Source organism: Leptospira sanjuanensis (assembly GCF_022267325.1).
GTDB lineage: Bacteria > Spirochaetota > Leptospiria > Leptospirales > Leptospiraceae > Leptospira > Leptospira sanjuanensis.
In genome coordinates this window covers 3,914,090-3,958,157 of record NZ_JAIZBG010000001.1, presented here as the reverse complement: position 1 = coordinate 3,958,157, position 44,068 = coordinate 3,914,090, and the positions used below count along the sequence as shown (strand labels likewise).

Annotated in this window: 44 protein-coding genes and 2 tRNA genes (1 of these 46 only partly in view); 25 read left to right on the top strand and 21 right to left on the bottom strand. The window is 43.3% G+C overall.

The genetic code is table 11. The annotated features are described in order from the left end of the window. Nucleotides 1-318: 318 nt before the first annotated feature. Both LFX25_RS17965 and LFX25_RS17960 read right to left on the bottom strand, forming a co-directional pair. The gene (locus LFX25_RS17965) at nucleotides 319-1,257 is read right to left on the bottom strand and encodes a hypothetical protein (protein WP_238731454.1); all 939 of its coding nucleotides are present in this window, start codon (nucleotides 1,255-1,257) and stop codon (nucleotides 319-321) included. Between the two features lie 5 nt (nucleotides 1,258-1,262). After that, nucleotides 1,263-2,186, bottom strand: a complete 924-nt coding sequence (locus tag LFX25_RS17960; protein WP_238731453.1) for a branched-chain amino acid transaminase — start codon at nucleotides 2,184-2,186, stop codon at nucleotides 1,263-1,265. Between the two features lie 141 nt (nucleotides 2,187-2,327). Here LFX25_RS17960 and mnmG point away from each other — a divergent pair, with 141 nt between their 5' ends. Next, nucleotides 2,328-4,235, top strand: coding sequence for a tRNA uridine-5-carboxymethylaminomethyl(34) synthesis enzyme MnmG (gene mnmG / locus LFX25_RS17955; RefSeq protein WP_238731452.1), 1,908 nt, complete (start codon nucleotides 2,328-2,330; stop codon nucleotides 4,233-4,235). 841 nt (nucleotides 4,236-5,076) lie between these two features. Here the strand turns inward: mnmG and LFX25_RS17950 are convergent. Further along, nucleotides 5,077-5,805 (bottom strand): hypothetical protein, encoded by a 729-nt coding sequence (locus LFX25_RS17950; RefSeq protein WP_238731451.1) that lies wholly within the window; start codon nucleotides 5,803-5,805, stop codon nucleotides 5,077-5,079. A gap of 155 nt (nucleotides 5,806-5,960) precedes the next feature. Between LFX25_RS17950 and LFX25_RS17945 the strand changes: the two genes are divergently transcribed. From LFX25_RS17945 to LFX25_RS17930, 4 genes are all read left to right on the top strand, one after another. Continuing rightward, nucleotides 5,961-7,415, top strand: a complete 1,455-nt coding sequence (locus LFX25_RS17945; RefSeq protein WP_238731450.1) for a M20/M25/M40 family metallo-hydrolase — start codon at nucleotides 5,961-5,963, stop codon at nucleotides 7,413-7,415. A 626-nt stretch (nucleotides 7,416-8,041) separates the two neighbouring features. Continuing rightward, nucleotides 8,042-8,806 carry an RsmG family class I SAM-dependent methyltransferase gene (locus LFX25_RS17940; RefSeq protein ID WP_238731449.1) on the top strand — a complete coding sequence of 255 codons (765 nt, stop codon included), beginning with the start codon at nucleotides 8,042-8,044 and terminating at the stop codon, nucleotides 8,804-8,806. Next, nucleotides 8,784-9,545, top strand: coding sequence for a ParA family protein (locus tag LFX25_RS17935; RefSeq protein ID WP_118954512.1), 762 nt, complete (start codon nucleotides 8,784-8,786; stop codon nucleotides 9,543-9,545). Before LFX25_RS17940 ends, LFX25_RS17935 begins: the two co-directional genes overlap by 23 nt. 2 nt (nucleotides 9,546-9,547) lie before the next feature. After that, nucleotides 9,548-10,423: a ParB/RepB/Spo0J family partition protein gene (locus LFX25_RS17930; protein WP_238731448.1), complete on the top strand. Its 876-nt coding sequence runs from the start codon at nucleotides 9,548-9,550 to the stop codon at nucleotides 10,421-10,423. Between the two features lie 367 nt (nucleotides 10,424-10,790). Here the strand turns inward: LFX25_RS17930 and LFX25_RS17925 are convergent, their stop codons facing one another. The 3 genes from LFX25_RS17925 to LFX25_RS17915 are packed head-to-tail and all read right to left on the bottom strand — an operon-like array spanning nucleotide 10,791 to nucleotide 12,667. After that, nucleotides 10,791-11,303 (bottom strand): YaaR family protein, encoded by a 513-nt coding sequence (locus LFX25_RS17925; RefSeq protein ID WP_238731447.1) that lies wholly within the window; start codon nucleotides 11,301-11,303, stop codon nucleotides 10,791-10,793. Continuing rightward, nucleotides 11,300-11,647 carry a bactofilin family protein gene (locus LFX25_RS17920; protein ID WP_010573154.1) on the bottom strand — a complete coding sequence of 116 codons (348 nt, stop codon included), beginning with the start codon at nucleotides 11,645-11,647 and terminating at the stop codon, nucleotides 11,300-11,302. Before LFX25_RS17920 ends, LFX25_RS17925 begins: the two co-directional genes overlap by 4 nt. Further along, nucleotides 11,648-12,667: a M23 family metallopeptidase gene (locus LFX25_RS17915; protein ID WP_238731446.1), complete on the bottom strand. Its 1,020-nt coding sequence runs from the start codon at nucleotides 12,665-12,667 to the stop codon at nucleotides 11,648-11,650. A 119-nt stretch (nucleotides 12,668-12,786) separates the two neighbouring features. Between LFX25_RS17915 and LFX25_RS17910 the strand changes: the two genes are divergently transcribed. The 5 genes from LFX25_RS17910 (at nucleotide 12,787) to LFX25_RS17890 (ending at nucleotide 18,817) form a co-directional block, all read left to right on the top strand. Beyond that, on the top strand, nucleotides 12,787-13,596 hold the full coding sequence (locus tag LFX25_RS17910; RefSeq protein ID WP_238731445.1) for a TatD family hydrolase: 810 nt from the start codon (nucleotides 12,787-12,789) through the stop codon (nucleotides 13,594-13,596). Then, on the top strand, nucleotides 13,589-14,842 hold the full coding sequence (gene serS, locus LFX25_RS17905) for a serine--tRNA ligase (protein WP_238731444.1): 1,254 nt from the start codon (nucleotides 13,589-13,591) through the stop codon (nucleotides 14,840-14,842). The genes LFX25_RS17910 and serS overlap by 8 nt, the downstream gene beginning before the upstream one ends. Nucleotides 14,843-15,007: 165 nt before the next feature. Further along, entirely contained in the window at nucleotides 15,008-16,327 is a 1,320-nt protein-coding gene (locus LFX25_RS17900) for an OmpA family protein (protein ID WP_406600541.1), read from the top strand. A gap of 63 nt (nucleotides 16,328-16,390) precedes the next feature. Further along, nucleotides 16,391-17,239, top strand: a complete 849-nt coding sequence (locus tag LFX25_RS17895; RefSeq protein ID WP_238731442.1) for a transporter substrate-binding domain-containing protein — start codon at nucleotides 16,391-16,393, stop codon at nucleotides 17,237-17,239. Between the two features lie 3 nt (nucleotides 17,240-17,242). After that, nucleotides 17,243-18,817 carry a hypothetical protein gene (locus LFX25_RS17890; RefSeq protein ID WP_238731441.1) on the top strand — a complete coding sequence of 525 codons (1,575 nt, stop codon included), beginning with the start codon at nucleotides 17,243-17,245 and terminating at the stop codon, nucleotides 18,815-18,817. A gap of 8 nt (nucleotides 18,818-18,825) precedes the next feature. Here LFX25_RS17890 and recR read toward each other — a convergent pair whose 3' ends face one another. The 5 genes from recR to LFX25_RS17865 form a co-directional block, all read right to left on the bottom strand. Then, the gene (recR, locus tag LFX25_RS17885; protein WP_255717858.1) at nucleotides 18,826-19,419 is read right to left on the bottom strand and encodes a recombination mediator RecR; all 594 of its coding nucleotides are present in this window, start codon (nucleotides 19,417-19,419) and stop codon (nucleotides 18,826-18,828) included. Then, nucleotides 19,412-19,759: a YbaB/EbfC family nucleoid-associated protein gene (locus LFX25_RS17880; RefSeq protein WP_238731440.1), complete on the bottom strand. Its 348-nt coding sequence runs from the start codon at nucleotides 19,757-19,759 to the stop codon at nucleotides 19,412-19,414. Before LFX25_RS17880 ends, recR begins: the two co-directional genes overlap by 8 nt. 4 nt (nucleotides 19,760-19,763) lie before the next feature. Further along, nucleotides 19,764-21,239 (bottom strand): DNA polymerase III subunit gamma/tau, encoded by a 1,476-nt coding sequence (gene dnaX, locus LFX25_RS17875; RefSeq protein ID WP_238731439.1) that lies wholly within the window; start codon nucleotides 21,237-21,239, stop codon nucleotides 19,764-19,766. A 10-nt stretch (nucleotides 21,240-21,249) separates the two neighbouring features. Further along, nucleotides 21,250-21,333 (bottom strand) — tRNA-Ser (locus LFX25_RS17870). Nucleotides 21,334-21,368: 35 nt separating this feature from the next. Next, complete coding sequence (locus LFX25_RS17865) at nucleotides 21,369-21,788, bottom strand: nucleoside deaminase (protein ID WP_406600540.1); 420 nt, start codon at nucleotides 21,786-21,788, stop codon at nucleotides 21,369-21,371. A 187-nt stretch (nucleotides 21,789-21,975) separates the two neighbouring features. Between LFX25_RS17865 and LFX25_RS17860 the strand changes: the two genes are divergently transcribed. Beyond that, the gene (locus LFX25_RS17860; RefSeq protein WP_238731437.1) at nucleotides 21,976-23,595 is read left to right on the top strand and encodes an anti-sigma factor antagonist; all 1,620 of its coding nucleotides are present in this window, start codon (nucleotides 21,976-21,978) and stop codon (nucleotides 23,593-23,595) included. Nucleotides 23,596-23,616: 21 nt separating this feature from the next. On the opposite strand, the gene LFX25_RS17855 is transcribed toward LFX25_RS17860, so the two are convergent. Together LFX25_RS17855 and LFX25_RS17850 are read right to left on the bottom strand one after the other, a co-directional pair. Next, nucleotides 23,617-23,832 carry a transcriptional coactivator p15/PC4 family protein gene (locus LFX25_RS17855; RefSeq protein ID WP_118954526.1) on the bottom strand — a complete coding sequence of 72 codons (216 nt, stop codon included), beginning with the start codon at nucleotides 23,830-23,832 and terminating at the stop codon, nucleotides 23,617-23,619. Nucleotides 23,833-24,058: 226 nt separating this feature from the next. Further along, nucleotides 24,059-24,991 carry a ferredoxin reductase domain-containing protein gene (locus LFX25_RS17850; protein WP_238731436.1) on the bottom strand — a complete coding sequence of 311 codons (933 nt, stop codon included), beginning with the start codon at nucleotides 24,989-24,991 and terminating at the stop codon, nucleotides 24,059-24,061. Between the two features lie 284 nt (nucleotides 24,992-25,275). Here LFX25_RS17850 and lpxD point away from each other — a divergent pair, with 284 nt between their 5' ends. Further along, nucleotides 25,276-26,334, top strand: a complete 1,059-nt coding sequence (lpxD, locus tag LFX25_RS17845) for a UDP-3-O-(3-hydroxymyristoyl)glucosamine N-acyltransferase (RefSeq protein WP_238731435.1) — start codon at nucleotides 25,276-25,278, stop codon at nucleotides 26,332-26,334. A gap of 60 nt (nucleotides 26,335-26,394) precedes the next feature. Next, nucleotides 26,395-26,592, top strand: coding sequence for a hypothetical protein (locus LFX25_RS17840; protein WP_135572957.1), 198 nt, complete (start codon nucleotides 26,395-26,397; stop codon nucleotides 26,590-26,592). 114 nt (nucleotides 26,593-26,706) lie between these two features. On the opposite strand, the gene LFX25_RS17835 is transcribed toward LFX25_RS17840, so the two are convergent. Next, nucleotides 26,707-27,321 carry a DUF6935 domain-containing protein gene (locus LFX25_RS17835; RefSeq protein ID WP_238731434.1) on the bottom strand — a complete coding sequence of 205 codons (615 nt, stop codon included), beginning with the start codon at nucleotides 27,319-27,321 and terminating at the stop codon, nucleotides 26,707-26,709. Nucleotides 27,322-27,630: 309 nt separating this feature from the next. Further along, nucleotides 27,631-27,702, bottom strand: a tRNA-Gly gene (locus LFX25_RS17830). A gap of 24 nt (nucleotides 27,703-27,726) precedes the next feature. On the opposite strand from LFX25_RS17830, the gene LFX25_RS17825 reads away from it, so the two are divergent. Continuing rightward, a complete protein-coding gene (locus LFX25_RS17825) occupies nucleotides 27,727-29,331 on the top strand; it encodes a carboxypeptidase M32 (protein ID WP_238731433.1) in 1,605 nt (534 codons plus the stop codon). Then, entirely contained in the window at nucleotides 29,324-29,653 is a 330-nt protein-coding gene (locus tag LFX25_RS17820) for a hypothetical protein (RefSeq protein WP_167450730.1), read from the top strand. Before LFX25_RS17825 ends, LFX25_RS17820 begins: the two co-directional genes overlap by 8 nt. Here the strand turns inward: LFX25_RS17820 and LFX25_RS17815 are convergent. Genes LFX25_RS17815 through LFX25_RS17805 form a run of 3 tightly spaced genes read right to left on the bottom strand, consistent with a single transcriptional unit; the run spans nucleotide 29,650 to nucleotide 31,023 of the window. Beyond that, nucleotides 29,650-30,036: a DUF423 domain-containing protein gene (locus LFX25_RS17815; protein WP_238731432.1), complete on the bottom strand. Its 387-nt coding sequence runs from the start codon at nucleotides 30,034-30,036 to the stop codon at nucleotides 29,650-29,652. The two genes, LFX25_RS17820 and LFX25_RS17815, sit on opposite strands and share 4 nt — an antisense overlap. An 18-nt stretch (nucleotides 30,037-30,054) precedes the next feature. Beyond that, on the bottom strand, nucleotides 30,055-30,642 hold the full coding sequence (locus tag LFX25_RS17810) for a hypothetical protein (protein ID WP_238731431.1): 588 nt from the start codon (nucleotides 30,640-30,642) through the stop codon (nucleotides 30,055-30,057). A gap of 6 nt (nucleotides 30,643-30,648) precedes the next feature. Next, entirely contained in the window at nucleotides 30,649-31,023 is a 375-nt protein-coding gene (locus LFX25_RS17805; protein WP_238731430.1) for a TRL-like family protein, read from the bottom strand. 164 nt (nucleotides 31,024-31,187) lie between these two features. Between LFX25_RS17805 and rocD the strand changes: the two genes are divergently transcribed. Further along, nucleotides 31,188-32,426 carry an ornithine--oxo-acid transaminase gene (gene rocD, locus LFX25_RS17800; protein WP_238731429.1) on the top strand — a complete coding sequence of 413 codons (1,239 nt, stop codon included), beginning with the start codon at nucleotides 31,188-31,190 and terminating at the stop codon, nucleotides 32,424-32,426. A gap of 29 nt (nucleotides 32,427-32,455) precedes the next feature. Next, nucleotides 32,456-32,785: a hypothetical protein gene (locus tag LFX25_RS17795; protein ID WP_238731428.1), complete on the top strand. Its 330-nt coding sequence runs from the start codon at nucleotides 32,456-32,458 to the stop codon at nucleotides 32,783-32,785. A 200-nt stretch (nucleotides 32,786-32,985) separates the two neighbouring features. Here the strand turns inward: LFX25_RS17795 and LFX25_RS17790 are convergent, their stop codons facing one another. Beyond that, nucleotides 32,986-33,582 (bottom strand): hypothetical protein, encoded by a 597-nt coding sequence (locus tag LFX25_RS17790; RefSeq protein WP_238731427.1) that lies wholly within the window; start codon nucleotides 33,580-33,582, stop codon nucleotides 32,986-32,988. Here LFX25_RS17790 and LFX25_RS17785 point away from each other — a divergent pair. Both LFX25_RS17785 and LFX25_RS17780 read left to right on the top strand, forming a co-directional pair. Then, the gene (locus LFX25_RS17785; protein WP_238731426.1) at nucleotides 33,581-34,678 is read left to right on the top strand and encodes a hypothetical protein; all 1,098 of its coding nucleotides are present in this window, start codon (nucleotides 33,581-33,583) and stop codon (nucleotides 34,676-34,678) included. The two genes, LFX25_RS17790 and LFX25_RS17785, sit on opposite strands and share 2 nt — an antisense overlap. Nucleotides 34,679-34,761: 83 nt before the next feature. Further along, nucleotides 34,762-35,058 carry a DUF1905 domain-containing protein gene (locus LFX25_RS17780; protein ID WP_238731425.1) on the top strand — a complete coding sequence of 99 codons (297 nt, stop codon included), beginning with the start codon at nucleotides 34,762-34,764 and terminating at the stop codon, nucleotides 35,056-35,058. 74 nt (nucleotides 35,059-35,132) lie between these two features. On the opposite strand, the gene LFX25_RS17775 is transcribed toward LFX25_RS17780, so the two are convergent. After that, nucleotides 35,133-36,182 (bottom strand): M23 family metallopeptidase, encoded by a 1,050-nt coding sequence (locus LFX25_RS17775; protein ID WP_238731424.1) that lies wholly within the window; start codon nucleotides 36,180-36,182, stop codon nucleotides 35,133-35,135. Between the two features lie 361 nt (nucleotides 36,183-36,543). Between LFX25_RS17775 and LFX25_RS17770 the strand changes: the two genes are divergently transcribed. From LFX25_RS17770 to LFX25_RS17745, 6 genes are all read left to right on the top strand, one after another. Further along, nucleotides 36,544-37,071, top strand: coding sequence for a flagellar protein FlgN (locus LFX25_RS17770; RefSeq protein WP_238731423.1), 528 nt, complete (start codon nucleotides 36,544-36,546; stop codon nucleotides 37,069-37,071). 31 nt (nucleotides 37,072-37,102) lie between these two features. Then, nucleotides 37,103-39,013, top strand: coding sequence for a flagellar hook-associated protein FlgK (flgK, locus tag LFX25_RS17765; protein ID WP_118954537.1), 1,911 nt, complete (start codon nucleotides 37,103-37,105; stop codon nucleotides 39,011-39,013). 39 nt (nucleotides 39,014-39,052) lie between these two features. After that, nucleotides 39,053-40,318, top strand: a complete 1,266-nt coding sequence (locus tag LFX25_RS17760; protein WP_238731649.1) for a flagellar hook-associated protein 3 — start codon at nucleotides 39,053-39,055, stop codon at nucleotides 40,316-40,318. A 52-nt stretch (nucleotides 40,319-40,370) separates the two neighbouring features. Further along, nucleotides 40,371-40,823, top strand: coding sequence for a flagellar assembly protein FliW (gene fliW / locus LFX25_RS17755; RefSeq protein WP_118954539.1), 453 nt, complete (start codon nucleotides 40,371-40,373; stop codon nucleotides 40,821-40,823). After that, on the top strand, nucleotides 40,824-41,078 hold the full coding sequence (gene csrA / locus LFX25_RS17750) for a carbon storage regulator CsrA (RefSeq protein WP_238731422.1): 255 nt from the start codon (nucleotides 40,824-40,826) through the stop codon (nucleotides 41,076-41,078). Between the two features lie 150 nt (nucleotides 41,079-41,228). Beyond that, nucleotides 41,229-42,023, top strand: a complete 795-nt coding sequence (locus LFX25_RS17745) for an LA_1326/LA_4305 family lipoprotein (protein WP_238731421.1) — start codon at nucleotides 41,229-41,231, stop codon at nucleotides 42,021-42,023. Between the two features lie 318 nt (nucleotides 42,024-42,341). Here the strand turns inward: LFX25_RS17745 and LFX25_RS17740 are convergent, their stop codons facing one another. Then, nucleotides 42,342-44,068, bottom strand: partial view of a monovalent cation:proton antiporter-2 (CPA2) family protein gene (locus LFX25_RS17740; RefSeq protein ID WP_238731420.1) — the 3' portion only. 70 nt of this gene lie beyond the right edge of the window; only the last 1,727 of its 1,797 coding nucleotides appear in the window; its start codon lies beyond the right edge, outside the window — the gene reads right to left on this strand; the stop codon is at nucleotides 42,342-42,344.

Genomic DNA, 44,068 nt, shown 5'->3' with positions numbered 1-44,068 from the left:
TAAAACAAAAATCCCTTATACAAAGAGGTTTTTACGGGTTCGAATTGAAAAAATTTTTCCAATTCGATTGAATGATACGATTTTCCACTTTGTCTTCGGCGTTCCGACGACCTATGAATGAGAATACAGTATTTTTAGAAGAACTCTTGTACTCAAATGAAAATTCCGGAATCCGAATTCTTCTCCAAAAAAAGAAGATGTTTATGTTTGGGATAATAAATTATGTCGCAAAAGAAGAAATTAGAGGATTCCCGTATTTCGACTAACGTTTGTTAGTGTGTTTTTATCCGAAAGTATATTCAAATTTTAGAATATATCTTATAGAGAAAGGCGGAAAAACAATCTGGAAAGTGCGATGGTATCGATTCCGGTGATTCTTTTGTGAAGTTCTCCCTTAAATTCGAAGATCGCTTCGATTTTTGTGAGATTATTTTCGTAACCGGTACGCGTGTATTCGTAGATCAATACACGACTTACGAGTTCTAAGAATTCCTTGTAAGAAAAATTGTCCTTCCACTCGGGATGTTCGTCCTTGTAGGAAAGAATCCACGACTCGAGTTTCAAAAGATCAAGTTGTGTTTCCAGCCGATCTTTGATTTTTTCCTGAACGAGTTCGATTACTTCGGTCGGGCATTCGGAAGAAACTAAACTTCCTCCTTGAAACGGTAGCGCGATCGATCCGATGTTCGCCTGAATTTTTTTTAAATCGTTTTGATTCAAATATTGGAATGGAACACAGATCGCTCTACTCACGATCGTCTCTTTCAATTTGTCGATGTTGTTGACGATAAAGATGAATCTGGAAAACGGAGGAGCTTCTTCCAAAGATTTGAGCAACGCGGTTTCCGCTTCGTTGCCGATCAACGATGCATCCGGAAAAACGATAAAACGAAATCGGGAAAGATGAGGGCGATAGTTTAAGCGGGACCGAATCAACCATCGAATCGTAAATTCTTCCGGATTGTCTTCGCTTCCGATCGGAATGATCTTACCGCTTTCTTCCGGAAACCGAATGTAATCCGGATGCGAGTTGTGCATGAACGCTTTGCACGAAGCGCAGACTCCACAAGAAGTTCCTTCAAAGCATAATACATTCTTAATGAAACGTTCGGATGCGGATTCTTTTCCGGTACCGTCCGGTCCGTGAAAGATCAAAAGCGGTGGGATGGTCTCCGGTTTCGACGTGTATCTTTTTAAAAAAGTCAATGCGACTTCTTGTCCTAAAATATCGTCGAGTTGAAACGCGGAGGATGACATTCTTCTTAATAAACCGGGGTCAACCAGTGTCTGTATTTTTCTTCTTTATTGATTACGAGGTTGAAGAAGAGGCTTTGAATCTTTTTGGTGATCGGTCCCATCTCCGAGTTGCCGACTTTTCTATGATCGATTTCGGAAACCCAGGCGATTTGAACTCCCGTTCCCGAAAAGAAAACTTCGTCGGCGATATAAAGTTCGCTTCTGGATATGTCTCTTTCAACCACTTCGATTCCGTTGTCTCTTGCGATCTGAAGAACGCTTCTTCTTGTGATTCCTTCAAGAAGAGAAGAATTGATTCCCGGTGTGATGATCTTTCCGTCTCGGACTAAGAAGATATTCTCCGCCGAACCTTCACTTACAAATCCTCTCGCATCTAAGAAGATCGCTTCATCGAATCCGTTTTGAACCGCTTCCGATTTTGCAAGCGCCGAGTTCACATAGCCGCCGGAGACTTTGGACAAGGTCGGAATTACGGCGTCGTCGAATCTTCTCCAACTGGATACCATCGTTTTCAATCCGCGTTTCGTATCCAAGTAGTCGTTCAACTGAAGAATATAGATTGCGAGTTCGGTGGGAACGTCGTGAAAGCGAGGTGAAAGTTGCAGCGCAGAAGTATAAACGAATGGACGAAGATAAATATTCTCTTTGTAACCGCACTGACGAATCAAGTCGATGGTTATGTCTCTCAATTCTTCTTTTGTCTTATCCAACTTCAACTGCATGATCCGAGTCGAGTTAATCAGTCTTTGATAATGGTCTAAGATACGGAAGAGATAGATGTTATCGGTGTCTTTATCGTAGTAACCGCGGAGTCCGCCGAAGACGGTGGTTCCGTATTGAAGCGCGTGTGTTTGAATGCTGATCTTCGCTTCTGATTCAGGAAGGATTTTTCCTTCGAAATAGGATAGTTTCTTGATGGATTCTGCCATGGAACAGGAACCTGATAAGTGATATAATTCCATGAATCAATGTATCGGGTCTCTTGTCGATTCATCTTACGATCGAAGCTCGAACGTTGCGAAACATCCCATTCTAAAATTAGTAATTTATTTTCAGGAAGTTGAATCTCGATGATCGAATCCAAGAACCAATCTTTTTTCCCGAATCGTTTTGATTGTGTCGTTGTCGGCGCGGGCCATGCCGGTTCGGAAGCCGCTTACATCGCTTCTAAAGGTGGAGCGAAAACTCTTTTGATCACGATGAACTTGGATACGATCGGTCAGATGTCTTGTAATCCTGCGATCGGCGGTATCGCTAAGGGACATATGGTAAGAGAAGTCGACGCACTCGGCGGCATCATGGGCAAGGTGATCGATAACACCGGAATTCAATTTAAGATGCTCAACACTTCCAAAGGTCCGAGCGTTTGGGCGCCGCGCGCTCAAGCGGAGAAGAAAGAATATCAACTGAAAGTAAAACATACTCTCGAAGCGGAAAAGAATCTTTCGATGCGTCAGGATACGGTCGAAGAACTTCTCATCGAAAACGATCAAGTGGTCGGAGTAAAAACAGGCCGCGGTTTTGAAATTTATACGAACCATGTCATCTTAACCACTGGGACTTTTTTATCTTCTCTCGTTCATATCGGAACGTATCAAAATGAAAACGGAAGAATGTGCGAACCGACCGTCAAAGGTCTTTCGAAATCTTTGGCGAAATACAATTTGAAGTTGGGAAGATTGAAGACCGGAACACCGCCCCGCATTCATAAGAACTCGGTCGACTTGAGTGTGCTTGCGATTCAAGACGGCGATCTTCATCCTTCTCCCTTTTCTTTTTCAACGGAGAAGATCACTCGTAGACAAATTCCATGTTATATCACATACACGAACGCCGAGACTCATAAACTCATTCATGAAAATCTAAGTTTGTCTCCGATGTACTCGGGACAAATTCAAAGCACCGGACCTCGTTATTGTCCTTCGATCGAAGACAAGGTAGTTCGATTCGCGGATCGTGAGCGACACCAAGTCTTTCTCGAACCCGAAGGGTATGAAACAACAGAGATCTATCTCAACGGTGTTTCTACAAGTCTTCCCGAAGAAGTTCAATGGAAGTTGGTGCGTTCTCTCAAAGGTTTGGAGAATGCGGAGATCGTGAGACCCGGTTACGCAATCGAGTATGACTATGTCGATCCGACCGAGTTAAAGCCTACGCTCGAAACAAAAAAGATCAAAGGTCTTTATCACGCGGGACAAATCAACGGCACGACCGGTTACGAAGAAGCGGCCGCTCAAGGACTCGTAGCAGCTTACAGTGTTCTACATTCTCTGAAGAATTTAGAACCTTTGTTGTTCAAGAGAAGTGAATCGTATATCGGCGTGTTGATTGACGACTTAGTGCACAAGGGCGTTGAAGATCCTTATAGAATGTTTACTTCCCGGGCGGAACACAGACTTCTTCTTAGACAAGACAACGCCGATCAAAGATTGATGAAGTACGGTTACGAACTCGGTCTTGTCGATCAGGAAAGTTACGATCGGATGAAAGACCGTTACGAAAGAGTAAACTCGGTTCGTGAAAAGATTTATCAGATTCCGCTCAAACCTTCAAAGGAATTTCAGGATCTTTTAGATCAAAAAGGGATCACGAACTATAAGTTCGGTATGAAGTTGGATTCTTTTTTGAAACGTCCCGAGATTAAGATCGAAGACGTGGAGTTTATGCTTCCCGAAGTATGTTCTTGGTCTGAGTCGGAGAAAAATATTCTCGAGATGGAAATCAAATACGAAGGTTACATCAAACGGGAACTCGAAACGATTCAATGGAAGAATAAATATTTGGATCTTGCGATTCCGGAAGATATAAACTACGATTCTATTGCCGGACTCAAGAAAGAGGCGATTCAAAAACTGAAAACTCATAAGCCGATGACTTTGGAAAAGGCCGGTCAGATTTCCGGTGTGGATCCAAGCGATGTCGACTTGTTGTTGTATCACATTAAGGGAAAAAGAAAACAAGAAGCGGAGGCTTCTTGATCTTTGTCGATTCAGGATGTTATCTGTAGGAACTCCTACTTAAGTTTGAAGTCTGTTCTTATGATTTGCTGTCGGAGCACCGACAAGGAATCAGATAAGCTGATTATAGCTCCGACCAAACTCGGAATTTGAGTCACGTTTCATGTGAAACGTTTTTCAACAGCCCGGATATATCCGGGCTTTTTCTTTTTAACCTCTTTCGCTTGGGCCGAGATCAAAGATTTTTCTTATTTTGCAATGGAACACAATCGAAAACTGAATCGATTGGATCTCCTTATTTTCTGAAAGATATCTATGGAATATTTTTGTTTCTCTTTAGGTTCGAAAATTCAAAAAACAAGTAGGCCTAAGGTTCCGACGTTCAAAGTAGCTTCTCGAATAGCTACGAGCGAGCTTCATTGAATGGTAAAGATCATTTATTTTTCCGCGCTCCTTGATCGTTCCGCATTTAAATTATATCATCCTTCAACTCCCCTTCCCGAATCTCCGCTTGCTCTCCTCACATCTTTTCTATTCGGAGTTGAAGATGTATCTTAGAGGCGATTGAAGTTCAAAAGAATCACATCGGTTGAGAGAACCGTCTTTTCTCTTTGAAATCGGAAAGGAATTTATCGAAGCAAAATTCAGGTGAAGTGGTTGGGTCTTAAGAAGGAGATCTTACTAAGAGCCGATGCATTCAGATATGTGGAAAACCATAGATAGGTTGGATCGACGAGAATCGATTTAGTGACATCACTTTACAGACAAAAGTTAAAGGATATTAGGAAGATCCAAATGCGGGTCGGATAAACGGCAAAGCTTGCCCGCCGCCTCAATATTGGGGCGGCGTAAAAAGTAGAGATTACTTGTAAATCAACTCGTGAGTCTTTTGAAGTTCCCACTTGTTGTTCTGTTTCACGTGAAACGTGAAACTTTGGAGCTGACTGTTCGAATCGTAGTTCATTTGATTCTTTCTTTCTTGCTCACCCTGAACGTTGAGTCGTGTAAGCAACTTCCCCTTCTCGTCGTATTCAAACTTGGTCGAAGCGATTTGTTTTTTCTCTTCGTTATAGATATTCTGGATCAAGGCTTTCGGATTTTTTGCATCTTGGATCAGAGTAAACGTTTCGATTTCTTTCGAGTCGGGCCAGTTTGTTTGTCCGGACTTTGCAAAGTTCTTATCCCAAGAGATGATGTTGGATTTTAAAAGCAGTTTGTTCTCTTTATCGAAAACTTCCACGAGGTCGATCTGGCCTTTCGGATTGTAACGAAAGGTTTTCGTCTCAAGAAGAAGATTTTCTTTATCAAAGAGTTCTTCTCGAACAACTCTTCCGTCTTTGTATTGAAAGACGGTCGAGCCGTCCGCTTTTCCTTCCGCATTTAAGTAAGACTCTTTAATCAATTTTCCGGAAGCGTCATATTCGTACGTCGCGGTATAGACGACTTTGCCGTTTGCGTTCTTTACGATTTCTTTAACGGGACCGTTCGCATTGTTTCCAAAAACATACTGATCGATATGAGACCACTTGCCTGGAGTAACTGCGAAAATCATTCCCGGAAAAAGTAAAAGGGAGAATAAAACTCGAATCATACGATAACCTCTACACTACAATCATCGGAAAACAATCAAAAAGATTAACCGGCAAATCGGAGACGAGGGTTGAAAAAGCATTCGATTCTTCCGTGTAAATGCCTTGAAAGGAAATCGGGACGCGTTATTTTCTTCCGCACCGAGGAGAATTACAAATGAATTGGAAGAAGATCGCACTCGGCTTTTTAGGAGCCGTCGCATTGTTTTTACTTTATACGATCTTTATTACAGAAAAAGGAATCCAATCCTTAACACCGAAGGCTAAGTTCGAAAAGCGAGACTATGGGAAACTCGCTGAAGAAGCTTCGAAAGATTTACAGGCTTATCTAAGAATCAAAACTGTTCGCGGAAACGAAAAGCAAGCGGCCTTGTTTTTGAAAGGACTCTTCGATAAACGCGGGATCAAAACTACGATCTTTGAAGTTCCGGGTAAACCCGAGCGCGCGAGCATCATGGCGGAGATGAAAGGAAGCGATCCTCATGGCGGTCTGATTCTTACAAGTCATATCGACGTCGTGGAAGCCGATCCTGCCGAGTGGGTGGAACATCCTTTTTCGGGAATTAGAAAAGGGGACCGTATCTATGGTCGAGGCGCAGTAGACGTCAAAGGTCTCGGCATTATGGAACTCTATGCGTTCTTTCTAATCCACGATTCCGGAATCAAACTCAAAAAGAATCTAATGTATCTCGCAGTTTCCGATGAAGAAAGTCGGTCCGAGTTCGGGATGAGATTCTTAATCGCAAAACATAGAAACATTTTCAATGGATATGAATTCGTTCACAACGAAGGCGGAGTCGGTACGAAAGATGTCGTCATCAAAGGAAGTAAGATCTTCAACATTCAACACGCGGAAAAAGGCGCGGTATGGTTGGACTTGGAATCGGAAGATATTTCCGGTCACGGTAGTACTCCGCCGATTCAATACGCCGCATTGAGTCTGATCGATTTTCTTACCGAGCTCAAGAAGATGAATGAAGTAGTTATCATCAAAGACGAAACCGCTTCTTTCTTTTATCAAATGGGAGAAGTAAGTCCCTTTCCGAATTCTTTCGTCTTAAAACGTTCTCGCAATCCGTTGTTGGGAACGATCTTGAACGGAGTCATTCGTTCGAATAAACATTTAAGAGCGATGACAAGCAACTCGGTGAGTATTACAGGAGTCGATACGCATCCTGCCGGTATCAATGTCATCACTTCGAAAGCGAACGGAACGATCGATATCCGTATTCTTCCCGGCTTCAATGAGAATGAAATCTACGAAAAGGTAAAGAAGCTCGGTGAAAAATACAGAGTGAAAGTAACCGCGAGACATCTTGAACCTGGGACGACTTCTCCCGTTGATTCGAAATACTTTAAAATCTTATCGGGTGTCGTTCAACAAGTCGTGCCGGGCGCGGTGATTACTCCCTTCTTGTCACCGGGAACGACAGACTCTTCTTACTTGCGTCTTGCCGGCTTCCAGTGTTACGGTTTAATTCCGGCGTTGATGACTTCGGAAGAGATCGATGGGATTCACGGTAAGAATGAAAGTACGACGATCGAACACCTCAAAACGGGAATCGAAATTCTTCATAAGTCGGTGATCGAATTCAACAACGCCTCCGATTGATTTCATAAAGTTCAGGGTGAGAATTTGCCGTTCCACTCTGAACTTCCTTCTTTATCGCATTTCTTAAAGTAAGTCTTCAAAATTCGTTTTTAGATTTTAAAAATTGTTATTCGCGATCGTTGTTTAAGAAAAATTTCCGCTCAATTTGTTCGTCCTGAAATTCTAATCTCCGCTGAATTGGTCTGTCGTGAAATTTCAATCGAATGAGACGCTTAAAAATTTTGAGATTTTCAGAATATAAAAATAACATTTAGTTCTGTGGGAGTTCCCACAAATGATTCTTCATTGAATTCTTATTCAAGTTTTCCGTGATTGAAGATGTGTGAGTTCCTACAAATTATTTCTCTTTAGATCTACTCGAACGAATTTGTTCTTCAGATTTTGTATGAGTTCCCACAAATTACGTCGCATCCAATGTGAATAGACTCTTACAAAACTCTCAGTAATCTAGAATCGTAAGAGTTCCCACAAGTCACAGCGCTCTTCCTTTTCTTCTTCAATTTCAAGCCTTCGAATCCCTTTCTCTTCCGACAAATTCACCACTAAGTCATTCCATCCAGTCGAATCAAATCGAATTCGATCAAATTCTGTGAAGACACTACGAATCAAAATTCCACACTTGTTCCATGCAAGATCCGAAAGAATTCTCCATCGAATCGATTCAAGAAAGATTAAAGGAAAGATTTCCGAAAGAAACTGATGAAATAATTTATTTATTCGATTGGAAGTTGATTCTAAAGTTTGCGATTTTCCTAAGAGAAAAAAACGAAGCGGGTGGATTTTTTTCCAAAAGAGATTCGGAAGAAATTCTGGATCGTCACGTGTTGGAATCCATCTATCACGTCTTTGCGATCACGAAAAAAGTCGGCTCTTGGAAGGGAATTCAACTCGGAGACGCGGGAACCGGACCGGGAATTCCGGGCTTTTTCTTTCGCTGCTTGAAGGATCATCCGGTTGTCGTATTGATCGATTCTCAAAAAAGAAAACTTTCGCATACGGAGACTTTTGTTCGCTCGAACCAAATTACCGATGTAAAATTTCAATTCATCCGCGCGGAAGAATCAAAACTTTCTTTGAATTATGTCGTATCAAGAGGATTTATTCCGTATCCGTATAGCGTTGAGGCAGTTTGTAATCTCATCAAAGTTGGAGGGACTTATGTCCCATTTTTAGGAAAACATGATATAGATGCAAAGTTGGAAGAGAAGGTTCTTTCTTACTCCGGTTTTAGTTTAGAATCTTCGGAAGAATTGCCTTCTCTTGAATTTTTAGGCATGCGACATATTAAATTCTTGAAAAAGGTTTCTAGCCCGAGGCATGGTTATCCAAGAGCTTGGAAGGATATCAGCAAGGAGAGTAAGGGCGGAAATGGGAAAGATCGTATCGATTAGCAATCAAAAGGGCGGTGTCGGAAAAACGACAACCTCTATCAATCTCGCGGCCAATCTTGCTTCGATCGGAAAAAAGGTTTTGATCATCGATATGGATCCACAGGGAAATTCCGGTTCCGGTTTGGGAATCGAAATCAATACTCTCGGTAAAACATCGTATGAGTTGCTGTTAGGCGAATCTTCCGCGAACGAATGTATTCAAAGAACGAACGTAAACAATCTTCATATCATTCCTTCCAACATCAACTTGAGCGGCGCCGAGGCCGACCTTCTTGCCGAGGATCAAAGAGAATACAGATTAAAAAACGCAGTCTCGGAACTTCGCACGGAATACGATTACATTTTGATCGATTGTCCGCCTTCTTTAGGAATCTTAACGATCAACGCCCTTTGCGCGGCGGACAGCGTAATGATCACGCTTCAAACTGAATATTTCGCTCTCGAAGGTTTGACTCAGCTGATGAAAATTATTTCTCTCGTTCAGAACCAACTCAATCCTTCCTTGGAACTGGAAGGAGTTCTCCTTACCATGTTCGATAAAAGAACCAATCTCGCGAACCAAGTCGCCGAAGACGTTAAATCCTATTTCAAAGATAAAGTTTATACGACCATCATTCCAAGAAACGTAAAATTAAGCGAAGCCCCGTCATTCGGACAAACGATTATGAGTTATGATCCGGAAGGAGTGGGTGCGCAGAGTTACAGAAGTTTAGCTCTGGAAGTCGCAGGGAAGAATTAAGAATGGCTGTTAAACCCAAAGCCCTCGGTCGAGGGCTTGGAAATCTGATTCCTGTTAACGAAAACAAAACTCCGATGGATTCTTCTTCGGAAGGGGCTCTTCGTGAAATAAAGATCAGCGAAATCCGTCCGAATCCAAGTCAGCCTCGGAAAACATTTTCGGAAGAATCTCTTCGTGAACTTTCGGAAACGATCAAGGCGCACGGAGTCATTCAACCGATCGTCGTAAAACAATCCGATTCCGGTTATGAAATCATATCCGGCGAACGGCGTTATCGAGCATGTAAACTTGCGGGTTTCGTAAAGATTCCAGCGGTCGTTAAGAACGTTTCCGAAAATCAATCCATGGAAATGGCGATCATCGAAAATATCCAGAGAGAGGATTTGAATCCAATCGAAGAGGCGATCGCATACAAAACTCTTTCCGAAAAATTGAATTTAAAGATCACGGATATTTCCGCTCGTGTCGGAAAGAATCGTTCCACAATTTCTAATTTGATTCGTTTGCTTCAGTTGCCGGATTCCGTTCAGGATTTGATTAAGAATGGGAGAATCTCCGAAGGTCACGCAAGACCTCTTCTTTCTTTGGCCGATCGAAAAAAGATAGAACAACTCGCGTATCAAATCGCAGAGAAAGGTTTGACCGCGAGACAAGTGGAAGACTTGGTTTCCAATCTCACGGAAGAACGTTCTTCCGCTCCTGAAAAGAAAAAACCTCGTAAAGACGTCAACATCGTCGAACTCGAAAATAAATTCCGCAGAAAGTATTCGATGAAGATAGAAATCGGTCACAACCAAAGTTCCGGCAAAGGAAAGATGACGATCGCTTATCCGAATCTCGAAGCGATGGAAAAAATTCTAAACGCTTTGGGCCTCTAACGTATCAACTTTCAAAATCCGATCAAGTTGTTCACTTCGATCGGTTATTAAGATCAAATTAAATCATTCTAAACCCGTGATCGATTTCGGTGCGGATCGAGGGAAAACGAAATATTCCCACGATTTCGCATTCGCATACCATCGTGAGATTCTTATTCTCAAGAGATCGTCAAAGTCCAAGTCGTCCGAGCAAAGCCTTGGAAAACGTTCGAGCTTGAAAAGATACATAGAGAAATTTCAAAAATGCGAAATTCTAAAAAACCGCCAATCCAGAATATATTTCCAATGTGGAGAATTGTTTGATTTGTAACGGTTCTATAAAAGGAAACGGAACATATTCCGTTTTCCTTAAGGAAAAGAAAAATTTCTATTCTTGAATATCCAGCAACAAGCCGCGTATGTCCGTAAGTGATTTTAAAAGTTTAAATGCGGAATTCCCTTCGTTCATAATCAGTTCGGCTAAAATTTGAATTTTTTCGTCGATGATCTTCACGACGTGATAGATCTTCTTAGCCTCGCCTTTCATTCTTCTGGAAAGAGTTTCGACTCGCATGTTCTGATCGACTACGGCTTTTGTGATCGCTTGAACGTGTTTTTGATAGGCTTCTAAATTTCCAAGAGAAGGAAGGTCCAAAAATCGTTTTTCGATTTCAGGGAGTTCTCTCCAAAGTGAGTTTAGATCCTTTGTAGTATCGGAGCCGGATGGAACGATTTCTTCGAGAATATCTAGGAATGAAGAAGAAACGGTTTCCACTGTTTCCGTAGAAGTTGCGGGGCTTCCGCCATTTAAAGAAGAAACTCCGTTCTTCTTAGCTTTCGAAGCGTTTTTAGTTTCTGTTTCTTTTCGAGGAGGTTGGTAAGGCGGTATTAATACTTTCAATGTGCAACTGGGTTAATCTTACAATTGCCTTCGAATTGTACCCCTTCTTCCATCACGATTCTAGGAGATACGATATCTCCTTTCATTCTGCAGGATGCAAGTAGAGTGACCCGTTCGCTCGCGTAAATATTCCCGTTGATTTCACCGCCGGCGACCACAATTCGGGCTCTGATATCCGTATCGACGATTCCGGATTTACCGATTAGGACTTTTCCTTCGGTTTTTATCGAGCCGCGGAAAATTCCGTCGATTCTCAAGAGCCCGGAGAGTTTAAACTCACCGCTGAACTCGGCGCCTTCGCCGATGATACTATTTACGATTAAGTGTTCTTCTGTTGTGGCCATTCAGTCCTGAATTTGGTTGAGGAAAGCAAACGGATTGATCGCTCTTGTTCCAACGTGGATTTCATAGTGGAGCATGTAGTTCGGAGAAGCCTCAGTCTTGCCGACAAAACCGATCACTTCGGTTTTAGAAACTTGTTGGCCTTGTTTTACTTTTAAGCGGTCCATATTCGAATAGATCGTTTTCCATCCGTATTTGTGTGCTACTTTTACGAAGTAGCCGGTGTTTCTCGTATGGCCGATTTCATATACGGTTCCGGGAGCGGTGGCGAGAACTTCCGATCCTGCAAAAGAACCGATGTCCACACCGCTGTTGTATTCTCTTCTTCCGGTGATGGGATTGAAGTAGGCTCCGTATGGATAAAGAACATAACCTTTGACCGGCCAGATGGAAGGAGTTTGTTTTAAGATGTTCTTTCTCTTTTTAAGAATCGAGATGATATCTTGCGTGAGTTCGTTGCTGATTCTTAGATTGTGAACATCTTCTTTCAATCTAAATACGGCGGCGCCTTCGGGAAGGTCGTTCGCGGGAGAAGTGGAGGATTTCGGTTCGATGATGGACGGCGGTTGTGTGGAAAGGTGTTCGGCTCCTCCGATTCCTTTGGAGACTTTTGCAGGATCTCCGCCGAGTCTTACATAAAGTCTCGCCAATCTTCCGTAATAGTATTCCACGTATTCGTGAAGAGAATTGATTTCTTCTTTCATCTTCGCGGATTGGCGGATAAAGTCTTTGTTGGAAAGATTGAGTTCGGTCAACTGGTGAACGGATCCGCTATGGCTTAAAACATTGATGGAACTGATGATAAGAAGAATAAAAATCGTTCCGATGAAGATGGAAATCGCTCTGTAAGAGATGTGAAAGTTGATCGTTTTCTGTTCGGAGTGAGGAATGACCATTACGGTCAGTCTTTCTTTTCCCTTTCGATTGAGTTCGGAAAGTTTTAGATCCAGTTTGAGCTTGTACTCTTGATACTTGTAACGGAGTCTATAGTAAATGAGTGCGGAAGTTGCTTTAATATCCACGGTTTATGTCCCGAAACTTGGTTCTGAGCTGAACTCTTTGACCTGTCTGAAGAGATCCTAAAAAATCTCTTTTCAGTCAATCGAATTCACAAAAAGTGACTCACTAAAACCGGATTTCTATGGTTTCTATCGCCGATACACATTGTCACCTTGATATAATACAATCCCAAGGTCTGCAAATTGCAGATTCTTTAAAAAATGCTTCGGAATCCGGCGTAAAAAAGATCGTCCAAATCGGGATCGACCTTGAGAGTTCTTTACGCGCGCAATCGATAGCGAACGAATATTCGAATGATTCGTTAGAGATTCGTTATTCGATCGGATGTCATCCAACGGAAACGCATGAGTTTCCAAATAAGGAAGAAATTCTTAGACTCGTATATGAGAACTTAGGCGATCCAAAACTTTCAGCGATCGGCGAAATCGGTCTCGATTATTATCACACTGCGGATACGAAAAAACAACAGGAAGAAATTTTAGAAGCCTTTCTGGATTGTTCGTCTAAAACCCAATTACCGGTTGTGATTCATTCCAGAGACGCAAAAGAAGACACTGTTTCCATTCTTAAGAATTTTCGCGACCGCGCTTTCGGCGTGATTCATTGTTTTACATACGACTATCCGACCGCGAAAGCGTTAGTCGACATCGGGTATTATATTTCTTTTTCGGGAATTGTCGCTTTCAAGAATGCGGCGGAAATTCAAGAAGCCGCCCAAAAACTTCCGTTGGAATCGATGCTGATCGAAACGGACGCTCCGTTTCTGGCCCCTCCTCCGTTCCGCGGAAAAAGAAACGAACCCGCTTATATGAAATTTATTTTGGATAAGATGTTTTCACTCAGACAAGAATCGAATGTCGAAGTGGAACGTAAACTTTTTGAAAACAGTATTAAATTTATGAATCGTAAGGCGTACCATCACAATGCTTGATCTGCGTTATATAACTGAAAACACGGAAGACCTCAAAAAAGTTTTGGAACTCAGAGGTTTCAAAGAAATCGGAATCATAGATCAACTCAAGTCGATCATCCATAGAAAACGAGAATATCAGAAAGAAGCCGATAACCTTCGAGAGGAAAGGAACAAGGTCAGCAAAGAAGTCGGTAAAATCAAACAATCCGGCGGGGACATTACGGAAATTTCCGCTTCGGTTAAACTGGTCGGCGAAAAAATCAAAGAGATCGAAACCAAACTCGAGCTGGAAGAAAAGGCGCTTTACGATATCAATTTAGGACTTCCTAATGTTCTGGATCCTAAGGTTCCGGAGGGGAAATCAGAACACGACAACGTAGTTCAATACGAAATCGGAACGATTCCGAAATTCTCCTTTGCTCCCAAACCGCATTTTGAAATCGGAGAATCCCTGAACTGGATCAACTTTGAAAAAGGTGTGAAACTTTCAGGCGCGCGCGCGTACACGTATTGGAAAGACGGCGCGAGATTGGAAAGAGCCTTGATGAATTTCATGCTGAACGTTCACACGAAAGAACACGGTTATACGGAAGTTTGGGTTCCCGTGATGGTGAACGACGAATCGATGACCGCTACCGGACAATATCCTAAATTCAAAGACGAATTCTATAGAATCGAAAAGGATGAACTCAATTTGATTCCGACGGCGGAAGTTCCTCTGACCAATTTGTATCGTGATGAAATCATCCCCGAGGATCAACTGCCGATTTCCGTAACGGCGCATACTTCCTGTTTTAGAAGAGAAGCGGGTTCGTATGGAAAGGATACGCGCGGTCTTGTGCGCGTGCATCAATTTCAAAAAGTCGAACTCGTTAAGTTTTGCAAACCGGAAGATTCGGAAGAGGAACATAAAAAGATGTTGTCCCACGCGGAAAACATTCTAAAGAAATTAGAACTTCCTTATAGAGTGATTATTCTTTGCACCGGTGATATTTCCGCGAATTCTTCGATTACCTATGACATCGAAGTTTGGATGCCCGGTTTGAATCGGTTTATGGAGATTTCTTCCGTTTCCAACTTCCGCGACTTTCAAGCGAGAAGAGGACGGATCCGTTATAAATCGAAAGACGGAAAAAATCAGCACGTTCATACGATCAACGGTTCCGGTCTCGCGCTCGGAAGAACTTATGCGGCGATCTTGGAAAACTTTCAGAACGAAGACGGAACGGTTCGGATTCCGGAAGCGCTGAAGCCGTATTTCTAAATAAATCGAAAGCTTTGTCCGATTTCTGAATTTTTCGGCTCAGGTTTTTCTCAAAAAAACGGATAATGAACTTAGGGAATCTTTTCAGAATTCCCGGAGTCGTTTATGCGTTTATCTATTTCTCAAATCATAAAATCGTTCGTTGCGGTCGAAATCGAAAATCGAATGGTTCCCGTTTTCGAAACGATTCAGTCATCGCTGGACAAAAGGAACGGTTTTAAGTTTTTCGGAGTCTTGTTTTTGATATATTCTATTTTCTTAATATTTCTTTTGCCGTTCGAAATTTCTTCCCAAGCCGCGGAAAAAACCCGAACGTCCGCTAAACAAAAACCCGAAAAGCTCAGAGGCTCGATCAACACAGGTTTAAACGAATTTGGAATCAGTCTGACGGACGACGGAAACGTTCTCTACTTTTACTCCAAGAGGGAGAATTCTAATTATACCGACCTTTACAAATCGACCCGAGTGGGCGAAGAATGGACCAGCGGATCTGAAATCGAAATTTTAAATTCGAACTTTGACGATCAAAGTCCGTTCATCTTAAATAAAGAAGAAGGAATCATCTTCTCTTCGAATCGAGACGGTGCGATCGAATTTCAACTTTCCAACGGAAAGATCGGAGTTTCTCGCGATCTTTATTTTTCGAAAAAGGTGAATTCCTCTTGGGCCGCGCCCGTCGTGCTTCCGAGAACCGTAAACACCGAGGAGATCGAAGAAAATCCGTTCTTGTACAACGATCATTTGTATTTTACGCGTTATCCGTTTGCTCAAGTTGCGGAGGCCGATATTTTCGTTTCAATTTACAGAAACAAAACTTGGGAGAAGGCGACAAGTTTACCCGAACCGATCAACTCGCGGTATTCCGAAATCGCCGCCACAATCAGCAAAGACGGGAAGACGATTTACTTCTCTTCCAATCGGCCCGGCGGTTACGGAGGTTATGATTTATACAAATCTTCGATTCTTGCAAACGGCAATTATTCGGAACCGATCAATCTTGGACCGGAAATCAATACGCCGGGAGACGAAGCGTTTTATTTGGAGGCGGGTGACGGACGCACGTTTTATTTTTGCAGAAGAAGCGGCCGCGACTATGACATCTATTCCAATCTTTCCAATCCGTTTCAAGAATTGGAAAAAGGAAAATCCATATCGCTCGACAACATTCATTTTGCATTGGGTTCTTACGAGATTCTGGAGAATTCTTTTTCTATATTAGAAAATTTGCATTCTTACTTAAAAGACAATCCGAACGTAAAAATCAAAATCACGGGTCACACCGATTTGAACGGAGATCCTCAGGACAATATGGTTTTAAGCCGCAATCGGGCGAACGCCGTGAAAGATTATCTTCTTAAAAAAGGGATCGATTCCGGAAGAATCAGCACGGACGGAAAAGGAAGTTCCGAACCGGTCGTTCCGCAGAAAAATCCCGAGACGGATTACAAGAATAGAAGAACCGAGTTTCAGATCATCGGTCCTTAGAAATTGTGTTTTCGTTTTAAAAATGCTCTGGAAAAAAACAAGGTTCGATTCAGCATTTGTTTCATGTTCGAGAAAAGAATCCTTTGTCTGCTCTTGGTTCTCGTTTTTCCCTTTGCACTTTTTTCTCAATCGGAATACGCCGGTTCGAGATTGGAAAGGATTCTTTCCAAAAAGGAACTAGTAGTCGGCGTCAATAAGCAGTACGAACCGTTCTATATCGAAAATCCGAAAGAAGGTTATCCAGGAATCGACGCGGAGCTTGCAAAACTCTACGCGGATTATCTCGGCGTCTCTTTAAAGCTCGTTCCACTAAAAACGTTTCGTCAATTTTCGGAGGACATCAAAGCCGGTAAGATCGATCTCGCGTTAGCCGGAATGTCTACGGACCTAAACCGGGGAAAACAAGTTACGTTTTCGGATCCGTATCTCGTAACGACTCCGGCCGGTCTTGTGAGCAAAAAGATTCTTCCCCCCGAACCGGAAGGAAATATCGTCACTTCGAGACGTTTTATCAGCCTCGCGGATCTTTCCACCTTGAGCGGACTCGTAAGTTTTTCAGTTCGCTCCAATACGACGAATCACATTTATCTTCAGAAAAAATATTCCAAACTTCCGATTTATAGTTATCTTTCCGACTCGATAGCAGTCGACAATCTCGTAAGCAACAACGTGACTTGCTTTGTGGCGGACAGTTTTTTCATTCTCACCCTATTGCAAAAAAATCCTTCCTTACGAGCGAATTATCTTCCTCTTCTGGGAACCGTTCAGGAGGAAAATATCAGCGCAGCGCTTCCGCAGAATGATCTTATTTTTGCGGATAATTTGAACTTCTTCATTAAGGAATTGAAACGGACCGGTGTTTTGGAAGAGTTAAGAAGCCGATATTTTAATCAGAACAACTGGGTAAAATGATCCGTGTCCATCGACCTTTTTAAAAAGGCTTATCGCTTCTATTCCCTTTTGTTATTTTTAATTCCTTCTTTGCTTTTTTCCCAAGAGATCGAAGAAAAAACGAAGCTCGACTTTCAGGGAAATTACAGGGTTCGCGGATTCAATCTCGGTCGAGATATTTTCACTTCGCGCCAAACCGCCGCAACTCCTTACGACAAAGAAGCGTTCAAAACAGAAGAGCAACAAAGAAATCAAACAGCGGTCGACAACGAAGTCGCGGAAAGACTCAAAGGGAATCCAAGCACCTTGTCTCCTCGTAAAGAAGACATTTCTTACTTTGATACGAGAATGACCGTCAACATGAACTTCAACACTTCGAAATACTTTGAAGCGCTTTGGGGCGTTCAAGTCGGGGACATCACGTTCGGAGGAAAAGGGTTCGGTCAAAATTCTGCGACCGGTCCCGGACAAGGGGGAGAAGCAGGTTTTAGCGCCCCCGTGAACATTCAAACCACGTTTTTATATTTGAACTTTAAACTTCCGGAAGACGCGTTTAGTTTGCGGGTCGGTCAGCAGCTTTTTTCTTCTCCGAGAGGAAGGGTCGTGTTTACGCCTGGAACCGGCGTTACGATCAACAAAGACTTTCGTTTATGGAACACGACGATCGAAGCGGGTTGGTTCGTTGCAAGGCAAAACGCACAGCTTGATTTGGATAAGAATACGTACGCGGATAAGAATTACGTCGGCACGAATATTTACTTTTACGAAATCAAAACGAGTTTTTTCAACAACGTAAAGCACGAACTCTATTCTTACTTTTTGGATGATACGATCAACTCGATCGATAAGACGACGAACGCGAAAGGAAACGTGATCGCTCTGGATAGCGAAGTCGGCCAGTTGTTTTGGCACGGTTTTATGAACGAGATCAACTTGTCCAATTTCGGATTTGTCGTTCACGGAATTTACAATCACGGAACGGTTCATGCGTTGGATCCGTATCGAGACAGTGCGGGAAACATATTATACAACCGATACAGCAGACACGGAATTTCCGGCGGAATGGCTGATCTTCAATTTTCGTATCGTTACAGTGAGAATCTTACTATCAACTTGATCGGAGTCGGAAGTACGGGGCGCCCCGGTTTTGATAAGGACGGAACCAAAGCCAACCTTCGAGGCGGCGGTTATAAAACCTTGATGCCCGGGTATTCCATATCCAACATCGCAAACGACTTTACCGGCGGTTACGCGCTTTTTTCGGGAAAGGATTCAAGCGGTTTATATGAGTATGGAATCAACGGAGACTTTGTCGTCTACGGTCCTTTGCTCTTGACCTTGGGTTATTATCGTTTGTATGGAACTCGATCTCCGTATATCGAAAACAATCGTTACTTCAATTTTGAAAACGGATATAAGACTAACGCTTTTTTCGGACACGAAGTCAATATCAACTTACGATGGAACGCGTTTCGGGATATGCAGATTCTGATGAGATCCGGTTACTTCGTCGCGGGCGACGGGTTAAAGGCTTACTTGGATACGACGCAGGGAAAAATTCTCAGGGAATTTTTCGTAACCGCGGAACATAGATTTTAAGAATTCACTTAAAGTTGAAGTCGGGAGCGGATCGCCCTTCCCAAAGTATATTGATCCGACAATTCGATCGAACCTCCGACCGTAATGCCGTATGCGATCCGAGTTACGTTCACCGAAAGAGGTTTGAGTTGGTTCGCTAAATAGTCCGCAGTCGCGTCGCCTTCCAAAGTCGGGTTGGTCGCGATCAAAACTTCTTTCACTTGTTCCGGTTCGATTCGCTCCAAAAGTTCTTTGATGCGAAGGTCTCTCGGTCCAACTCCTTCCAAAGGAGAAATGACTCCGTTTAACACGTGATATTTGCCGTGAAATTCTCTCGTGTTCTCGATAAAGAAGATGTCTTCCGGTTGTTCGACAACACAAAACGTATGTGTGTCTCTTTTTTCGGAAGTGCAAATGTCGCAAACTTCCGTTTCCGCATACGAACCGCATCGTTTACAGAATTTGATTCTGCTTTTGGTATCCGTAAGTTGATGAACGAATTGATTGAATAGTCCTTGTTCCAAACGCAAAAGATGAAAACTGATTCGAAACGCGCTCTTTCTGCCGATTCCGGGAAGGGAGGAAAGCGCCTCCACCATTTCGTCAAGAAGATGATTAGCCAAGATTTCCGCCGAACATTTTAGAAATTTCTGAAAGATCCAAACCGCCCGAAGCAGATTGAAATTCGTATGCGGTCGCTTCTCTCGCTTTTTTAAGAGCGTCGTTTGTTGCGGCCATTACGAGGTCTTCGAGCATTTTGTTGTCGTCCGCGTCGAACAGTTGTTTGTTGATGAATACGTTCGTGATTTGGCCTTCTCCTGTGGCTGTAACGGTAACCATTCCAGCTCCCGCGTCGCCGATCACGCGAATCGCAGCGATACGTTTTTTTACCTCTTCCATTTTTTCACGGAAAGCGCCCATGTTGGAAAGAAGTTCGGAAAAGTTTTTGATCTTATCAAACATAACGTTAAGAATCCAGTCTCGGAATTTTACTTCGATCGACTTCCGTCCCAAGAAATTTTTTCTTTATCTCGGTGCTCGTATCGAATTTCTGAGGATTCGCTTCGGAAGTAAGAGAAGGTTTCGAACTTTCGGCCGACATCGATTCCATGTTTGAATCCTGTTCATTAGACTCGAAATGAGATTCCATCGCTTGAGAAAGCGGATCATCTTTTTTTTTAGAAGCTTCGCTTTGAGGAGTGTTTTTAACGGAAGACTCGGCGGATGCGACAGGATTGCGACGTTCCGCTTCGGGAGCGGCGTTCTTAGAGCCTTGGACCATCAAAATCAGATGATTGATCCGATCGACCAAACCCGCCAAACTCGGATAAGTCAATTCTTCAACCAGCTTCTTGATTTGGATTTCCGTAAAGACCTTGATCTCGAAAGAGTTTCTCAGACGGATCGTTTTGATTCTTTCGTAAATTTCGAAAAGTTTACCCGAAAGAAAATTGAGTTTGGAAGAATCCACATTCTCAAAATCGGATTTCATTTTCACGAGATCTTCTTTCGGAAAGTTGACGGACTCCGGATCGGCAAGAGAATCGCGGATCAAGTTTAAAGTATGAGTGAATTCGATCGAGTCCCATAGGAATTTGTAAATGTCCTGACCTTCCTGATAAAGCGACTCGAGAATTTCAAGAGCCTTGGAATGATTGTCGGGGTCCACGAGACTTTTGATAAACGAAGTCAAGAATTCGATACCGTGATAACCGATCATCTTTCGGATTCCGGCTCCGAGAAGTTTGGAATCGGTGAACACGATCGCTTGTTCCATAAAGGAAAGCATATCTCTGACGGAGCCGTCGCCCTTCTTCGCAACCCAGAAAAGCCCTTCCTGATCGTACTGTACGTTTTCTATCTTACAGAGTTTTTCGGAATAATCCTGCAGAACGGATAAAGGAACTTTTTTAAAAATAAAATCCTGACATCTGGAAAGAATCGTCTCGGGAATTTTATGAAACTCGGTCGTTGCTAAAACGAAGACTATATGAGACGGAGGTTCTTCGAGTGTTTTTAATAGAGCGTTGAACGACTGGTCCGTCAACATGTGGACCTCGTCTATAATATAAACCTTATATTTCCCGCCCATCGGCGCGAACTTGACGTTGTCTCTGAGCTCGCGGATGTTTTCGATGCCTCGGTTGCTCGCGGCGTCGATCTCGAGAACGTCGCTGGAAATTCCGCGCGTGATCTCGACGCAGGAAGAACATTCGTTGCAAGGTTCGTTGTCGGTCGGGTTCTGGCAGTTTAAACGTTTTGCGAGAATTCTTGCAATGGTAGTTTTACCCACTCCGCGCGGACCGAAGAAGATATAAGCGTGACCGATTTTGCCGGATTTAAGAGCGTTTTGAAGGGCGCCTATGGCGAGGTCTTGATGGATTACGTCCCGAAATCTCTGCGGGCGATACTTCCGGGAAAGGACTTCGTGAGTTCCTGCCATAATACGGAGTCGGAGAAGCCGGGATTCGAACCCGGGGTGCTTTTGGCACACATGCTTTCCAAGCATGCACAATAGACCACTCTGACACTTCTCCTGTTGCTTTCAGGAATTCTGTCGAGAGGCTGTACGTCAATTGAATTTCTTTCTTCTGGCTTTGAAAAACGACTTGAACGCATTTTTCGAAATCTCAGCCGGAATACAAATGAGTTCGGGGAAAAAATTTCGAGAATAGATCGTTTCGATACTCAGAGAAGAAATTCCTTCTCCCTGTTTTGCAGGCAGAAGATAAATTACTTTCGGAATTCTAGAAAGAAGAATCGTTCCCGCGCACATCAAACAAGGCTCTAAAGATGTGATGAGAATACAATCCGAGAGATAACGAGTTTTCAGTTTTTCCTTCGCGTCTCGAATACAAAGAATTTCGCTATGAAAGGAAGAATCCTTGTTCTTCTCCACTTCGTTCAACGTTTCGCTGACGAGCTCTTGCTTGTGATAAATTCTAGTAAAGCTGGGAATTTCTTCTCCTGCGTGCAAAACGAGATTCTCCATTCTCTGTATAAAGTCGGAAAGAATGACATCGCCTAACGAAGAATTGAAATTCTCGCCGATAGAAATGCCTGCATTCGTAAGAATATGTTTTTTTCCAACTCCATTCTTATCATTTAGAGATCCGCGCATAGAGATACTCTACAAATTCTTCTTGATCGGACCTTCGGTAAATGGTTTTTTCTACGGAATGATTCTCTCCGCGAAGTTTTTACATAACGAAGTCTCGGAAAACAGAAACAATTCCGTCTTAATCCGTCTGAATTCCCCCACCGGAGCGGCTAATCCCGATCGAAGACCGATCGTATTAGGATTGGCGATCGATAGAAGCTGGTCGATGAAAGGAGAAAAGTTGGAAGCGGTCATTCAAGCGGCTTCCTCTTTGGTCAACTGGTTGACTCGAAGAGATTTTCTTTCCATCGTCGCTTACGCGGAAGACATTCACGTAATTCAACCGATCGTACAACTCGTCGAAAAAAATTCGATCGTCAATCGGATTCATACGATTCTTCCGGGAACTTCCACAAACTTATCGGGGGGATGGCTGCACACGTTACGCGGTTTGGAGATGTTTTCCGATCCATCCGTTTATAAACGCGCGATTCTATTGACGGACGGAAATCCTACGCAAGGGATTACGGATCCGGTGGATCTGATTCAGATCGCTTCCGATCATTACAAAAAAGGAATATCAACCACCGTTATCGGTTTCGGAGACGACTTCAACGAGATTCTTTTGAAGGATATTGCCGATGCCGGCGGCGGAAATTTTTATTACATAGAAAGTCCGGAAGGAACCGGAGATATTTTTTTCCGCGAGTTCGGAGATATCGGTTCCTTATACGCGCAATCCATCGAGACGAAAGTTTTGTTCGGGAAAGACGTGGAGTTCTTAGAATTGATAAGCGACATTCCCTTTTATACCGAAATGGATCCGGATCAACCGAGCAGAATCAAATCGGTCGTTCTTCAATGCGGAGATATGCGCGCGGACGACATTAGAAACGTCGTGGTTCGGGTCAGGACACATCCTGAAAATCTGATCCACAATTCGGATCAAATCGGGGGAATCAAAATATCGAGTTCGTTTTACAATCTTAGCGATAAGATGAAATTGGAAAACGTCGAGTTCGAGTTAAAGCCGGATTGGAAATCCCAATCGGTCAAAGAAGACGCGGACGTGATCGTGGAAACGATCGTCGCAAAATCGGGAAAGGCTTTGAAAAAGGCCAGTTCCTTGATCAAAGAAGGTTCGTTGGAAGAAGCTTCTAAAATCCTGAGTGCGTTGATTAAGGAAGTGGATCATCAGATCGATCTCGCCCCCGAAGTTATGAGTTCTTTGAAATCGCGTCTGGAGGCTCTGGAAGCGAAGATTAAGGAGAATTCGAAAACGGCCGGAAAACATCTGATGGCCGGCGCTTCGGACATCCAATATAGAAACATCGATCCCATTTCGGAGGATATCGAATATCACGATCAAATCTTCGTCTATAAATCAACGGGAGATATCGATTTGTATAAATGTCCCGAGTTGAAAACCAACATTCAGGAAAAAATGCACGAAGGGTTTCGGTTTATCGTCATCAATCTGAAAGCTTCCTCTTATATCGATTCGTCGGCGATCGGCACCTTGATTCAGATTTCAGGTTGGTTGAAAAGAAGAGGCGGCGAGTTGGTCGTTTCCGATTTAAGAGATTCTGTGAAAAAGGTTTTCTCGATCACAAGATTGGAAAGTCACATTCGGGTCGCGGATACGGAAGAAGCTGCCCGGATCGTCATCAACGATGTGATCCAGGAAAGAAGCCTTTGAATCACATCGCAAGCGGCCGAGCTATTCTTTGACTTCGCTTTCCGCTTCGATTACCGCTTCTCTGATTTCATCGTAGAGTTCGGGCGGAATGGCGATTCCTTTTTGAGTCGGTTTTTTTTCGCCGTCTTTGTCCGTATACCAAACTCGAAGGTTCAGATATTTAGTTCCTTTGTATTCGGATACTTCCACCCGAATCACTTCTCCTCTGCCCTTGTCTACGTCACGGATAATTCCCATTCACAATTCTCCCGGAACCGCACCCGAACTTAGGAAGGCTGCCGGTGGAGCCGACATTCAGGAGACGATTCACAAATGCACAAATAAATGTAATTCTTATACCAGTAATAACAACGGATGCAAATTTCATCGATCCGTTTTTTGATTCGATCAGGATTTCAAAATAAAAAAGCCGAAAGAAATCAAAATTTCCTTCGGCTTCGAATTTTAAGAATTTAGAATACGATCAGTATGTTTCAACGAACAATTGGTGAGCGCCTTCTAAGTGGTGTTTGAATTCTTCGTAGGTTCCGGTGTCGCCCGCGATCTTTTGAATTTCTTCGATCACGCCTTTTTCCATTCCTTTCGGTCCGCCGCAGATGTAGAAACGTCCGCCGCCGTTCAGAATTTTTTTCACTGCGTCCGCTTGTTCGCGAACCCTGTGAGAGATATACATTCTTCCGCCGTCGAAAGAATTTTTTTCCTCTCTGGAAATCGCGGTAACGAGTTTGAAGTTTTTATGCTTTGCTTCCAATCCGCGGAGGTAATCCATCATTACGAGTTCGTCGGAGTAAGGCGCTCCGTAAACGAGAGTGATGTTTCCCGTGAAGTTGATGAGCTTATGTTCCAGAAGTTCTTCGCTCATTCCGATAAAAGGAGCGATTCCGGTTCCGGTTGCGAGAAACATAATGTCCCCGCCGAAGTCCGCAACGGGAAGAAGGAATTTTTTTCCGGAAGGTCCTGTCATTACGACCTCATCGCCGGGTTTCAGATCGCACATATAGTTCGAGCAAACGCCTTTGAATTGGATGTTTCCGTTTTCATCATATACGTTGTCTCTTTTGATGATGAATTCGATGTTGTCTTCCTTCATTCCGAAAGAGTAACTTGGAGAAGCGATGGAATAAAGACGCACGGTGTAACCGACATCCGCAAGACCTTTCGCTTTTTTTTCCGGATCTTCTCCCGGAGGAATTACGCCGCCGCTTTGTCCGATTACGTACGGATACGCGGAGTGATCGATCGCAAGCGTGATTCTATGAACGAGCGATTCTCCTTCTTTTTTGGGTCTTTTTCCTTTTCCCGTTTCCGGAGTTAATAAAACGTTACTGATTACTTTTGCTTTATACGGATTCGATTTTTTGAATAAATTGATTTGAGGTTCTCTGATCGGTTTCATGAGCGCGTACAATTCCTAAAAATGAAGAATTTTCCAAATTTCCTACATGGTTTTAGGGGAAGGCATTTCGTCAAACGGGATATTTCTGCAAACTTGAAGCTGTTTCAAAATCGGGATTTTCATCGATCAAAATGTGCAAATGCCGCACGAAGCGGTCATTTTGATAGAGCCTTTAATAATTCTTATAACTTGATAAGCTGCGGAGCGGGTAAGTTTTCTTTTTTTGAGTGACTCCGTGAATCGCTGATTTCTCCGTGTATCCACCTATTAAAAACGAGGGAAACATGCCCCAAATCAATCTTTCGGATCTCGCTAAAAAAATCGGCGGATCTAAGATCGTCAATACGCAAACACCGGAATCGATTTTGATCGATAAGGTCGCGACTCTTACTCCGGGAGCGAACGGCTCCATCAGCTTTCTTTCCAATAAGAAAATGTTAAGCGACGCGAAGAAGACTCTTTCCAGCGTCGTTCTTACAACGGAAGAATTCTCACGTGAAATTTCCTTGCCGTGCCTTGTCGTATCGAATCCTGAACTGAGTCTTGCGGAAGTCCTAAATGCTCTCTATCCTCCTTATGTCCCTTCCGGAAAAATTTCTTCCACGGCGTTGATTCATCCAAGCGCGAAATTGGGAGCGGGAGTTACTGTCGGAGAATATGTAGTGATCGGTGAAAACTCAGTGATCGGAGCGAACACATATTTGGAAGACGGAGTGAAAATTTCGCGTAACGTGACGATCGGAGAAGGTTCTCATATCGGTCCGAATTCTTCCATTCAGCACGGAGTGATCATCGGGAAACGTTTTATCTGTTCGGGAAATTGTTCGATCGGCGGAGACGGTTTTAAATTCGTTACCGTAAACGGAACGCATACGAAAATTCCTCAAGTCGGCGGAGTGATCATCGGAGACGATGTGGAGATGGGTTCCTTATGTGCGGTCGATCGAGGCGGGTTGGAAGACACAGTCATCGGAAACGGATGCAAATTCGATAATATGGTTCACGTCGCGCATAACTGCGTCTTGGGAAAGAATATCATCATCGCCGGACAAAGCGGCGTTGCCGGAAGCACGATCGTCGAAGACGACGTGATCATCGGCGGAGCTTGTGCGGTTGCCGATCATCTTCATGTTCCTGCGGGAACGATCATCGCGGGCGGAACCTCGCTGCGAAATTCTCCCAAGAAAAAAGATATCTTCGTGGGCTGGGATTACGGTTTAACCTTTCCGGAATTTCAAAAAGTGCGCGTAAACATCCACAATCTCGTGAACTTTCAAAAATGGGCTAAACGAGTCAAAGAGCTGGAAAAACACGCGGGAATTAAAATCGAGGAGAAGGATTGAGCTTGACAGGTCTTAAAAATGCGGCGCATTCTTTCCCTTACACCCTTTTGGAGGATTCCCGTGTATTCCCGAGCGAACGAAGATAACCCGGAAAATCAGCCGGATAAAATCTCCCGTAAGCCGGATCTTTCCCAAAGTAAAAGAATCGGAAAGTTGTTGGAGACCCTCGCCGATAGCATTTTGGAAAACAACCCGACCAATATAGTTTTCCTGAATGAGATACAAAACAATCGATCTGAAAATTCGATTCAGAGATAGAATCGGATTTTCAAATTCCTCGGATCGGTTCCAAAGTCGGAACCGATTTCTTGTCTTACGGTTGCAGCTCCCGATCGAAATTTAAATATAAGAATTCCTGAATATAACAATCTATCAAAGATCGTCGGCCGCGTTTTTAGTAACGGGCTTTTTGATTCCGACTAAAAGACTGGAAAATTCCTGTGCCTTCCACACGCCCTTTGCATTTCGCTTTAACGTAACCGGTCTTGCGCTGTCCGCTCCTGAGGAAGGGATGAATAATTTTCTTTGCCCGGATTCTTCCGTTCCACTGAAGCGGTTTGCCGTGATCGTAAATGAATAGGGCGCGCCGCCGGGAACATAACCGTTCGAAGCGGACGATCCGGGAAGGTAAGAACCGATTAAATACGGATGTTGTTCGATTTGTCTTTTGACGAGGTCCGTTAGATTTCTGCTTAACGAGAATCCTTTGTACCCGTTTGTATCCTGCGAAAGATGGGAAGAATCCACCACAAGAATCAAAGCCTTTACCCCCTCTTCCTTGTTTTTTGAATATAGATCCAAAGCCGCAACGAGCGAAATCAGTGCGCCTTGCGGGGTCGTGGATTGTTCGTTTCGAAACGTATCAAAAGACGCTAGATCTTTAGGCCAAGAGTTAGATGCTACGTTGATCGTTTCGTTTTGAGAAGAAAGGCTAAACGGAATTAAAACGGTCAATAATAGAAAAATGGAAAAACGGTTACGGTTCATATCTCCTCCCGAAAGTCGCTATAATTTATTGACTAATTGTGAATTGTCGAGTCAAAACTGAGAGGAAGGAGTGATCTGCGGGCAGAGGGACTCGCCCTCTCCGCAGTCTCGCATCCTTGCTCGACTTTGCTCCGAGGCACTTCACTTTGGCCTCGGAACATCCTGTTCCTCGGAAGCGTTTCTTCGCTCCCAAACTCAGAAACACTCCCTATGGGTCGTGTTTAGGTTGCTTGAAACGCTTTACCAAAGCTTGCGTTCGAGTCGTTCTTCCAGTATGTTCGTTGTATTGATTTAAGAAACGGAAAGATGTGCGGGCAGAGGGACTCGAACCCTCACTGGAAGCTTGGAAGGCTACAGTGCTAGCCATTACACCATGCCCGCTTATCGTGCAAAAATCATTTTTTTGTGGGTAGGGTACTTGTCAATCTAAAAGAAGATTTTTTACTATCCACTGAGATGAAAGAGTACGAGAACCTTTTTCCCGAATCGATTCGGACCGAACTAAAATCTTTTGCGGAATACAGATCCGTTTATCAAGAGATCTCCACGCTCAGAAATATTCTAAGCGTCCTTCACTGGGATTCAGAGATCACGCTACCCGAGGAAGGAAGAGCCGAGAGAGGATCGCAGATCGGCCTACTTTCCGGATTGATTCATTCGAAATATGCGGGTGAAAGTTTTTACAAACTTGCTGATAAGGCAAGAAACGAAAACGAGCAAAAGAATCTTCCAGGCCAAAAGGAACGTAAGGTTGAATTCGAAATCTTGTTCAAGGATCTCGATCGTTCCCGACGTCTTTCACAAGAACTTGTGGAGGAATTTTCCGTAACCACAAGCAAGGCTCACGCGGTTTGGGCTAAAGCAAGAAAGGAGAATCGATTTGCGGATTTCGCTTCGATTCTTTCCAAGATCGTGGAACTCAGCAGAAAACAAGCCGAGTGTTACGGTTATCGAACGGAAGCGTATGACGCTTTGCTGGAAGGTTATGAACCCGGCGAAAGAGCTGCGAACTTAGAAAAGTTATTTTTTAATCTAAAGAATTCCTTAAAACCTTTGGTCGCAAGAGGAAAGAAATTCTCGAATCCGTTTCCGAGGGAGATTCCGATCTTTCTTCAAAAACAACTCGGAGAAATCCTACCTTCGATTTTAGGATTGTCTCCGAAAATTTCGCGTCTCGACCCGAGCGAGCATCCGTTTTCAACTTCGCTCGGGGGTAAGGACAAACGGATCACGACTCGTTACGATCTGAAAGATCCCCTTTCCTCTATATTCAGTATTTTGCATGAAACCGGGCATTCTCTTTACGAAGCGGGAATATCCGAAATCGAGGGCGGTCCTTCTCCGTTGCACGATTCCGTTTCCTTGGGAATTCACGAATCACAGAGCAGACTATGGGAAAATCAAGTGGGAAGATCGAAAGAATTCTGGGAGATGTATTATCCGATTCTTCTCAAGACTTTAAACGTCCAAGAAAACGAACTGAATTTCTCGAAACTTTTTTCGTATATCAATCAATCTTCCCCGTCTTTGATTCGAGTGGAAGCGGATCAGATCACGTACAATCTTCATATCATTCTCCGTTTTGAAATTGAAAGGGAACTCATCAACGGTAAGATACAAGTTGCGGAACTGCCGGAGATATGGAATTCCAAGATGAAGGATTTATTCGGAATCGACGTTCCTTCCGATCGCGAAGGAGTTTTGCAGGACGTTCATTGGAGCGGCGGCGCCTTTGGTTACTTTCCGACTTACACGCTCGGAAATATTTATTCTGCTCAGCTCTTTCAAGCGTTCTCCAAAGAGAATCCGAATTTTGCGGCGGAAGTAAGGAAGGACCAAGACTTTTCTTCTCTCCTCAATTGGCTGAGGAAAAATGTCCATTGGAAGGGAAAATACGAATCCGCGGAGGATCTTGTTCGATCAGCGACCGGTTCCGATCCGGATTCTTCCCATCTCGTAAAATATCTCGAACAAAAGCTTGTCGAATTGGAATCGATTAAACATGGATGAAAAAGAAGAACTCACGGTAAAGTCGTTTGAAGAACTTTCTTACTTTGACAATCTCGCGCTCTATTATCTTTGCAACGAAACGCCTCCGCAGACTCTAGCGTTGGCTTTTTTGATCGGAGACAGCAAGGTTTGCGGCTCTATGCTCGGAGTCTTGGAAAACAATCGAAGACAATATGTTCATCAGTTGATGACCGAACAAAAGGACGCGGAAACTTCCAAAAAAGAATCCGCAGTCCAGGGACTTTTGATCATCGCGGAAGGTTTGATTACGCGAAAACTGATCGAGAAAAAAGGCAAATTCTATTATGGAACGAAACGTTAGTCGTTCTTCTTCGTAAACGCGGAAAATCCGAGAAGGGCCCACGCCGCCAAAAAGGAAACGCCTCCGATCGGAGTGATCGCTCCTAAAATCCGAACTTCCGTGATCGCCAATATGTATAAAGAACCGGAGAAGATAAGAATTCCCGTTAAAAATAAAATCGAGGAAATCCAAGCAAGTCGGTTCGTACTGGCATATCCGGTTAAAGCTAAAAGCAAAGGAGGAATGCTATGAATCAAGTGATAACGGTTTCCGGTTTCGTAGATGACGAGCATTTGTGCGCTTAAAAAGGATTTGAGGGCGTGAGCACCAAAGGCGCCTAACGCAACTCCTAAAAATCCGGATAAAGCGGAAAGGATGAGAATCGTTTTTTGTTTTCCTATCATAGACTCAATGAAATTCCGTTAAAATTCCTGAATAGCATAACTTCGAAAACGAATGCATCTTTTTTGGATTAAGAAGAATAGATACGCGGTTTGCTCGATGTCCAATCTTGAATCGAACATAGCTTTGATCTTGTTCTTTTCCATCTCTTGTTTGAGTTCGTCATAAAAACTCGTCTTGCCGAAAACGAAAGAGACCGGCACCAAGGCTTCCCGTTCACCTTGTCTCAAAGGAAGAATCAAAGTAACCCCTCTTTGACAACCTTGACTTTGTCCTTCGAAACGAATGATTCTATGTTTGGACCAATCCCAATCGTCGAGAGAGCCGTGAAACATATCCTTATGCGGAAGAGAAGAAGTGGAATGGATGAATCCATCGAATCCGAACAAACGCAGCCTTGTGGACGCATTTCCGTAATGAATCGACGGATCTCTGAAATACGTTCCCGCAATCGAAACCTGATTTTCGACGGACAAAACGGGCTCCGTGGGATAAGGCATCGGATTCCGTTTTACGAGCGTTCTACGGCTTCCGATCGGAAGAGCGCAGTTTAAAAGCAAAATCGCGCCTAATAAAAATAAGGCGAGAATTTTAAGACGAAGGTTCATTTCTTTTTACTCTTTCTTCATCAATCTTTGAGGAAGTTTTACACCGATTCCCGTGACCCGCGTGCATTTATAAAAATAGAGATTAAAGAATATCGATTTGATGTAATAATCCGTTTGAACGTCGAAGAGAAGATCCGCTTTATCCTGAATCGCGTTTTGAACGGCGGCTTCGTAACTTTCGTCGCCCGTATAAACGAGCCAAAGCCAACTTTCTCCGCAGGATTGTCCCGAAAGTTTTCCAACAGGTTCCATTCCGCGGACGTCCGTATAACTTTGTGAATAGAACCAGCCGGGGGTTTTTACATTCGTGTAAATACAATTCCCGATTGTAATAAATGTAACGAAAAGGATGAGATAAATTCTTATCGATGAAATCTTCATTGTATATTCCTGAACGCTCCGAAACTTTCCGAGAATTTGATTTCGTAAAAAGTAAAAGTCAAGGGAAAAGAATCGAGAATCGTTTTTAGAGAGAAAAAAATCCCGTTTCAATACTGGATAAAAATTTCCTTGTATCGGTCGAATCTTGTTCTTCAATAGGAAGTATGTCTCTCGTTAAGGATTCATCCTATTACATTCGATTGGAAAATAATTTCGGAGCTTCGAATTACGAACCGTTGCCCGTCGTATTGGAGCGAGGCGAAAGAATTTATTTATACGACGTCGAAGGAAAACGCTACTTTGATTTTTTATCCGCGTATTCGGCGGTCAATCAAGGACATTGTCATCCTGAAATCGTCCGGACTTTGATCGAACAATCTCAAAAACTCACTCTGACATCGAGAGCCTTCTATAATTCTCAACTCGGAGAATATGAGGAATATCTAACGAACTTACTCGGTTATCAAAGGCTTCTTCCCATGAACACCGGCGTCGAAGCCGCCGAAACCTCGGTGAAACTTTGCAGAAAGTGGGGTTATAAAGTAAAAGGAATTCATGAAAACAAAGCGAAGATTCTTTTCGCTTCCGGGAATTTTTGGGGAAGAAGCATCGGAGCAATTTCTGCGTCCACCGATCCTTTGAGCACGAGAGGATTCGGTCCGTTTGTTCCCGGCTTTGAAATCATTCCGTTTAACGATTTGAATGCGTTGAAACTCGCTTTGCAAGATGAGAATGTCGCGGGCTTTATGGTCGAGCCGATTCAGGGAGAAGCGGGAATTATCGTTCCGAACGAAGGTTATCTCGCGGAAAGCAAACGTCTTTGCAACGAAGCGGGGGCATTGTTAATTCTTGACGAAGTGCAAACCGGTTTAGGAAGAACGGGAAAACTTCTCGCGGCGGATTATGAAAACGTAAAGCCGGACATTCTCGTTTTGGGAAAAGCGTTGTCCGGCGGAATTCTTCCCGTATCCGGAGTTTTGTCCAGTGACGAAGTGATGTTGACGATTCGACCGGGAGAACACGGTTCCACTTACGGAGGAAATCCGCTCGCATGCGCCGTTGCAAAACGTGCGGTTCAAGTTTTGATCGAAGAAAAAATGCCAGAAAATTCTTTTCAAATGGGGGAAGTCTTCCGCAAGAGAATGGATCTTCTGAAATCCAAATACGAAAATGCGATCGAAGCGGTGCGCGGAAAAGGTTTGTTGAACGCGATTCAATTCAAGGAAAAGAACGGAAAGTCGGCGGCGAAAGACGTGTGCAATCAACTTCTGAAATTAGGGCTTCTTGCAAAGACAACGCACGATCATACGATTCGATTCGCTCCTCCTCTCGTTATCCAACACGACGAAATAAATTCCGCCTGCGATATTATCGACGAAGCGGTTCGGTTTTGTCTTGACTAAGAAGAAAATCGAAGTATCCAAAGGAAGTCATGCAAGCCGACGATAAAAAATACATCCGTGTTTGGAATAAGTTAAGCGTTTCCGAAGTTTCTTCCCGGTTATTGTTGATCGACGACCTGTATGGAACTTGCGGAAACTGCAAGCACCTCGGTTTGAATTATACGAAGGATAGTTCATGTCCGGAATGCAAAACGAAGTTTCGTTATTTAGCTACGAACTCCAAATCACCTTCAGAGATCGCGAAAATTCTCAATCGTCTTGAAAAGGAGGGTCTCGATCTGATCTTGATCGATCGCGAAGATTTCAATCAATCCAAAGCTAAGGACGCAGTGAAGGATCTTTTTAAACCGGTCGAGTGAGCTTTTGCGGTAACTTCGTTCAACCTTACAATTCTATTTTATTACTTTATAAAATTGTTCCGACAAACCATTTGATGGAAACTGTTCTTGCAAAAGCATTTCACCTTTTCCGAGCGTATCATTCCGTTTGTCCCATTTCCTTCCCGCTGATCCTATCGGCATCGAAAGAGCGATTCGGTTGCAATCAGTCGAGCTCGGATTTATTCTGGTTTCGTTTCGAGAAGTCGCTTTAAACCTTGCACGGCTTTTTCCAAATTCTCCAACGACTCTTTTAACTCGCTTTTATTCAAAGAATTATTCGCATCCGCGGAATGAAGTTCTCCATAACTTTTTGCCATAAAGCCGTGAAATGATTTTTGGATTTCTCCGAGTGCGGTTTCAAAATTCTTCGGGTCGAGTGCGCGTTTGCGCTGATAGAGTTTATGAAAATATCCTAATCCGAAACGAAGAAGAAAAATCGAATAAGCCGGAATCAAAAGATAGAAGGCGGTTAACAAAACCGGTCCTAGATTCCAGGTTTGAGAAAGAGATTGGTGAAAGAAAGATCGAATCGTCGATACGATCAAAACCCCTAAGGTATAGTTCAATCGGCTCGTACTCGGAGAGATCGTGTTGAATAAAAAGACAAGCACCAACGAAAAGATCAAAACTAAAAATAGGTCCAACGGAACGATGGAAAAAAGGATCTTTAAAAAAGAAGTAATTACTCCGATCGTATCAAGAAATGATTGGATAGACTGAGATAGGCTGTCAAAACTCGTTTTCAGATCTGAAAAAAATCCGGTAATCTGACTCATGAAATGGCTCCAAAAAATTCCTGGCTGGAAGAAACTCCAATTCTTCCTAAAGAAACTGCAAGAACTTTCCTTTATACAGAAGCTTTATCTGGTTTATTCGATGATCGGAGTTTCCTTTCTGATCCTGCACGAAAGTCATCTTCCCGTTTTTTTTATTTTGATTTTGGTATTAGGCGCTTACGCGGTTGCCACAGGTTTTTTCTTTCTGATCTCGTTCGCTTTCGGAAAACTTCTTAAGGAAGAATCGGTTAAAAAGTACAGGATCGGTCCGGATTCGACGACGACATACGACGCGATCCGGATTCTTTTGAACCCTATCGTAGAAGCGGGCGTCTTTGTTTCCTGCATCTTATTGTTATTCTTTACGGAATTTTATTCCAATCGTTCCGGCATCATTTTTATCGCGGTTTACTGCGGAGTGGGTTTTGTTCTCCGTTTTCTAGACAGTAGCGTATTTTACAGAATCGCTTTGCTAGGATTGATGGTTTTGACGGGAGGGCTTCTCAGTTTTAAGGCTCTGCAACAGGCAGAGATTCTGACGTCCTATCTTCTTTTTAAACCGACTTGGGAACAGAAAGAACTTACGAACTGGAGCTACGATTCCGAATCGAGAACATTAAGAAATTCTGATATTCAAGTTCGATTTTCCCTGCCCGAAGATTTCTATTTTCACAATCCGAAAAATCTCACCTTGAAGGATCAGACCGGAACCGGTCAAATCGCAGGAATCATCTCCTCCAGTGAAACCGATCCGAATCGTTATCCGTCTATCCGAATCTTTTATTTTCCCGAGCCGTTTTTGGAAATCGACAAAGTCAAACCGGAATTTTCTAAATTTTTGGAGCTCGCGATCAATCAAGGCGAAATGGTCGAAGTTCATGAACTCGGCGAGGAAAATTTCGAAAAGAGAATGGATGGAGTCTTTTGGACTTACTATGATAATCTCAGACCTCGCTACGCTAAGACCGGATTCTTTATCGCATCCGGAGACAAACTTCCCGATTCGTTTTTATTTCATATTTCGGAAAGTTTAGTCAAAGGAAGACCGCACGAAGAGGCCGTCGAAAAAATCCTCCAGAGTTTCAAGCGAGAATAAAACATTCGTATATCTGAATATTCTTATTTATGACCGCAAAACGGAATTTCAAAATTCAAACTGAAATAAAGTCGAGTCCGACTTTGAACTCGGTTACGATCCGTTTTTCGGCCGAAGTCTGGGTTTATCCCGGAAAAGGCGGCTGGCATTTTTTGACCTTAACTTCCACCGCTTCTAAAGAAGTTCGATCCTTAGTTCAAGGAACTTCCTGGGGTATGATCCCCGTTTTAGCAGAGATCGGCGATACGAAATGGAAAACGTCGATCTTTCCGGAGAAGGATTCTCCCAAATACGTTTTACCTCTCAAAGCGGATATACGTAAAAAAGAAGAAATCCTACCCAATCAAAAGATTAAAGCTTCCGTCACGATTGAATTCTGACTTCATCAAAAAAGGCAATTCAAAGAGCGCACGTTCAATTGGAATCGAATTACGCTTTTTGAAGTCGCGATCGTTTATTCAAAAAGTTTAAAGCCGATTACGGAAAGCGGGTCCACCATCGTTCCTTGAACCCGTAAGCCTAAGTGCAAATGAGGTCCGGTCGACATTCCCGTGGAACCCACTTTGCCGATTTGGTCGCCTTTCTTCACTTTATCACCGACTTTTACGTTCAATTCGGATTGATGCATATACAAAGAATAAACTTCCAAGCCGTGATCGATTACGGTGAAGTTCCCCTCGTAATACATCGGTCTGGATAAAATTACGGTTCCGTCGTTGATCGCAAAGATCGGAGTTCCGACTCCGCCTTTAAAATCGACACCGCCGTGTGCTTTTCCTTTGATTTTGTTATAAACTCTTCTTTTATAAAACGGACTCGTAAAGTGAACTTCCTGCACGGGATAAACGAAATCGGAAACGATTTGTAAATCGGTTTTGGATTGAAACGCTTCAGCCTTGGCTTTGGAACATTCCGCGATAAAATCCAAAGTTTCCTGCGGAAGTTCCTGAGAAGTGTATTTTTTATCCATCGTCAAAGAGGAAACTTTCGTTTCGGAAAAGTTCGTTTTGTGAACGGGGATTTCGTATTCTTTATAATCGTTTTTGCGGAATAGATTCTTATCTTGAATTTCTAATATTCCGCTTTTCTTATCAAATTCGGGTGATACGGGAATCCAAGCGTAAAGTACGCCTTCCCGTAAGGAGTACGGAATTTCCTTTTTCTCCCAGAGAATTTTGATTCGATCCAATTTGGAAAGAATCGTTTTTTCGGGAGTTAGTTTCATGAATAGAAGTTCTCCTTGGGAAAACTTCCTGGTTTGAATCGAAAAAGAAAAGAGAGGCTCCTTCTTTTTTATGATTTCCGATTCTCGATCCTCTTTTTTTACGTTCTTTTTCGGTTTTTCCTTGGGTTCTTTTTCTTTTTTGGAAATCGCAGGTATGGTCGAAGCAAGTTTTACGTCCTTTTGTTTCGATTCGGATTTGTCTTTTGAAAGAACCGATTCCGTTTTTAAAAATGAGGTTAGGAAAAGAAGAAGGTAAAAAACTCGAAGATATTTTTGCATTGGATCCTGTTATGTTTTTCGGGAAGATCGGACGTACAATCAAAATCGTTTTGGAAATTTATTGTCTTTCCGATTTTTTCTCAATTCGACAACAAAGTCGTCTCAGTAAATCGGACTGATTTTTTGCGGCTGTTCTTTCGCCGGAAGCTTATTTCTCTTACAGCGTGTCCCAAATTCTAATTTTACTTTAGCAGAAAGATCAGCTGCAAGGTTCTGTCCCTGTTTTGGGACAGGTTCTTATGTCTTATTCTCCCGAAATCGGGAGACGGTCAAAAAAATCGAATTCTCCATTTTCTTTGAAAATTACCTAAGCAAATTTCCGATTCTTCCGATTCTTGATAGCAGGGATCGGATAACACAGATGAAACAAGAGGAATGGTTGGAGCAGCTTACGAAACTTTTCCAGGACGAGATCAATCTCTATTCGAACGTTCTGGAATTGGAGACTCAAAAATCGGCCGCAGTCGTTCAAGCCGACGGCAAGTCTCTCGAAACGATTACTAAAAAGACATACGAGCTGCTCGTGATGGCCGCCGAGATCGAACGCGTTCGCATGAATTCGATCGAAGAAATCTACCGGTCCAAAAATTTTGCGCTTCCCGAAAGCGGTGTTCCTACGTTGTCCGATTTTTTAAACCGACTGGACCGCGATTCCAATTTCCGTTTAAAAGAATACGGCTCGTCCTTAAAGTCCGTTCTTCATCGTTTAAAAGAAAAAATCAAATCGAACGAAAAGCTGATTCTTACCCGCCAGGAAATTCTTTCCAGAACGATCGATGTGATGAAGGAAAAGGCGATGGAATCCGGCGTAAATACGTACGGTTCGGGAAAAAACCCCGAACGAAAACAGCCTAAGAGACAAGCTTTGATGCTCAACGCTTCGGCGTAATCGATCTTATATTTCGTAATAGGAGGAAGCCATGGGATCCACATTTTCAGGACTTGAAATCGGAAAGCGAGGCTTGACCGCACACCAGCAAGCGCTTCAAACAACGGGTCATAATATTTCCAATGCGGATAACAAGCATTATGCGAGACAGAGAGTCACTATGACCGCGATGGATCCATTGTATGATCCTTCTCTGAACCGCGCCAACCTTCCCGGTCAAATCGGACAAGGCGTCGAAATCGCATCGATCGAAAGAATCCGAGACAACTTTATCGACGATCGTATCATCGAGACTTCGGGGAATAAGGATTATTGGGCGGCCCGTAACGAATATTTATATCAACTGGAAACCGTCTTTAACGAACCGAACGGAACCACGCTTAGAACGTTGATGGATAAATTCTGGTCTTCTTGGGAGGATCTTGCCAATTATCCCGAAGACAACGCGCATCGTTCCGTCGTTCTGGAAAAAGCGAACGGACTCGGAAGTAGAACCGAGGACGTTTATCGCAAGCTCGCACAATTGAGAGATCAAGCCAATCGCGAAATCGAGACGAAAGCGTATCACATGAATACGATCGCCGAAAACATCCGTACATTGAACGAAAGAATCGGGAAATCCGAGGCGCTCGGAGATCGACCGAACGATCTCTACGACAAACGAGACGCTCTTTTACAGGAACTTTCTTCCTTAGTGGATGTTACGATCGGCCGCTCCGACGAAGACGAATTGATGGTCTTTATCGGTCAGCAGATTTTGGTTCAAGGAAACAAAGCGAACAAGATCGATATTCTCGGGAATCCATCCAAGGACGGACTTTTGGATCTTTATTGGTCCGCAACGGGGGATCCGGTTCTTCTCAGAAAAGGAAGATTGCAAGGATTGATCGAAGTTCGCGACAAGATCATTCGCGAAAAGATCGATCAAGTGGATTCTCTCTCCATCAACGTGATGGATGCCGTGAATGAAATCCACAAAGACGGTTTCGGAATCAACGGAAACACGAATCAAGCTTTCTTTAATATTCGTTCGTTGTCGATCAACACCTTTGGAGAATATGATTCGAACGGAGACGGTCAGAACGACGTTACCGCGATCTTTCGAGTGACCGGTAAAAACACGATCGATCCGGATCGTCCGATCGGAATCAACGGAACGATTACGTTTAATCAATCCGATTCTAAAGAAGCGCCGGTTCTGATTCCGTATTCGACAAACGACACGTTAAACGGAATCATTAAGAAGATCAATGCGTCTCGCTCCGGCGTCGTCGCGTATATGAACCACGACAATCAATTGGCGCTAAAAGCTACCGTTGCCGACGATCATCCGAATAAGAATTTTATTCTCAGACATATCGAAGACTCGGGAGATCTTCTAGTGGGAATGACGGGGATCTTGATGGCCTCCGGTCCGGCGGGCGCGTACGACTACAAACGTCTCGGCGAGATCAACAAACTTCAGGCTCGTTCCGAAGATATTACTCTTACTCCGCACTTTCATCCTTCTTCCCATTTTAGAGTTGCGGATTCGATTGCGAATAACGTTGCAAACATCGCCGCGGCTCGCGGTAAGGATGTGGGCGGCACGGGAGATTACAATTCTCCCGGAGGTCATAAGGATGGACGCAACGCTTTGATGGTCGCTTCCGCTTTGAGAAACAGCCCCGTGATGGTCGACTATTCCAAAACGACGGATGATTTTTATAATACGTTGATTTCCAAATTGGGAACGGAAGCAAGAGAAGCGAAGCAGGAATTCGGGATTCAAAACGATCTGATGAGCGAACTCGAAAATATGAGACAATCGGTCATGGGCGTGAACTTGGACGAAGAAATGGCGAACATGGTCCAGTTTCAGCATTCTTACAATGCATCCGCAAAAATGATCAATACGATGAACGAGATTCTCGATACGATCATCAATCGATTGGGAGCTTAATCTCGCGAAAATTTCCGCGAGTAAGGAGAGAATTTTATGATGCGCATTACGAACATGATGCAGAACAACAGTCTGGTTCATAATTTAAACAGACATCAGCTTCAGATGGACGAGACGCAAAACCAGCTTTCTACGGGACAAAGAATTCGTCTTCCTTCCGACGAACCGGGCCGTGCGACGAATCAGATGTTTTTTCGTTCCCGGTTGAACGAACTGGATACGTTCCAAAGAAATATCGACGACGGGAATTCCCGTCTTCAACAGATCGATGGAGAACTCGATCGGATCGGTTCCTTGTTTCAAAGAGCGAGAGTCCTTGCGGTTCAGGCTTCCAACGGTATATATCAAGGAGACAAAGGTTTCGAACTCGAAGTCGCGATCGGTAAAGAAATCGACGAAATTTTAAGAGCGTTAGTCGACATCGCAAACACAAGAGATGCGACCGGTCGTCCTTTATTCGGCGGACACGTGATCGAAAGGCCTCCTTTCGAACCGATCGAATCCAAGATCAAAGGTCTTCAAGGAATCGAATTGAAGAATCAATACATCGGAGTCGAATATCGCGGCGATATAGGAGAACAACTCAGGGAGATCGAAAAGGGAGAATACATTCCCGTAACGATTCCCGGAAACAAGGTTTTCTGGGGAACAAACATGAGTATCACGAGCAAAGTCGATAACTCCGGTTATATCGCTTCCTCCGATCAGAAATTCAAAATCGACGGCGTGGAAATTCACGTTTCGGCGGGAGATACGATCGACGATATCATCGATAAGATCAACAATTCTCCGTTGGAAGTAAAGGCAAACAAACTTGCTCAGGATAACATCAGTTTAAGTTCCACCGCGCCGCATCAGATCTGGATGGAAGACGTGGAAGGCGGAACGATCCTAAGAGATATCGGACTGGTCGATTCCGCAACTTCGGAACCTCCGAACAACTATTCCAAGTCGGCGACGGTGACCGGCCTTTCCGTTTTCGACGTAATGATCCAGTTTAGAAACGACCTGATCCAAAAGGATCAGGAAAGAATTTCGGGACGAGATCTTCAGGATTTGGATCTGGCGATGGAAAACATTCTTCGTTACCGCGCGATCGTAGGCGCGAGAATGAATCGAATGGAAGAACACGCGCAACGTGTCGATTTCGATAAGTCTTATATGACCGAACTTCTTTCCAAAAACGAAGGAGTGGATTTTCCGGAAACCATTATGAATATGAAATGGTTGGAAACGGTCCATCAATACGCATTGAACGTAGGATCGAAAATTATTAAACCGACATTGATGGATTTTCTGAGATAAAAACCGATCGATAAAACGTTCGTATAGGAAATTTCGAAGGTAAAGATACAAAATGGGAATCGAGATTCAGACAAAGCCGTTCGGAAAAATGCAAATATCCGAAAAACAAATTCTATCGTTTCCGGACGGTTTGCTCGGATTTGAGGATTACAAACAATTCGCACTCATCGAAGAGGAAGAGGAATCCGTTTTTAAATGGCTGCAATCGGTGGAAGAAGTGGATCTAGCATTCGTGGTGATTCCCCCTTCTCTGTTTAAAAAGGAATACAAACCGTTGATCCCCGAGCAGGAATTGCAAGGAATCGGAATCGCCGAAGTAAAAGAAAGCCTAACATTGGTGATCGTAACGATTCCCGGTGAGGATCCTTCTTTGATGACAGCGAACATGCAGGGACCGATTCTAATCAATAAGGAAACGCTTTTAGGAAAACAATTCATTTCAAGAAACGAATCTCATTCGGTTCGGGAAAAAATTCTCGAATCGGCCGCAGTGGAGATGGGATAAGTGCTGGTTCTTGCAAGGCGGACCAACGAATCGATCATGATCGGCGACGACATTGAAATCGTCATCGTCGATATCAAAGGAGATCAGGTAAAGATCGGAGTCAAGGCTCCGAGAAACGTCTCCGTTCACAGGGCCGAAGTTTATAAAGACATTCAAGAAGAGAATAAAAAAGCCGCCGGAGCCAAGATCAAACCGGAAGATCTCGGTAAGATCGGAAACATTCTCAAGAAAAAGGACACCAAGAAAAAAGAGTAAACGCCGTACTTCAGAAATCTTCGCTTTGAAAAGAATTATTTCTTAATTGTTCCGACAAACGATCTCATCGGAAAAGACTTGAAGTCTAAGATTAGGCTGAAAGCGGTTTGATTCTTCCAATGTGAATCGAAATTAATATTTGGTTTTTCTATGACTCGTTTCAGGATCCTTATTTTTTCCTTTTTATTCGTGTCGTGCTTTGCGGGAATTCGCAAAGAACTCAACTATTCCTCCGATTCAATCGCGTTTTATTCTTTTGAGAATGACCAAAACACGCCTGCTTGGTTGGATCGTAACGCGTCTTATCTCAAAAATGAACAAAGGCAAAATTTTAAAAATCTAATTTCGGATGCGTTATTTCAAATGGGGAATCGAAACGATTCCTTGGTAAACGATACCGCTTTGCGGATTTTTCCGAAAGAATTGAGTTTGGAAATTGCACAACGTTCTTTCGATAAATTCGAAGCTTCGCCTCGACATGTGTATCAGCTTTGGATTTTAAAGAAAGAAGATCCGATCAATCCGGGAAGAAGAATACGACGAACCGTCTTTCTATTGTATCCGACTTCAGAATCGATTCAGTTTCTATTTTATGAATTGAATCAGTTCATAGACTTTCAAACTCCTTATACGTTTCAAGATTGGTCGAACTATTCTCTATCGGAATCAAAACCGAAATCTTCTTTGGAAATTTTCATTCCCGATTCCGCAATCGGAACATTGTCTTATTATAAGGATGAGCTTGGTGATGAGAAGAAATTTCACGTCGTATTAAAAACGAATTCGAATCCTTCGAAGGATATAGAATTTAAAGAAGAAAAGAAAGAAACTTCTTCGAAAGATGTAGAGAAACGTCTGATCGAATTAAAAAACCTTCTCGATAAGAAATTAATTTCCGAAGAAGAATACAAGAAGAAGCGGGAAGAAATCTTAAAATCTCTATAATCGTCTTGAAAAAAGGAAATTCTCAAAAAATCGGAGCGGCTCTGCGAAGAGCCACTCCGGAGAGAATAGTGAAGAGAATTGGATTTCTCCACCCCCAAACTCTATGGGAAGTTCGGGGCGGAAAAGTTTCCTATAATGAACATATCCTCTGGACTGGATCTAAAAGACAGAGAAAAACGATTCGTGCTGTTAGATTTTTGCTCGAATCGACATATCGAGTTTCAACTCGTAATAATTTATTGAGTACGTCGTATTCGATTTGACGTTTTTTTTATCAAAAAGGGCGGATTGTAGCACTTTATAAAAAGCAACGAGCCTTCAACTCGCCGCCTTTCCTTCCTTCTCTTGTCGATCCGCTTCAAAAGCTGCTTCTAATTGACGCATCGAGTTCTTTGAGAACTTGATAAACTCCTTTTCATCGTCTCGAATTTGGAACTGTCCTTTGAGGGTCAGTTCATCGTGAGCTCGGAATTTTCTGACTTTTTGCTCCACTTCCGAATCCAAAAAGCCGAGTTTACTTAAAGTTTCCCCCGCTAACTCGAGCGCGGAGGCGAAGGTATCCCTGCGGATGATCTTGATTCCAAGTTCCATCAGTTTGAAAACGTGTTCGCGGTTCCGAGCTCTTGCAATGATGGTCAGGTTCGGAAAGTGTTTTTTAACAAGCTCCGCGACCTTTACCGAAACATCTATATCTTGAATCGCTAATATGAATAAATCGGCGTGTTCCGCTCCGGCCGAACGCAAAAGACTGAGTTTGGCTGCGTCTCCATAGTAGATCTTATAACCGAATTTGCGAGCGACGTTGACTTGATCCGGATTGTGTTCCAAAGCGGTAAAGCCGATTCGGTGGACGAACAACATCCTTGCGATGATTTGACCGAATCTGCCGAAACCGGCAATGATGACGCGGTTTTGTTCTTCGATTTCATCCTCTTCAAGTTCCGAATCTTTTTTGAATAAGAGTTCTACAGCTTTATCCTTAACGATTCCGAGGATCGGGGTTAAACCCATGGAAAGAGTGACAACTGCAATTACCAAATCGGCTCTGTCTCTCGGAAGAATGGAAAGCGATACGCCTACTCCCAAAATTACGAACGCAAATTCTCCGCCTTGAGAAATTGTAGCGGCAAGGTTCAATGATGATTCTTCACTGTGCCTGGAAATTCTTCCCAAAAAATAGAGGATTACGGCCTTCAAAAACATCAAGGCCAATGCGAGCACAATGACAAGAAGCGGATCTTTTAAGACTTCACCGAGATTGATCGACATTCCCACTGCCAAAAAAAACAAACCGAGAAGCAGACCCTTGAACGGTTCCAGGTTGGATTCGAGTTCGTGTCTGTATTCCGAATCGGCCAAGATAACCCCGCCTAAAAAGGAACCGAGCGCCATCGATAATCCGACTTGGTGCATCAGCAATGAAAGTCCTACCACGATCAGTAACGAAAGTGCGGTAAAGATTTCGTGATTCCCCGTAGACGCAACGAGCCGGAACAACGGTCTCGCTAAAAATCTTCCGGCTAAGATGACCGCAGATATCGTCCCGATCGCAATCAAAATGGGTTTCATGCTTCCTTGAGAAGTATGAGCCGTGTGCGCTTCTCCCAAAAAAGGAAGAATCGCCATGATCGGAATCACCGCTAAGTCTTGAAAAAGAAGAATCGCGAAGGAAGTTCTACCGTGCGCCGTATTGAGTTCGTTTTTTTCTCCCAAAACCTGCAGAGCAAAGGCGGTGGAAGATAATGAAATGCTAATACTGATCACGATCGCCTGTGAATTTTCGAGACCTAAAAAGGAAAGCGCCGTAAAGAATACGAGAGTTGTCAGAACTACTTGAAGACCGCCCAGGCCGAAAACCGGTCTTCGTAAAACCCAAAGTCTTTGCGGCTTTAATTCAAGTCCGATTAAAAATAAAAGAAGAACAACCCCGAACTCGGAAAGATGAAGAATACTTTCAACGTCGGTGATCAATCCGATTCCCCAAGGGCCGATGATCGTCCCTCCGATCAAATACCCGACGACGGAACCCAGACCGAGTCTTTTAA

Coding starts and splice junctions, on each gene's coding strand:
- LFX25_RS17965 (WP_238731454.1), bottom strand. CDS start 1,257: ATGTCATCCTCCGCGTTTCAACTCGACGATATTTTAGGACAAGAAGTC.
- LFX25_RS17960 (WP_238731453.1), bottom strand. CDS start 2,186: ATGGCAGAATCCATCAAGAAACTATCCTATTTCGAAGGAAAAATCCTT.
- mnmG (WP_238731452.1), top strand. CDS start 2,328: ATGATCGAATCCAAGAACCAATCTTTTTTCCCGAATCGTTTTGATTGT.
- LFX25_RS17950 (WP_238731451.1), bottom strand. CDS start 5,805: ATGATTCGAGTTTTATTCTCCCTTTTACTTTTTCCGGGAATGATTTTC.
- LFX25_RS17945 (WP_238731450.1), top strand. CDS start 5,961: ATGAATTGGAAGAAGATCGCACTCGGCTTTTTAGGAGCCGTCGCATTG.
- LFX25_RS17940 (WP_238731449.1), top strand. CDS start 8,042: ATGCAAGATCCGAAAGAATTCTCCATCGAATCGATTCAAGAAAGATTA.
- LFX25_RS17935 (WP_118954512.1), top strand. CDS start 8,784: ATGGGAAAGATCGTATCGATTAGCAATCAAAAGGGCGGTGTCGGAAAA.
- LFX25_RS17930 (WP_238731448.1), top strand. CDS start 9,548: ATGGCTGTTAAACCCAAAGCCCTCGGTCGAGGGCTTGGAAATCTGATT.
- LFX25_RS17920 (WP_010573154.1), bottom strand. CDS start 11,647: ATGGCCACAACAGAAGAACACTTAATCGTAAATAGTATCATCGGCGAA.
- LFX25_RS17910 (WP_238731445.1), top strand. CDS start 12,787: ATGGTTTCTATCGCCGATACACATTGTCACCTTGATATAATACAATCC.
- serS (WP_238731444.1), top strand. CDS start 13,589: ATGCTTGATCTGCGTTATATAACTGAAAACACGGAAGACCTCAAAAAA.
- LFX25_RS17900 (WP_406600541.1), top strand. CDS start 15,008: ATGGTTCCCGTTTTCGAAACGATTCAGTCATCGCTGGACAAAAGGAAC.
- LFX25_RS17895 (WP_238731442.1), top strand. CDS start 16,391: ATGTTCGAGAAAAGAATCCTTTGTCTGCTCTTGGTTCTCGTTTTTCCC.
- LFX25_RS17880 (WP_238731440.1), bottom strand. CDS start 19,759: ATGTTTGATAAGATCAAAAACTTTTCCGAACTTCTTTCCAACATGGGC.
- dnaX (WP_238731439.1), bottom strand. CDS start 21,239: ATGGCAGGAACTCACGAAGTCCTTTCCCGGAAGTATCGCCCGCAGAGA.
- LFX25_RS17865 (WP_406600540.1), bottom strand. CDS start 21,788: ATGGAGAATCTCGTTTTGCACGCAGGAGAAGAAATTCCCAGCTTTACT.
- LFX25_RS17860 (WP_238731437.1), top strand. CDS start 21,976: ATGATTCTCTCCGCGAAGTTTTTACATAACGAAGTCTCGGAAAACAGA.
- LFX25_RS17855 (WP_118954526.1), bottom strand. CDS start 23,832: ATGGGAATTATCCGTGACGTAGACAAGGGCAGAGGAGAAGTGATTCGG.
- LFX25_RS17850 (WP_238731436.1), bottom strand. CDS start 24,991: ATGAAACCGATCAGAGAACCTCAAATCAATTTATTCAAAAAATCGAAT.
- lpxD (WP_238731435.1), top strand. CDS start 25,276: ATGCCCCAAATCAATCTTTCGGATCTCGCTAAAAAAATCGGCGGATCT.
- LFX25_RS17835 (WP_238731434.1), bottom strand. CDS start 27,321: ATGAACCGTAACCGTTTTTCCATTTTTCTATTATTGACCGTTTTAATT.
- LFX25_RS17820 (WP_167450730.1), top strand. CDS start 29,324: ATGGATGAAAAAGAAGAACTCACGGTAAAGTCGTTTGAAGAACTTTCT.
- LFX25_RS17815 (WP_238731432.1), bottom strand. CDS start 30,036: ATGATAGGAAAACAAAAAACGATTCTCATCCTTTCCGCTTTATCCGGA.
- LFX25_RS17810 (WP_238731431.1), bottom strand. CDS start 30,642: ATGAACCTTCGTCTTAAAATTCTCGCCTTATTTTTATTAGGCGCGATT.
- LFX25_RS17805 (WP_238731430.1), bottom strand. CDS start 31,023: ATGAAGATTTCATCGATAAGAATTTATCTCATCCTTTTCGTTACATTT.
- rocD (WP_238731429.1), top strand. CDS start 31,188: ATGTCTCTCGTTAAGGATTCATCCTATTACATTCGATTGGAAAATAAT.
- LFX25_RS17795 (WP_238731428.1), top strand. CDS start 32,456: ATGCAAGCCGACGATAAAAAATACATCCGTGTTTGGAATAAGTTAAGC.
- LFX25_RS17785 (WP_238731426.1), top strand. CDS start 33,581: ATGAAATGGCTCCAAAAAATTCCTGGCTGGAAGAAACTCCAATTCTTC.
- LFX25_RS17790 (WP_238731427.1), bottom strand. CDS start 33,582: ATGAGTCAGATTACCGGATTTTTTTCAGATCTGAAAACGAGTTTTGAC.
- LFX25_RS17775 (WP_238731424.1), bottom strand. CDS start 36,182: ATGCAAAAATATCTTCGAGTTTTTTACCTTCTTCTTTTCCTAACCTCA.
- LFX25_RS17770 (WP_238731423.1), top strand. CDS start 36,544: ATGAAACAAGAGGAATGGTTGGAGCAGCTTACGAAACTTTTCCAGGAC.
- flgK (WP_118954537.1), top strand. CDS start 37,103: ATGGGATCCACATTTTCAGGACTTGAAATCGGAAAGCGAGGCTTGACC.
- LFX25_RS17760 (WP_238731649.1), top strand. CDS start 39,053: ATGCGCATTACGAACATGATGCAGAACAACAGTCTGGTTCATAATTTA.
- fliW (WP_118954539.1), top strand. CDS start 40,371: ATGGGAATCGAGATTCAGACAAAGCCGTTCGGAAAAATGCAAATATCC.
- LFX25_RS17745 (WP_238731421.1), top strand. CDS start 41,229: ATGACTCGTTTCAGGATCCTTATTTTTTCCTTTTTATTCGTGTCGTGC.